The sequence below is a fragment of the Flavobacterium sp. CSZ genome, assembly GCF_015350725.1.
Lineage (GTDB): Bacteria > Bacteroidota > Bacteroidia > Flavobacteriales > Flavobacteriaceae > Flavobacterium.
The window spans coordinates 1-57,671 of the sequence record NZ_JADKPQ010000018.1; the positions used below are offsets into that span (position 1 = coordinate 1).

The 57,671-nt window shown below is 34.0% G+C and carries 53 protein-coding genes (1 of these 53 running past the window's edge); 34 read left to right on the top strand and 19 right to left on the bottom strand.

The genetic code is table 11. From position 1 onward, the window contains the following. The 19 genes from IRZ78_RS19065 to IRZ78_RS19155 all read left to right on the top strand — a co-directional run. On the top strand, positions 1–1,342 hold a 1,342-nt coding region (locus IRZ78_RS19065; RefSeq protein WP_194618033.1), incomplete at its 5' end, for a gliding motility-associated C-terminal domain-containing protein. 54 nt (positions 1,343–1,396) lie between these two features. Then, positions 1,397–2,308, top strand: a complete 912-nt coding sequence (locus IRZ78_RS19070) for a type IX secretion system membrane protein PorP/SprF (RefSeq protein WP_194618034.1) — start codon at positions 1,397–1,399, stop codon at positions 2,306–2,308. Between the two features lie 14 nt (positions 2,309–2,322). Next, complete coding sequence (locus IRZ78_RS19075) at positions 2,323–4,341, top strand: OmpA family protein (protein ID WP_194618035.1); 2,019 nt, start codon at positions 2,323–2,325, stop codon at positions 4,339–4,341. Between the two features lie 690 nt (positions 4,342–5,031). Then, entirely contained in the window at positions 5,032–5,457 is a 426-nt protein-coding gene (locus IRZ78_RS19080) for a CBS domain-containing protein (RefSeq protein WP_194618036.1), read from the top strand. 157 nt (positions 5,458–5,614) lie between these two features. Then, positions 5,615–7,906 carry an NADP-dependent malic enzyme gene (locus tag IRZ78_RS19085; protein WP_194618037.1) on the top strand — a complete coding sequence of 764 codons (2,292 nt, stop codon included), beginning with the start codon at positions 5,615–5,617 and terminating at the stop codon, positions 7,904–7,906. Between the two features lie 66 nt (positions 7,907–7,972). Continuing rightward, positions 7,973–8,554 carry a Holliday junction branch migration protein RuvA gene (gene ruvA, locus IRZ78_RS19090; RefSeq protein WP_194618038.1) on the top strand — a complete coding sequence of 194 codons (582 nt, stop codon included), beginning with the start codon at positions 7,973–7,975 and terminating at the stop codon, positions 8,552–8,554. A gap of 24 nt (positions 8,555–8,578) precedes the next feature. After that, positions 8,579–15,793, top strand: a complete 7,215-nt coding sequence (sprA, locus tag IRZ78_RS19095; RefSeq protein WP_194618039.1) for a cell surface protein SprA — start codon at positions 8,579–8,581, stop codon at positions 15,791–15,793. An 87-nt stretch (positions 15,794–15,880) separates the two neighbouring features. Further along, positions 15,881–16,261: a glycine cleavage system protein GcvH gene (gcvH, locus tag IRZ78_RS19100; RefSeq protein ID WP_056188370.1), complete on the top strand. Its 381-nt coding sequence runs from the start codon at positions 15,881–15,883 to the stop codon at positions 16,259–16,261. Further along, entirely contained in the window at positions 16,254–16,637 is a 384-nt protein-coding gene (locus tag IRZ78_RS19105) for a VanZ family protein (protein ID WP_194618040.1), read from the top strand. The genes gcvH and IRZ78_RS19105 overlap by 8 nt, the downstream gene beginning before the upstream one ends. A 109-nt stretch (positions 16,638–16,746) precedes the next feature. Continuing rightward, a complete protein-coding gene (deoC, locus tag IRZ78_RS19110; protein ID WP_194618041.1) occupies positions 16,747–17,490 on the top strand; it encodes a deoxyribose-phosphate aldolase in 744 nt (247 codons plus the stop codon). Continuing rightward, positions 17,491–19,632, top strand: a complete 2,142-nt coding sequence (locus IRZ78_RS19115; protein WP_194618042.1) for an energy transducer TonB — start codon at positions 17,491–17,493, stop codon at positions 19,630–19,632. Positions 19,633–19,790: 158 nt separating this feature from the next. After that, positions 19,791–20,693 carry a heme o synthase gene (gene cyoE, locus IRZ78_RS19120; protein ID WP_194618043.1) on the top strand — a complete coding sequence of 301 codons (903 nt, stop codon included), beginning with the start codon at positions 19,791–19,793 and terminating at the stop codon, positions 20,691–20,693. An 8-nt stretch (positions 20,694–20,701) separates the two neighbouring features. Further along, positions 20,702–21,289: a cytochrome c oxidase subunit 3 gene (locus tag IRZ78_RS19125; RefSeq protein ID WP_194618044.1), complete on the top strand. Its 588-nt coding sequence runs from the start codon at positions 20,702–20,704 to the stop codon at positions 21,287–21,289. A gap of 42 nt (positions 21,290–21,331) precedes the next feature. Then, entirely contained in the window at positions 21,332–22,315 is a 984-nt protein-coding gene (locus tag IRZ78_RS19130) for a cytochrome c oxidase subunit 3 (RefSeq protein ID WP_194618045.1), read from the top strand. 18 nt (positions 22,316–22,333) lie between these two features. Beyond that, a complete protein-coding gene (locus IRZ78_RS19135; RefSeq protein WP_065452042.1) occupies positions 22,334–22,684 on the top strand; it encodes a cytochrome C oxidase subunit IV family protein in 351 nt (116 codons plus the stop codon). 78 nt (positions 22,685–22,762) lie between these two features. Then, positions 22,763–23,404 (top strand): hypothetical protein, encoded by a 642-nt coding sequence (locus IRZ78_RS19140; RefSeq protein ID WP_194618046.1) that lies wholly within the window; start codon positions 22,763–22,765, stop codon positions 23,402–23,404. 10 nt (positions 23,405–23,414) lie between these two features. After that, positions 23,415–24,104 (top strand): SCO family protein, encoded by a 690-nt coding sequence (locus IRZ78_RS19145; protein WP_194618047.1) that lies wholly within the window; start codon positions 23,415–23,417, stop codon positions 24,102–24,104. Between the two features lie 2 nt (positions 24,105–24,106). Further along, complete coding sequence (locus IRZ78_RS19150) at positions 24,107–24,646, top strand: DUF420 domain-containing protein (protein WP_194618048.1); 540 nt, start codon at positions 24,107–24,109, stop codon at positions 24,644–24,646. Continuing rightward, positions 24,639–24,935 carry a hypothetical protein gene (locus tag IRZ78_RS19155; RefSeq protein ID WP_194618049.1) on the top strand — a complete coding sequence of 99 codons (297 nt, stop codon included), beginning with the start codon at positions 24,639–24,641 and terminating at the stop codon, positions 24,933–24,935. Before IRZ78_RS19150 ends, IRZ78_RS19155 begins: the two co-directional genes overlap by 8 nt. Here IRZ78_RS19155 and IRZ78_RS19160 read toward each other — a convergent pair. Then, the gene (locus tag IRZ78_RS19160) at positions 24,932–25,564 is read right to left on the bottom strand and encodes a hypothetical protein (RefSeq protein WP_194618050.1); all 633 of its coding nucleotides are present in this window, start codon (positions 25,562–25,564) and stop codon (positions 24,932–24,934) included. The genes IRZ78_RS19155 and IRZ78_RS19160 overlap by 4 nt on opposite strands. Positions 25,565–25,593: 29 nt before the next feature. Next, positions 25,594–27,000 carry a DUF4403 family protein gene (locus IRZ78_RS19165; RefSeq protein ID WP_194618051.1) on the bottom strand — a complete coding sequence of 469 codons (1,407 nt, stop codon included), beginning with the start codon at positions 26,998–27,000 and terminating at the stop codon, positions 25,594–25,596. A gap of 176 nt (positions 27,001–27,176) precedes the next feature. On the opposite strand from IRZ78_RS19165, the gene IRZ78_RS19170 reads away from it, so the two are divergent. From IRZ78_RS19170 to tsaB, 7 genes are all read left to right on the top strand, one after another. Continuing rightward, complete coding sequence (locus IRZ78_RS19170) at positions 27,177–27,878, top strand: ABC transporter ATP-binding protein (RefSeq protein WP_194618052.1); 702 nt, start codon at positions 27,177–27,179, stop codon at positions 27,876–27,878. Beyond that, positions 27,871–29,115 carry an ABC transporter permease gene (locus IRZ78_RS19175; protein ID WP_194618053.1) on the top strand — a complete coding sequence of 415 codons (1,245 nt, stop codon included), beginning with the start codon at positions 27,871–27,873 and terminating at the stop codon, positions 29,113–29,115. Before IRZ78_RS19170 ends, IRZ78_RS19175 begins: the two co-directional genes overlap by 8 nt. Positions 29,116–29,117: 2 nt before the next feature. Further along, a complete protein-coding gene (locus IRZ78_RS19180; RefSeq protein WP_194618054.1) occupies positions 29,118–30,386 on the top strand; it encodes an ABC transporter permease in 1,269 nt (422 codons plus the stop codon). A 39-nt stretch (positions 30,387–30,425) separates the two neighbouring features. Beyond that, entirely contained in the window at positions 30,426–31,541 is a 1,116-nt protein-coding gene (locus tag IRZ78_RS19185) for an efflux RND transporter periplasmic adaptor subunit (RefSeq protein WP_194618055.1), read from the top strand. An 84-nt stretch (positions 31,542–31,625) separates the two neighbouring features. Further along, positions 31,626–33,011: a TolC family protein gene (locus tag IRZ78_RS19190; RefSeq protein WP_194618056.1), complete on the top strand. Its 1,386-nt coding sequence runs from the start codon at positions 31,626–31,628 to the stop codon at positions 33,009–33,011. A gap of 6 nt (positions 33,012–33,017) precedes the next feature. Beyond that, positions 33,018–34,310 (top strand): efflux RND transporter periplasmic adaptor subunit, encoded by a 1,293-nt coding sequence (locus tag IRZ78_RS19195; RefSeq protein WP_194618057.1) that lies wholly within the window; start codon positions 33,018–33,020, stop codon positions 34,308–34,310. A 118-nt stretch (positions 34,311–34,428) separates the two neighbouring features. Beyond that, entirely contained in the window at positions 34,429–35,103 is a 675-nt protein-coding gene (gene tsaB, locus IRZ78_RS19200) for a tRNA (adenosine(37)-N6)-threonylcarbamoyltransferase complex dimerization subunit type 1 TsaB (RefSeq protein ID WP_194618058.1), read from the top strand. A gap of 6 nt (positions 35,104–35,109) precedes the next feature. On the opposite strand, the gene IRZ78_RS19205 is transcribed toward tsaB, so the two are convergent. From IRZ78_RS19205 to IRZ78_RS19215, 3 genes are all read right to left on the bottom strand, one after another. Continuing rightward, complete coding sequence (locus IRZ78_RS19205; protein ID WP_194618059.1) at positions 35,110–35,922, bottom strand: mechanosensitive ion channel domain-containing protein; 813 nt, start codon at positions 35,920–35,922, stop codon at positions 35,110–35,112. An 88-nt stretch (positions 35,923–36,010) separates the two neighbouring features. Further along, a complete protein-coding gene (locus IRZ78_RS19210) occupies positions 36,011–36,418 on the bottom strand; it encodes a YtxH domain-containing protein (RefSeq protein WP_194618060.1) in 408 nt (135 codons plus the stop codon). A 145-nt stretch (positions 36,419–36,563) separates the two neighbouring features. After that, complete coding sequence (locus tag IRZ78_RS19215; protein ID WP_194618061.1) at positions 36,564–37,463, bottom strand: NifU family protein; 900 nt, start codon at positions 37,461–37,463, stop codon at positions 36,564–36,566. Between the two features lie 143 nt (positions 37,464–37,606). On the opposite strand from IRZ78_RS19215, the gene IRZ78_RS19220 reads away from it, so the two are divergent. Continuing rightward, entirely contained in the window at positions 37,607–38,599 is a 993-nt protein-coding gene (locus tag IRZ78_RS19220; RefSeq protein WP_194618062.1) for a type IX secretion system membrane protein PorP/SprF, read from the top strand. Positions 38,600–38,608: 9 nt separating this feature from the next. Continuing rightward, complete coding sequence (locus IRZ78_RS19225) at positions 38,609–39,127, top strand: gamma carbonic anhydrase family protein (RefSeq protein WP_194618063.1); 519 nt, start codon at positions 38,609–38,611, stop codon at positions 39,125–39,127. A gap of 62 nt (positions 39,128–39,189) precedes the next feature. On the opposite strand, the gene IRZ78_RS19230 is transcribed toward IRZ78_RS19225, so the two are convergent. The 6 genes from IRZ78_RS19230 to IRZ78_RS19255 form a co-directional block, all read right to left on the bottom strand. After that, the gene (locus tag IRZ78_RS19230; protein WP_173972201.1) at positions 39,190–39,906 is read right to left on the bottom strand and encodes a LytTR family DNA-binding domain-containing protein; all 717 of its coding nucleotides are present in this window, start codon (positions 39,904–39,906) and stop codon (positions 39,190–39,192) included. A 102-nt stretch (positions 39,907–40,008) separates the two neighbouring features. Beyond that, on the bottom strand, positions 40,009–40,719 hold the full coding sequence (locus tag IRZ78_RS19235) for an intradiol ring-cleavage dioxygenase (RefSeq protein WP_194618064.1): 711 nt from the start codon (positions 40,717–40,719) through the stop codon (positions 40,009–40,011). Between the two features lie 12 nt (positions 40,720–40,731). Continuing rightward, positions 40,732–41,856 (bottom strand): sensor histidine kinase, encoded by a 1,125-nt coding sequence (locus IRZ78_RS19240; protein WP_194618065.1) that lies wholly within the window; start codon positions 41,854–41,856, stop codon positions 40,732–40,734. After that, the gene (locus IRZ78_RS19245) at positions 41,857–42,195 is read right to left on the bottom strand and encodes a DUF4907 domain-containing protein (RefSeq protein WP_229029124.1); all 339 of its coding nucleotides are present in this window, start codon (positions 42,193–42,195) and stop codon (positions 41,857–41,859) included. Next, entirely contained in the window at positions 42,179–43,186 is a 1,008-nt protein-coding gene (locus tag IRZ78_RS19250) for a kelch repeat-containing protein (RefSeq protein WP_194618066.1), read from the bottom strand. The genes IRZ78_RS19245 and IRZ78_RS19250 overlap by 17 nt, the downstream gene beginning before the upstream one ends. A 16-nt stretch (positions 43,187–43,202) precedes the next feature. Next, positions 43,203–44,045 carry a DUF6268 family outer membrane beta-barrel protein gene (locus IRZ78_RS19255; RefSeq protein ID WP_194618067.1) on the bottom strand — a complete coding sequence of 281 codons (843 nt, stop codon included), beginning with the start codon at positions 44,043–44,045 and terminating at the stop codon, positions 43,203–43,205. 231 nt (positions 44,046–44,276) lie between these two features. Here IRZ78_RS19255 and IRZ78_RS19260 point away from each other — a divergent pair, with 231 nt between their 5' ends. Next, positions 44,277–45,605, top strand: a complete 1,329-nt coding sequence (locus IRZ78_RS19260; protein WP_228520537.1) for a DUF4270 family protein — start codon at positions 44,277–44,279, stop codon at positions 45,603–45,605. After that, positions 45,606–46,841, top strand: a complete 1,236-nt coding sequence (locus IRZ78_RS19265) for an aromatic hydrocarbon degradation protein (RefSeq protein ID WP_194618068.1) — start codon at positions 45,606–45,608, stop codon at positions 46,839–46,841. It abuts the gene before it with no gap. Positions 46,842–46,845: 4 nt separating this feature from the next. On the opposite strand, the gene murI is transcribed toward IRZ78_RS19265, so the two are convergent. The 8 genes from murI to IRZ78_RS19305 form a co-directional block, all read right to left on the bottom strand. Beyond that, on the bottom strand, positions 46,846–47,622 hold the full coding sequence (gene murI, locus IRZ78_RS19270) for a glutamate racemase (protein WP_194618069.1): 777 nt from the start codon (positions 47,620–47,622) through the stop codon (positions 46,846–46,848). Between the two features lie 154 nt (positions 47,623–47,776). After that, on the bottom strand, positions 47,777–48,280 hold the full coding sequence (locus IRZ78_RS19275) for an OmpH family outer membrane protein (protein ID WP_194618070.1): 504 nt from the start codon (positions 48,278–48,280) through the stop codon (positions 47,777–47,779). 15 nt (positions 48,281–48,295) lie between these two features. Beyond that, on the bottom strand, positions 48,296–49,300 hold the full coding sequence (locus IRZ78_RS19280) for an OmpH family outer membrane protein (RefSeq protein ID WP_194618071.1): 1,005 nt from the start codon (positions 49,298–49,300) through the stop codon (positions 48,296–48,298). 47 nt (positions 49,301–49,347) lie between these two features. Further along, entirely contained in the window at positions 49,348–52,095 is a 2,748-nt protein-coding gene (locus tag IRZ78_RS19285) for a POTRA domain-containing protein (protein WP_194618072.1), read from the bottom strand. Next, positions 52,028–52,768, bottom strand: coding sequence for an isoprenyl transferase (locus IRZ78_RS19290; RefSeq protein WP_194618138.1), 741 nt, complete (start codon positions 52,766–52,768; stop codon positions 52,028–52,030). The genes IRZ78_RS19285 and IRZ78_RS19290 overlap by 68 nt, the downstream gene beginning before the upstream one ends. Before the next feature lie 4 nt (positions 52,769–52,772). After that, positions 52,773–53,462, bottom strand: coding sequence for a DUF6089 family protein (locus IRZ78_RS19295; RefSeq protein ID WP_194618073.1), 690 nt, complete (start codon positions 53,460–53,462; stop codon positions 52,773–52,775). Positions 53,463–53,635: 173 nt separating this feature from the next. Then, a complete protein-coding gene (locus IRZ78_RS19300) occupies positions 53,636–54,523 on the bottom strand; it encodes an NAD kinase (RefSeq protein ID WP_194618074.1) in 888 nt (295 codons plus the stop codon). A 92-nt stretch (positions 54,524–54,615) separates the two neighbouring features. After that, the gene (locus IRZ78_RS19305; protein WP_194618075.1) at positions 54,616–55,275 is read right to left on the bottom strand and encodes a CBS domain-containing protein; all 660 of its coding nucleotides are present in this window, start codon (positions 55,273–55,275) and stop codon (positions 54,616–54,618) included. Positions 55,276–55,391: 116 nt separating this feature from the next. On the opposite strand from IRZ78_RS19305, the gene IRZ78_RS19310 reads away from it, so the two are divergent. From IRZ78_RS19310 to IRZ78_RS19325, 4 genes are all read left to right on the top strand, one after another. Then, complete coding sequence (locus IRZ78_RS19310; protein ID WP_194618076.1) at positions 55,392–56,105, top strand: pyridoxine 5'-phosphate synthase; 714 nt, start codon at positions 55,392–55,394, stop codon at positions 56,103–56,105. A gap of 90 nt (positions 56,106–56,195) precedes the next feature. Continuing rightward, positions 56,196–56,960, top strand: coding sequence for an alpha/beta fold hydrolase (locus IRZ78_RS19315; RefSeq protein WP_194618077.1), 765 nt, complete (start codon positions 56,196–56,198; stop codon positions 56,958–56,960). A 151-nt stretch (positions 56,961–57,111) separates the two neighbouring features. After that, positions 57,112–57,456, top strand: coding sequence for a phage holin family protein (locus IRZ78_RS19320; RefSeq protein WP_194618078.1), 345 nt, complete (start codon positions 57,112–57,114; stop codon positions 57,454–57,456). A 117-nt stretch (positions 57,457–57,573) separates the two neighbouring features. Beyond that, positions 57,574–57,671: the start of a trigger factor gene (locus IRZ78_RS19325; protein WP_194618079.1), read on the top strand. Its footprint extends 1,225 nt past the window's final position; only the first 98 of its 1,323 coding nucleotides appear in the window; it begins with the start codon at positions 57,574–57,576; the stop codon falls past the right edge of the window.

A 57,671-nucleotide genomic window follows, 5' to 3' on the forward strand; every position in this document is an offset into this window, starting at 1 on the left:
CTGCGAGCTTTTAAACCCAACAAACTGTGCTACAAATAAAATTGAAGTTACGGTAAAACCAGGAGCTTTACAAGCAAATAACGATAATGCAGGAACTGTAGATACTAGTAAAGGGCAAAGTTCAACAACAAGTATATTTGATAATGATACGTTAAACGGATCGAAGGTTAATCCTTCAGATGTTGTTTTAACGACTCTTGTTCCAAATCCTAATTTGATTTTAAAAGCAAATGGTATTATCGAAATAAAACCGGGAACACCAACAGGAACTTATGAATTAACATATCAAATTTGTGAAGCTTTAAACCCAACGACTAATTGCAGCCAGGCAATTGCGAAAATTTCAGTAGTGAATAATCCGCCAATAACTCCATTAATACAGATCATTGCTAATAATGATGGCATAGTAAATGTTGACGGAATAAATGGTGCTCTTGAGTTTATCAATGTTTTAGATAATGATTTAGTAAAAGGATTGCCGGTTAATCCTCTTGAGATTGTGCTTTCAAATACACCAAGTCCGTATTTTGAATTCAATTCAGACGGAACTGTAAATGTGAAACCAAATACACCTGGAGGAAGTTATTCATTAACATATCAGGTTTGTGAAAAATCGAATCCAAACAATTGCGCTTCGGCAACACTAAGCGTTTTTGTGGAAGTTCCTTCTATTGCAATCATAAAAACAGCAGTATTTAATGATGAAAACGGTAGCGGATTTGCTAATGCAGGAGAAACGATTACTTATAAATTTAAAGTAACCAATACCGGTAATGTTCCATTAACGGGCGTTATGATCGCAGATCCATTACCGGGTGTAGTAGTTTCAGGACAAGCCATTAATTTAAATGTAAACGAATCCGACCAACATAATTTTACTGCTATTTACAAAATTACACAAAGCGATATCAACAAAGGAAGTGTAAGTAATCAGGCGAGTGTTCAGGCGCGAAGTGCAAAAGGAGTTGTTGTGGATGACTTATCAGATGATGAAAACGAAACGGGAGACAAACCTACAGTGTTAGGGCTAAATGGTTGCGCAATAAAAGTCTTCAATGCATTCTCTCCAAACGGAGATGATATCAATAGCAGATTTTATATCCGCGGTTTAGAATGTTATCCTGACAATACAGTAGAAATTTATAATCGTTGGGGAGTTTTAGTTTACGATATTGATAATTACAACAACGACGACCGTGCTTTTAAAGGTTTCTCTGAAGGACGTACAACCGTAAAACAATCTGAAGGATTGCCAGTAGGAACCTATTTCTATATTCTAAAATACAAAGACAGCGGCTCAAATCCGCATGAACTTTCAGGTTATTTATATATCAACAAGTAAAAAAATATAAGCGGGCTGATGGTTAGTCAGGTCGTTTTTTTAAAGCCTTATTAAATGAAAAAGATAGTTTTAATTTTCATGTTTTTCACGGTTGTGTGTTCGGCGCAGCAAGATTCTCAGTATACACAATATATGTACAATACCATTGCGATAAATCCTGCATATGCAGGTTCTCGAGGGGCTTTAAGTGTTTTTGGATTGTATCGTACACAATGGGTTGGGCTTGATGGCGCGCCTGAAACCAGTACTTTCTCGATAAATACGCCTTTAAGTAACAGCAATTTAGGATTAGGAGTTTCTTTAGTAAATGATAAAATTGGTCCAACGAACGAAAACACGTTATCAGCAGATTTGTCTTATACAGTTCCAACATCTGAAACCTATAAACTTTCCTTTGGTATAAAAGCCACAGCGAATCTTTTTAATTTAGATATGAATAAATTAGATCCTGAAACTAAGGGTGATCTGCAATTTCAAAATTTAGATAATAAAATTACCCCCAATATAGGAGCAGGTATTTATTGGCATTCAGATAAAGCATATGTAGGATTGTCCGTGCCTAATTTTATCGAAACCAAAAGATACGATGATGATGACACCGCAATTTTCAAAGATAAAATAAACTACTACTTCATGGCAGGTTATGTCTTTAATTTAGATCATTTAGAGTACATAAAATTTAAGCCGGCGTTATTAACAAAAATGGTTCAGGGAGCTCCTTTGCAGGTTGATGTTTCGGGTAACTTTATGTTCAATGATAAATTTGTAATAGGTCTTGCATACCGTTGGAGCGCATCATTAAGTGCAATGGCAGGTTTTCAGGTAACAGACGGTTTATACATAGGATACGGATACGATCATGAAACAACCAATTTAAGAAGATATAATTCAGGATCACATGAAATTTTCCTTCGTTTTGAGTTTTTTAATAATTATAATAAGATGATATCTCCAAGATTCTTCTAATTAAATACCTAACTATGAGAATTAAAAGTCTAAACCTGAGCGTTTTATTTTTATGTTTTTTCTTCAAAATAAATGCGCAAGCACCCGTACCAACTTCCGAAGAAATAAAGTACTCCGCAGATAAAAACTACGAAGACTATGCTTATGTCGATGCCATAAAAGGTTATGAAGAACTTATTTATAAAGGTACGACAGATGAAAAAATATTAAGACGATTAGGAAATTCATATTATTTTATTGGTGAACTAAGGGACGCTTTAAAGTGGTATGACCAATTGTTTAAAGTAAACAAAGTTCAGGAACCGGAATATTTATACAGATATGCCCAATGTTTTAAGTCCGTTGGAAACTATCATAGAGCAGATGAAGTTTTAGCAAAATTTAATGAAAAAGCAACTTCAGAAAAAAGAGCAGATTTAATTAGAAACGATAAAAATTATTTAGAAGATATAAAATTTAATTCCGGGCGATTTGATATTGCTGATGCCGGAATGAATTCTTCTTATTCTGATTATGGAAGTGCTGTTTATGATAATAAACTCGTTTTTACTTCGGCTCGGGATACGGGAGGGGTTGCTAAAAATAATTTCAAATGGACAAATAAATCATTTTCTAAATTATATATGGTAGAATTAATGCCGGACGGAAATGTAAGTGAACCAAAAAAATTTAGAAGCAAAGAAAATGGAAAGTATAATGAGTCGACCCCCATTTTTACAAAAGATGGTAGAACCATGTATTTTACCCGAAATAATTTTACAGACGGAAAAAGAGGAGCGAACGACAAACAGGTAACACTGCTAAAATTATACAGCTCAGAATTAATAGATGGTAAGTGGAAAAATATAAAAGAACTTCCTTTTAATAGTGATCAATACAGCACTGCACATCCTACATTAAGTGTTGATGAAAAAACGTTATATTTTGCCTCAGATATGCCGGGAACATTAGGGCAATCTGATTTGTATAAAGTAAGTATTAATGGAGATGGAACTTATGGAACCCCCATAAATTTAGGTCCTTCCATCAATACAGAGGGAAGAGAAACATTCCCTTTTATTTCAGAAGAAAATGAACTTTATTTTGCGTCAGACGGACGTCCTGGTTTGGGCGGGCTTGATATTTTTGTTTCAAAAATTCAGGAAGATGAAACTTTTGATGAAGTTCAAAACGTTGGGGAACCCGTAAATAGTAAACAAGACGATTTTGCTTTTGTGATTAATAGTAAAAAAAGAAATGGATTTTTCTCTTCAAACAGAGTTACTGGTAATGGTTTAGATGATGTTTATCGATTTACTGAAACCAAAAGACTAATTTGCGAACAGGAGTTATCAGGTACTGTTACAGACTCAGAAACAAATGAAATTCTTTCCAATGTAACTTTAACTTTCTTTGATGAAACCAGACAAAATGCCCAGCAAGTTGCTACAGATGAAAAAGGAAACTACACTTTTTCGAAGGTAAAATGTGGAAAAAAATATTTTATAAAGACATCAAAAACTGATTATGAAATAAAAGAAATTCCATTGTCAATTAAAAAAGAAAATGGAAAAACAATTTTGCCTATTTCGTTAGAAAAGAAAGCGATTCCGTTAGTAGCAAAAACGATAATGATTAAAACAGTATCTGTTAAATCTGTAAAAATGAAACCTATTGCAGTTGGCACAGATTTGGCGAAAATACTTAATATCCCTATGAACTTTTTTGATTTAGGTAAAGCTACAATCAGAAAAACGTCAGAACCTCAATTGCAGAAAATTGTTGATGTACTAAAGCAATACCCAACATTAACGCTTGATATTCGTTCGCATACAGATAGTCGACAATCAGATTCTAGTAATATGATTTTATCAGAAAAAAGAGCCCAATCGACTAAAAACTGGTTAATTAGTAAAGGAATTGATGGTGCTAGATTATCAGCAAAAGGATTTGGAGAAACACAATTAGTTAATAAATGTGCCGATGGAGTAAAATGTACAGAACAGCAGCATCAACAAAACAGACGAAGCGAATTTATTATTACTAATTTGTAAAAAAAATAAAACTTTAAAAAGTCCCTTTTCTCTTTAGAAAAGGGACTTTTTATTTGAAACCAACTGGACTTTAGTCCAGTTTAAAAAACAGCATTTAGATTTTATTTAATGTTTACAAAATAATTATAATAAAGACAAATCGTTCTGACGAAAATTAAGCAAAATAGATTCTTATGAAAACGATTACCGAGCCCCGATAGATAGTGGAAATCCTTTTGTGGCGTCCCGATAGCTATCGGGAGCCACAAAAGATTGAAACGTATTGCTTCGCCAGTTCGCACTTTCAGGCTCGTGTGCGGGATAAGCTCCTGATTAAAATTATTCATTCAGATATCCGAGCGTTATATTTTTTTTCAACCAATCCATAACTCCTAGTGGAGTTTCGCGAAATACCCCATTAGGATAAATCGTCGGTAGCCAATGAATGGGGGCGAAATGTGATTTGTCTTGTTGGGACAATTGGAGGCAAATAAAATCCCTTTTTTATTTAGAATAAATCTATAATCTCCAATAAACCTGCATTTTTCGCAAAAAAGTATTAAAATTCATTCATTTTTTTAAGGTAAAATTTCTTTAATTTGAAATTTAACTTATTATGTTTAAAATGAATTGGTTAGGTTTTAAAAAATCGATTTCGTTGTTGTGTGTGTTCATTTTTTTCTAACTTTATAGATCTAAAATTTTTCAGATATGACTGTAAATCAAATACTAAACGCAAAAGGAAAAAATGTTTATTCGGTTCTTTCATCAACAACGGTTTATGAAGCCTTAAAAGTGATGGGAGAGAAAAACATAGGTGCCATCCTTGTTATCGATGACACCGATTTAAAAGGAATATTGTCTGAAAGGGATTATGCTCGAAAAATTGTTTTGAAAGACAAGTCATCAAAAGAGACTTTTGTTCATGAAATTATGGAGAGCAACGTTTTTTCGGTAAAACTTTCAGATAATTTAGAAAATTGTATGGAATTAATGAGCACTAAAAGAATCAGACATTTACCAGTTTTGGAAGATGGGATTGTAGTAGGAATAATTTCTATTAGCGACGTTGTGAAAGCAATTATTGAAATTCAAAAAGATACCATAAATCACTTAAACTCTTATATTTCTCAGTAGAAGAAATTCAAAAAACAAGCTTTATCAAATAGTCCAAACAATAGTGGACTATTTTTTTGGTGTCTCTAAATGTTATTTTAAGAAAAGAAAACTTTAAAAATACGCCATTTTAAACCAAGACTTATATCTTTGTAAGCTAGAATAAAAGCTAAAATAAATGAACAAAGAGAGTAAAAGAAGAGAAGCGTTACTGTATCACTCAGAACCAACTCCAGGAAAAATTCAGGTAGTTCCAACAAAAAAATACGCAACCCAAAGAGACTTGTCTTTGGCTTATTCGCCAGGAGTTGCAGAACCATGTTTAGAAATTGCAGCAAACGTAGACGACGTTTACAAATATACAGCAAAAGGAAATTTAGTTGCCGTTATCTCAAACGGTACAGCTGTTTTAGGACTTGGGGATATTGGTCCGGAAGCTTCTAAACCAGTAATGGAAGGAAAAGGATTATTGTTTAAAATATTTTCTGATATTGACGTTTTTGATATTGAAATCGGAACAAAGGATATTGAAGAATTTATTCAGACAGTAAAAAATATTGCTCCAACTTTTGGAGGAATTAATCTTGAAGATATCAAAGCGCCGGAATCTTTCGAAATTGAAAGAAGACTGGTCGAAGAATTGGATATTCCTGTAATGCATGATGATCAGCATGGTACGGCAATTATCTCTTCGGCAGCTTTGATCAATGCACTTGAATTAGCAGGCAAAAAAGCCGAAGATGTAAAAGTAGTAGTTTCTGGCGCAGGTTCGGCTGCAATAGCTTGTACTGATTTATATGTTTTATTAGGCGTGAAAGTTGAAAACATTAAAATGTTTAATAGTAAAGGACTTTTAACAAAAGACAACCCTTCACTATCAGAATTACAATTAAAATATGCTGTAAACGGTCCTAAGATTGAGTTGGCAGAAGCTATAAAAGGAGCAGACGTTTTCATCGGATTATCTTCTGGAGATATTCTGACGCCTGAAATGTTATTGTCGATGAAAGACAATCCGATTGTTTTTGCAATGGCAAATCCAAATCCTGAAATCGATTATAATTTAGCTACAGAAACTCGTAAAGATGTTATTATGGCTACAGGACGTTCAGACTTTCCTAATCAGGTAAATAACGTTTTAGGTTTTCCATATATCTTTAGAGGAGCGCTGGACGTAAGAGCTACGAAAATTAACGAAGCCATGAAAATGGCCGCTGTAAAAGCATTAGCAATATTAGCAAAAGAACCAGTTCCTGAGCAGGTAAATGTGGCATATGGCGCAACAAAACTAGGTTTTGGTAGAGATTACATTATTCCTAAACCATTTGATCCAAGATTGATTACTATTGTAGCACCTGCTGTTGCAAAAGCAGCTATGGAATCTGGAGTGGCGAAAAACCCTATTACAGACTGGGCAGCTTATGAAGATGTGCTTCGCGAACGTATGGGGAATGATAATAAAATGGTGCGTTTGATTACTAACCGTGCTAAAATGGATCCTAAGCGAATCGTTTTTGCTGAAGCAGATCAATTAAACGTATTAAAAGCAGCTCAGATTGTTCACGAGGACGGAATTGGTTTTCCAATTTTATTAGGAAATAAAGAAGTGATCTTAGAGCTTAAAGCGGAGTTAGGTTTTGATGCCGAATTAGAGATCATTGATCCTAAAACAAACGAAGAAGAAGCAAGAAGAAACAGATTTGCAACTTCATACTGGGAAACAAGAGAAAGAAGAGGAGTTTCATTACTTGATTCTCAAAAATTCATGCGCGAAAGAAACTATTTTGCAGCAATGATGGTAAATGAAGGAGAAGCAGATGCTTTGGTAACAGGTCATACAAGAAGTTATCCAAGTGTTGTAAAACCAATGTTACAATTAATTGATAAAGCACACGGAGCTTCTCTGGTTGCAACTGCCAATATGATGCTGACTTCTCGTGGACCAATGTTTTTATCAGATACAGCCATTAATATCAATCCATCAGCAGAGGATTTAATTAATATCGCTATTATGACCGCAAAAACAGCTAAAATGTTTGGAGTTGAGCCTGTTATTGCAATGGTTTCATTCTCAAACTTTGGTTCTTCTACGAGTCAGAGTGCTTCAAAAGTTAGAGAAGCAGTAGCATATTTACATAAAAACCATCCTGATTTGATCGTTGATGGAGAAATTCAGGCAGATTTTGCTTTAAACCAGGAAATGCTTGCAGAGAAATTCCCTTTTTCTAAATTAGCAGGTAAAAAAGTAAATACCCTGATTTTCCCTAACTTAGAATCGGCTAATATTACCTATAAATTGCTAAAAGAGTTGTACAAAGTAAACTCAATTGGACCAATTATGATGGGAATGGGCAAACCGGTTCACATTTTCCAATTAGGAGCAAGTGTAGAAGAAATGGTGAATATGGCAGCAATTGCGGTTATTGACGCTCAGGAAAAAGAAAATAAAAAAAATAAATTAGCGAAATAGTATAAATAATAAGGATCGAATAATATTGTCGTATTTTTATTATATTTGACCCTAAGAAATTATACTATGATAGCACATTTACAGGGAAAGTTAGTAGAGAAAAATCCTACCGAAGTCGTAATCGATTGTGGAGGTGTTGGTTATCAGGTAAATATATCCTTACATACCTTTTCATTAATTCCTAATGTAGAAAATATAAAACTGTATACGCATCTTCAAATCAAAGAAGATGCGCATACTTTATTTGGTTTTGTAGAGAAATCAGAAAGAGAAATATTCAGAATGTTATTGTCTGTTTCGGGAATTGGAGCCAATATTGCAAGAACAATGTTATCTTCAATTGAGCCAAGGCAAATTATTAACGCAATTGCCTCTGGAGATGTGGGTACAATACAGTCAATAAAAGGTATTGGAAACAAAACAGCCCAAAGAGTTATCCTTGATTTAAAGGAGAAAGTGTTAAAGTTGTACGATTTAGATGAAGTTTCGGTAGTTCAAAACAATACAAATCGAGATGAAGCGTTATCTGCTTTGGAAGTTTTAGGTTTTGTTAGAAAAACTTCCGAAAAAGTAGTGGAGAAAATTGTAAAAGAAGATCCGGAAGCTACTGTAGAAACAATCATTAAGAAAGCGTTAAAAAGCCTTTAAATTCAATTTATATAAACGAATTGTATGCGTAAAATTTGTATTTTTTTACTGTTTTTGTCTTGCGGTAATGTTTTGCGTGCGCAAGTAAATCCAGCGGTTAAAGATACAACTAAAACTCAATACTCTGTTGGAAAAGTAGAACTGCAAGATCCACCAAGCGTAATTTCTGCCTATAAGTACGATCCCATTACAGATCGTTATATTTATACCAACTCAGTTGATGGTTTCTCAATTAATTATCCTATAATATTAACTCCTAAAGAATACGAAGACTTAGTTCTTAAAGAATCCAGGAGAGATTATTTCAGAAAAAAAGCAGATGCAATTGATGGTAAAAAAGCCGGAAGTGACGCTGCCAAAAAAGATTTATTACCCCGATATTATATCAATTCCAGTCTTTTCGAAAGTGTCTTTGGTAGCAATACAATCGATGTAAAGCCAACAGGATCAGTAGAAATGGACCTTGGGGTTCGGTATACCAAGCAAGATAATCCTTCTTTTTCTCCAAGAAACAGATCAAGCCTTACTTTCGATTTTGATCAGAGAATAAGCATGAGCTTAATGGGGAAGGTAGGAACCAGACTAGAGGTAAATGCCAACTACGATACGCAGTCTACATTTGCTTTTCAAAACCTTTTCAAACTGGCCTACACGCCTGATGAAGATGATATTATTCAAAAAGTAGAAGTTGGTAACGTTAGTATGCCACTAAATAGTACACTGATTCGTGGTGCCCAAAGTTTATTTGGGGTTAAGGCTCAGCTGCAATTTGGTAAGACAACCGTAACAGGTGTTTTCTCAGAACAGAAGTCACAAACAAAGAATATAGTTGCAGAAGGTGGCGGAACAGTGCAAAACTTTGATTTATATGCTTTAGATTACGATAATGACAGACACTTTTTCTTATCGCAATATTTTAGAAACAAATACGACGCTTCTTTAGTTAAATATCCATTCATAGACAGCCGTGTTCAGATTACAAGAATAGAGGTTTGGGTGACCAATAAACAAAACAGAGTAAGCACCAACAATAATAACCTTAGAAATATTATAGCACTTCAGGATTTAGGTGAAGGGCAAATGACGGGTATTCCTGATAACGAAATTGTGGTAATAAATCCTACGACAGGTTTTTTTAATAATCCTATAGATTCACCCACAGATAACAAGAATAATAAATACGATCCGGCTACAATTGGTCAGCCAGGAGCTTTTTTAAATTCGAATATTAGAGAAATTGTAACGGCGAAATCCGGATTTAACAACCCTAATACGAGTGAAGCCACAGATTATTCTGTACTTGAAAATGCCAGAAAATTAACAACAAACGAATTTACTTTTAATGCGCAATTAGGATATATCTCCTTACAACAGCGTCTTGCAAATGATGAGATTCTGGCCGTAGCGTTTGAGTATACGATAGGAGGTAAAGTGTATCAGGTTGGAGAATTTGGTAGTGATGGAGTTGACGGAACTGTAGTAACAGGAAACAACAATGCCAATCAGGCTATTATTACACAAAGTTTGGTTTTGAAAATGCTGAAAAGTAATTTGACAAATGTTCAAAATCCGGTTTGGAACCTGATGATGAAAAACGTGTATCAAATTCCTCAGGCTTACCAAATCAAACAAGATGATTTTAGATTAAACATACTTTATACAGATCCTTCCCCAATAAACTATATAACACCTGTTCAGGGAAGTTCTTTTCCATCAAACCCAACAGCAGATAACAAAGTCGATCAGACACCATTATTGAATGTGTTTAACTTAGATCGATTAAATTATAATAACGATCCGCAAACCGGAGGAGATGGTTTCTTCGATTATATACCAGGTGTAACAGTAGATGTACAAAACGGACGAATTATTTTTACCACCAAAGAGCCGTTTGGAGAACTTATCTTTAAAAAATTACAAAATACAGGTTCAGGAGAATCTTATAATGATCCTACCACATACAATGTCAATCAACAGAAATACGTGTTTAGAAACATGTATAAAAACACACAGTCCGGAGCTTTACAAGACAGTGATAAAAATAAATTCCTTTTAAGGGGAAAATACAAATCATCAGGAAGTAATGGTATTCCAATTGGGGCATTTAACGTTCCTCAGGGTTCTGTTGTGGTAATGGCTGCCGGACGAAGATTGGTAGAAGGTATCGATTACAGTGTCGATTATCAATTAGGCCGCGTTCAGATATTAGATCCGTCGCTTCAGGCTTCCAATACACCTATTGAAGTTTCGTTAGAGAACAATTCGATTTTCGGACAACAAACCCGAAGATTTATGGGATTCAATATTGAACATAAAATTTCTGAGAATTTTGTTATTGGAGGGACCTTTTTAAAAATGACAGAAAAACCATTTACTCAAAAATCGAGTTATGGTCAGGAATCTGTAAACAATACTATTTTTGGATTTAATGGAAATTATTCAACCGAAGTTCCTTTTTTAACCCGATTAGTAAACAAACTACCAAACATTGATACTGACGTGCCTTCGAATCTTTCTATACGAGGAGAAGTAGCTTTTTTAAGACCTGATGCACCAAAAGCAAGTGATTTTGAAGGTGAAGCAACAATATATGTTGATGATTTTGAAGGTTCGCAATCTACCATTGATATGCGTTCTGCATATGCCTGGAGTTTAGCTTCGACACCATTTGTGAATTCTATAAACGACAATACCTTTAATGCAAGTTCAAACGCTTTAGATTACGGTTTTAAACGTGCAAAATTATCCTGGTACACCATTGATCCTATTTTTTATTCCTCAAAACCATCGGGTATTTCAAATGATGATTTATCATTAAATACAACAAGAAGGGTTTATAGTAAAGAATTGTATCCAAATACAGATATTGCTCAGGGGCAAATTCAGGTAATCAATACACTTGACTTAACCTATTATCCATCTGATAGAGGGCCTTATAATAATAATCCAAATTTTGCTACAAGCCCTGCAAGTTCAAATTTTGGAGGTATTATGCGAGCTTTAAATTCGACCAATTTTGAGCAGGGAAATGTCGAGTATATTCAGTTTTGGGTTTTAGATCCGTATGTTGGAAATGCAGAAGCACCAGCTAGTAATTCAGGTAAAATTTATTTTAACTTAGGTGAAATTTCTGAGGACGTATTAAAAGACGGAAGAAAACAGTATGAGAACGGATTAGGACCAGGTCAGATAATGGTAAATCCGAGACCACTTTGGGGAGATGTTCCGGCGTCACAATCCTTAATTTATGCGTTTGATACCAATGCTGAAAATCGTAGAAATCAGGATGTTGGTTTAGATGGATTGCCAAGCTCAAGAGAGGGGGAGGTTTATAATAATTATGCAGGAGAATCGGATCCGGCTGCTGATGATTATACGTATTACCTAAATACTGAAGGAGGCGTTCTTGATCGTTATAAAAATTATAATGGAACTGAGGGTAACTCGGCAGTAAGTATCGATGATCCAAACAGAGGATCGACTACCTTACCGGATGTTGAGGATATTAACCGTGACAATACCATGAGCACGATTAATGCTTATTACGAATATAGCATCGATTTGAAGCCTGGAATGCAAGTGGGACAAAATTATATTACAGATATCCGTGATGTAAGTAATATCGAATTACCAAACGGTTCCACTACAACAGCAAGATGGATTCAGTTTAAAATTCCCGTTGCTCAGCCTCAAAATACAATTGGTAATATTACAGATTTCAGGTCTGTTCGATTCATGCGTATGTTCATGACTGGTTTTAGCAGCCAGATGACCGTTCGTTTTGGAGCCTTAGATTTGGTAAGAGGAGAGTGGAGAAGGTATACAGGATCATTGGATGCCAATGACACAGATCCAACTAATGACGGTACTGAGTTTGATGTTTCGGCAGTTAATATTCAGGAAAACAGTACAAAATGTCCTGTAAATTATGTTGTTCCTCCGGGAGTTCAGAGAGAGCAGTTGTATAATAACAACACCATTATCAATCAAAACGAACAATCACTGGCATTGCGTATTGGCGGTGCAGGTTTACAATATCAGGATTCCAGAGCAGTTTTTAAAAATGTAAGTGTTGACATGCGTCAGTACAAAAAATTAAAAATGTTTTTACACGCTGAATCTTTGCCAAACGAAAATACTTTGGCAGATGATGAAATGATTGGTTTCATTCGTTTTGGAAATGACTTTACACAAAACTTTTATCAGGTCGAAATTCCGTTAAAAGTAACCAGAACCGGAGGCTCTTGTGCGATTAGCCCTGATCAGGTATGGCTTGAAGATAATAATATTGATTTAGCGCTTGAGTTGTTGACCAAAATGAAAATTAAGGCCATGACTATTGATATTAATTCAGGTAAAAGGGATATTAATGGAATTTATTATCCGGATAATGACCCGGATGTTGCAGGAGGAGATGGAGATGGTAAACTTACATTAGGTATAAAAGGAAATCCTAACTTTGGTCTGGTTCGAAATTTAATGGTGGGTGTAAAGAGCAAAACAGATCATAAAGGACTAAAAGGAGAAGTTTGGTTTAATGAGCTTCGTTTAGCTGACCTGGAGAATAAAGGCGGTATGGCTGCAATATTGAATATTGATACCAATATGGCCGACTTTGCGACAGTTTCTGCTACGGGTAAAAAGAGTACTATAGGTTTTGGATCTTTAGAACAAGGTGCAAACGAAAGAGATCGTGAAGATATCCAGCAATATAATATTGTTACCAATATCAATTTAGGTAAATTATTGCCACCAAAATGGGGAATAAACCTTCCTTTTAATTATGCTATCGGAGAAGAAGTAATTACACCTGAATATGATCCGTTTAATCAGGATATAAAACTGGATCAGTTATTGAGAGAAACTACTGATGCCGCAGAAAGAGAAAATATCAGAACCCGTGCGGTTGATTATACAAAACGAAGAAGCATCAATTTTATTGGAGTTAGAAAAGACAGGGCACCGGAACAAAAACCGCATGTTTATGATGTTGAGAATTTTACTTTCTCGCAATCATACAATCAGGTAGAGCGTCATGACTACGAAGTAGAAAGTTATCTTGATGAGCAATCGAACACAGCTGTAAACTATGCTTATACTTTTCAGCCTAAAGAAGTAGTACCGTTCAAGCAAACTAAATTCATGAAAAAAAGCGAGTATTGGAAACTGCTAAGTGATTTTAATTTTAATTACCTGCCTTCTAATATTACTTTTAATACCAATATTTTAAGACAAAGTAACCGTCAGCAGTTTAGAGAAGTCGAGGTGCAGGGAATTGGTCTTGATCCGTTGTACAGAAGAAATTTTGCATTTAATTATCAATATGGTTTTGGTTATAATTTGACAAAATCATTAAAAATAAATTATACCGCTGCATCAAATAATATAGTAAGAAACTTTTTGAATGATGATAATACCCCAAAAGAAGATTTTAATATTTGGGACGATTATCTGGATATTGGAACTCCAAACCAACACTTACAACAATTAGTGCTGAATTATGAAATTCCTATTAATAAAATTCCGGTTTTTAGTTTTGTAAAAGCATCTTATTCTTATACAGCTGACTATAACTGGCAGCGTTCTTCGACTGCTTTTTCTGAATATGAAGAGCAAAATCCGGATGGATCATTCTCTACTTATAATTTAGGAAATACAATTCAAAATGCGAATTCAAATACGCTTACGACAACTTTAAGCATGAATACGTTGTACAAATATTTGGGTTTAACACCGGGATCGAAATCAGCTGCAAAACCTAAACCAATAGCGCCGCCAAAACCAGGAGAGAAAATTGTAAATACAGCAAAACCTGTAACAAGCAGCAGTCCGTTTTATGATGGTATGATTGGTATTTTGACAAGTATAAAAAATATACAGGTTAACTATACTAAAAATAGCGGAACAGTTTTACCAGGTTATACACCAGGTGTAGGTTTCTTTGGTACATCAAGACCAACTTTAGGATTTATTTTCGGAAGTCAGGATGATGTGCGTTATGAAGCTGCTAAAAGAGGCTGGCTGACCGATTATCAGGATTTCAATCAAAGTTTTACACAAGTAACCAATAAGCTTTTAAAAGTTACGGCGAATATTGATTTACTGCCGGATCTTAAAATAGATTTGGCTATGGATCGTGCTTATTCTGAAAATACATCTGAGCAGTATAGTGTTGTAAATGGAAATTACACACCATTATCACCGTATACATATGGTATGTTCTCGATTTCGACTGTATTAATTAAAACAGCATTCTCTACAAGTAATGCAACTGAATCTTCAGCATTTGATGATTTTAGAGACAATCGTTTAATTATTGCGAACCGTTTGGCAGAAGAACGCTATGGTTCCGGGACAGCCATCCCGAGATACGGAGATGTAAATAATCCTGTTCCGGCAGAAACAGATGCGAATTATAAAATATATATGGCCAACCTGGGCTATCCAATAGGATATACAAAAAGTAATCAGGCGGTTTTGTTGCCGGCATTTTTAGCCGCTTATTCAGGAGGAGACGCTTCAAGTAGTTCAACCAGTATTTTTAAAAATTTCCCTATCCCAAACTGGAGTATCAAGTATAATGGTTTGATGCGTTATAAATATTTTAAAGATAAGTTTAAGCGTTTTTCATTGCAGCACAATTACCGTGCATCGTATACGATCAACCAGTTCAGGTCTAATTTTGATTATACCGAAAAACCGGGCGGGCAAGATGTGAATACCAATTTCTTTAATAAAACCATCATGTCAAATGTCAATTTGGTCGAGCAGTTTAGTCCGCTTATCCGGGTAGATTTTGAGCTGAAAAGTTCTTTAAGGATACTTACCGAAATCAAAAAAGACAGAGCTTTATCAATGAGTTTTGATAATAATTTATTGACTGAAGTAAAAGGTATGGAGTATATAGTAGGTATGGGATATCGTTTTAAAGATGTTATTTTCTCATCAAGACTGGCTGATAGTCCAACCGGAATTATCAAAAGTGACATCAATATCAAAGCTGATTTTTCTCTTAGAAAAAATGAAACCTTGGTACGTTATTTAGATTATGATAACAATCAATTAGCGGCAGGACAGAATATATGGGCATTAAAACTTACTGCAGATTATTCGTTTAGTAAAAACCTAACCGCCATATTCTATTACGATCACTCGTTCTCAAAAGCAGTAATTTCGACATCATTTCCTTTAACGAACATTAGATCAGGGTTTACACTTCGATATAATTTCGGAAATTAATTTTTTTAGTTTCTAAACAGGATTTCATTAGAAGATTATTACATTTGTGGCTTAATTATTAAATTATCAATTTTCAAACATAGTATTATGAGCATACCAGCAAATTTAAAGTACACAAAAGATCACGAATGGGTTAGCATCGAAGGAGATGTTGCAACTGTAGGAATTACTCATTTTGCACAAAAAGAGTTAGGAGATATCGTGTATGTTGAAGTAGAAACTTTAGATCAGACACTTGATAAAGATGAGGTTTTTGGAACAGTTGAAGCTGTAAAAACAGTATCTGATTTATTTTTACCTTTAACAGGAGAAATTATTGCTTTTAATGACAGCCTGGAGAGCGCACCTGAAACGGTAAACTCTGATCCTTACGGAGCTGGATGGATGATCAAGATAAAAATTGCTGATGCATCAGAAATAGATTCATTATTATCTGACGAAGCTTATAAACAACTTATAGGTGCCTAAACAATTCCTGTTACTCTGGGCAATAATATGTTCTGGTGTTATTACTTATTTTTGTTTAACGGATTCAAGTAATATTCCTGCTGTAAATTTCCCGAGTATAGATAAAATTGTACATTTTTGTTTTCATTTTGGATTTACAATCTCATGGATTTTGTTCTTCAAAAAAGAACTTAAAGGGAAAGCTCCTGATGATTATAAGGCCTATTTGATTTCGTTTATATTTTCTGTTTTTTTTGGAATTACAATCGAAATCCTGCAAGGTGTTTTTACAGTCACAAGAGCGTCTGACGTAACTGATGTTTTAGCCAATGCACTTGGAGCTGTGGTTGGGGTTTTTACTGCAATAGCTTTTAAAAAGCAAATCGATAAAATATAAGAATATAATTACCCACTTCGGTGGGTTTTTTGTTGTCAAAAAATCAAGCTTTAAAAAGTGTGTTTTTTTCTGAATTTTAAATGTATTTTTGTCGCAATTCTATATCATCATGAATGTTAAGCAATATTTAGACTCGACCTACTTAAAAACTGCCTCGCAAGCCGGACTTTCGGATGCAGAAAATACTATTGTGGTTAAGAATGCAATTCAGGAAGCGATTGTTGAAGGTTTTAAATTGATAATGATCCGTCCTGAGCATGTAGTTTTGGCTAAGGAAATGATTGTAAAAGCCAATTCAACGTTATTAGTTGGCACGGTAATCGATTTTCCGGAAGGGAAAGAAAATCTGGAAACTAAAATTAAAGAAGCCAATAAAGCCATCGAAGATGGTGCAGACGATCTTCATTTTGTGTGCAACTATGAAGCTTTTAAAAACGGAGAAACTGATTTAGTAAAACAGGAAATCTTAATAGGAACCCAAATTGGCTTAGCAAACAATAAGACAGTAAAATGGATTATTGAAGTTGCGGCTTTAAACGATAAAGAAATTATTCAGCTTTCGGCTTTGATAAAAAATGTTGTCATATCTCATTTCAAAGAAGATGATTATGCTTCGGTTTTTGTGAAATCGTCAACTGGTTTTTATAAAACCCAGGATAATTTGCCCAACGGAGCGACAGTTCCTACTATTATAATGATGTTAGAAAATGCATCGCCTTTGTCAATAAAAGCTGCCGGAGGAGTTCGGTCTTATGACGATGCGATAGAAATGATTCGTTTAGGAGTTAAACGTATCGGAACTTCGGCTGCAAAAGCAATTGCAAACGGAGAAAATACCACAAATCAATATTAAATGAAAACCTACATTTACGTAAATAAGATTTTCCTATCTTTTATTTTGATGTTCTCTGCTTTATCTGCTTTTTCACAAGAGAATAATTCCTCTTCGGTTAAACAAGGTTTTACATCAGAACAATTTCCTGTTTTTGCAAATTGCGAAAATCTGCAGTCAAAAAAACTGGAGAATTGTTTTTATAAAGAAGTTCAGGATTTTGTATTTCAAAACTTTGAAGTTCCTGAAAATTTAAAACAAACAAATTATAAAGGCGAAGTAAAAGTGCTTTTTGAAGTAGATGCCAATGGAGAGTTTAAAGTCATTTATGTGAATGCTGCAAATGATGCATTATCAGAAGAAGCGAAACGTGTTTTTGAAAAATTTCCTAAAATAAAACCGTCAACCTATAACGGCAAGCCAACCTATTCAAAATATACAATTTCGATTGATGTGCCATTAAAAAGTGCTGATCAGATTGCTGCAGAAGCTTTGGCAGCAGCCCAAATTTTAAAACCAGTCGAAAAACCAATGACAGAACTCGATAGTATTGTATATAAAAAATACAATAATCCAGAGTTCGAAAGCCATTTGAATATCCCGTTTTCACATAGTTATTATGCGCAATTTGATGGCGCCATGAATCAGGTTGGGAGTAATAATCACACCGCATCAAAACCGTATACCTATGCTGAGGTTTCTAAGTATTACAACTTAAAGGCAGTAAACGAATCACTTCAAAAAAATGTTTCAACCTGGTTAGGAAGAAAATTCTGGAATGAAAATCTGGTTCAGATTCAGGGCGAAGATTATTGGCTGTCCTTAAATCCTATTCTTGATTTGCAATTGGGTAAAGCTTCAGATCTGGATGCTTCGTACACCTATGTAAATACACGAGCCTTAAATTTTAGGGGAGGTTTAGGAAAGAACCTTAATTTTACAACAACCGTTTTTGAAAGTCAGGGAAGATTTGCGGGTTATTATAATGATTATGCCGAAACGCTAAAACCTTCAGGAGGAAATCCGGCCATTATTCCGGGTATGGGAATTGCAAAAAGATTTAAAACTGATGGTTACGATTTTCCTTTAGCAGAAGCTAATATTACTTTTGCTCCAAGTAAGTTTTTTGATTTTCAGTTAGGATACGGAAGAAATTTTATAGGAGACGGATATCGTTCTTTGTTTGAAAGTGACGGTGCAAGTCCATATCCTTATTTTAAAATCAATACCAATTTCTGGAAAATAAAATATACCAACACCTATATGTGGCTTAAGGATGTTCGTCCTGATGTTACATTAGAAAAAACGTATGCGACAAAATTCATGGCGAATCATTATTTAAGCTGGAATGTGTCGAACAAACTAAATTTAGGATTTTTTGAATCTGTAGTCTGGACAGATACTAATAACAGAGGTTTTGATATTAATTTCGTGAACCCGATTATTTTTTATCGTTCAGTAGAATTTTCATCATCTTCAAGAAGCGGAAATGCACTTTTGGGAATGTCAGGAAAATACAAATGGAACAACAATGTAAACTTATATGCCCAGTTTTTATTGGATGAATTTTCAGTAGGAGATATGGCAGGCGGAGAAAACAGCTGGAAAAATAAATTTGGATATCAGTTAGGGGCAAAATACTTCAATGCTTTTAAGATAAAAGATTTGTTGCTGCAATTAGAGTACAATCATGTACGTCCTTATGTGTATTCGCATAGTGCTGTAATTACCAATTACGGACATAACAATCAAAGTATCGGGCATCAATGGGGCGGTAATTTTGAAGAGTTTGTTGCAATTGGACGTTATCATAAAGGACGTTATTATGCTGATGCTAAATTTACGGTTGGTAAAAGAGGTTTAGATTTTGATAGCGCCGAAGACAGCTATAATTACGGAGGGAATATTTATAAAAGTTACGATGTAGACCGACCTTATGATAAAGGTGTAAAAGTAGGGCAGGGAAACAAAACAAATGTTTTTATTGCCGATATTCAGGGAGGTTATGTGGTAAACCCAATGACAAATTTAAAGTTTTTTGGAAGCTTTCTGTATAGAAATTTTGATCCAACTCAGGAAACAGCAACTACTTTTAAGCAAAGTACTACCTGGTTTACCGTCGGATTGCGTTCTGATATCTTTAATTGGTATTTTGATTACTAGTTTTTAATAAGATTTTTCGAAATAATTGTGTTAAAGATTTGCAAGTCCTTATTCTGTAAAGGTTTTATTGAAAAAAAATCTAATTTTATAGGTCAGTATTCTACAATCTAATTTGTACATTTGCACCACTCAAAAAAAACATACAAACAAATACCGTATTGAACGCTACTAAAAATACATTTTCAATCAAATCAATATTTAACGATTTCAAAGAGATTACCAAGGCTGGTTTAGCGATCAGTGTATTGTTCTCTTCGATTGCCGGATATTTGTTAGGTGTTAATGATGAACATCCTTTTAAATGGAGTGTTTTACTGGTTTTGATGATTGGTGGATATTGCATGGTTGGGGCTTCGAATGCTTTTAATCAGGTAATCGAAAAAGATATCGATTCATTAATGGATCGTACTAAAAATCGTCCGGTTCCTTCAGGACGTATGTCACCAAAAATGGCTTTGTTTGTAGCGAGTTTGCTAACCATTATTGGTATTGCATTATTGTATACCATCAATGCAAAGTCGGCAATGTTTGCTGCGATTTCAATATTTTTATATACCAGTGTTTATACACCTTTAAAAACAGTAACTTCGTTATCGGTTTTTGTGGGTGCTTTTCCGGGGGCAATTCCGTTTATGTTAGGCTGGGTTGCGGCAACAGGAGAATTTGGTATCGAGGCGGGAACACTTTTTTTAATTCAGTTCTTCTGGCAGTTCCCTCATTTTTGGGCTATTGGCTGGTTTTTATATGAAGATTATGAAAAGGCCGGGATATTTATGCTGCCAACGGGTAGAAAGGACAGAAAGACAGCTTTGCAGATTATTTTATATACAGTTTGGCTTATTATAGCATCATTGCTGCCTTCTTTAGGATTTACAGGACAATTATTTATATCGCCAATTGCAGCAATATTAGTGTTTTTATTGGGTTTATGGATGTTGTTTTATGCAGTGCGTTTGTACAAGTTGCGAACTGCAAAAGCGGCAAGAACATTAATGCTGGTAAGCGTTTCGTATATTTCGTTACTGCAAATTGTATTTATAGTAGATAAATTTTTAAGATAGTTATGGAAATGACAATGACAATGACAACAGGTGAAGAGCAATTAAGAAAAGCGAAATCAGCAAAACTGATTTTGTTATTTGCAATGGTGAGCATGACAATGATGTTTGCCGGACTTACAAGCGCATTTGTGGTAAGTAAATCCAGAGCCGACTGGTTGAAGAATTTCGAATTACCAACGGCATTTTATTATAGTACTGCAGTAATTATTGGTTGCAGTGTTTCTTTTTATCTGGCAAAAAAAGCCATTCAAAAAGATAATAGAGGTGCAACTACAGCATTACTTTTGGGGACATTGGCTTTAGGGGTTTTATTTGTAGTTTTACAGTTTGTAGGTTTTGGACAAATCGTAAAAAGCGGTTATTATTTTACTGGAGAAGGTAGTTCAATTACTACAACTTTTCTTTATGTAGTTACTGTAACACACCTATTACACTTGGCTGGAGGTTTGATTTCACTTTTAATTATAATTTATAATCATTTTAAACAAAAATACAATTCGACTCAAACTCTTGGTATAGAACTAGGTGCGATGTATTGGCACTTTTTGGATTTATTATGGGTATATTTATTTTTATTTTTATATTTCTTTAAATAAGAAAAAAACGTAAATTTGGGAACTTTTTAACGAATATCTTTTATGGAAGCGACAGTTACTACTGCAAACAACGAAAAAAATTGGGGAGGCGGGCATGAGATCCAGCCATTAGGAGCAAGTTATGGTAAAATGATGATGTGGTTTTTTATCGTATCAGATGCCTTGACGTTCTCTGGATTTTTAGCAGCATATGGTTTTTCTCGATTTAAATTTATCGAAACCTGGCCTTTGGCGGATGAAGTGTTTACTCACTTCCCATTTATGCACGGTGTTTCGGCTCCAATGTATTATGTGGCCTTAATGACTTTTATTTTGATTTTCTCATCTGTAACAATGGTTTTGGCTGTTGATGCAGGTCACCAATTGAAAAAAACAAAAGTCGCAATCTATATGTTCTTAACTATTATTGGAGGTATGATTTTCGTAGGTTCTCAAGCTTGGGAATGGAAAAACTTCATTAAAGGAGAATATGGTGCTGTTGAAACAGTAGGAGGAAGCTTATTGCAGTTCGTTGATAAAGATGGTAAAAGAGTTGCTCTTGCAGATTTTGCTGTAACATTGCCAAATCAACCAGAAGCACTTACCAGAGCGAAATCAACATGGTTTATGGAAAGTGCTGAGACAGTACCAACCTATTCAGTAGCTGATATTCAGGCTGGTTTTAAAGCACATCCTGAATTATTAATCAGAACAGAGCATCTTACTGAAAAAAAGAAAAAAACAGTTTTGTCAAGAGCAGAATCTGAAGAGCGTTTAGCTGCTGCAAAATATGTTGTAGAAGGAGCGAACTTGACAAGGAATGAATACGGAAGTAAATTATTTGCTGATTTCTTTTTCTTTATTACAGGATTCCACGGTTTCCACGTAATTTCAGGTATCATCATTAATATCATTATTTTCTTTAATGTATTATTAGGTACTTACGAAAAAAGAAGAAGCTACGAAATGGTAGAGAAAGTTGGTTTATACTGGCACTTTGTCGATTTAGTTTGGGTATTTGTATTTACAGTTTTCTACTTAGTTTAATTTTAGATTTTAATTATTATGTCACACGAACACGTATCAAATACAAAAAGAATCTGGTTTGTTTTTGGATTACTATCAGCAGTAACTACAGTAGAAGTTATCCTTGGTATTATTAAACCAGCATCATTAGAATTTACTCATTTTTTAGGTTTGAATTTGTTAAACTGGATATTTTATATCCTGACAATATTCAAAGCATATTATATAGTATGGGCATTTATGCACATGGAAGGTGAAAAAAGCAGCCTTAGATGGTCAGTTGTTTCACCAGTTATTTTCCTAGTTTTATATTTATTGTTTATTCTGTTAACAGAAGGACATTATATTTATGGGGTTTTTAAAGATTCTACTATTAAATGGAATTTTTAACATGATATTAATTCGAAAAGAGTCCCGATAACATCGGGATTTTTTTATTTTTGTACCTCAATAACTTCCGGTAATAAAATGAAAAAAAATATAGTTCTCTTTGTCCTTTTTGTTTTGCCAATTGTAGCCTATTTGTTTTTTGCTTCAGGTGTAAATAGCTTTACTAAACTTCCAATAATAACTCCTAAAATTGCCGACTTTGGTAATTGGAAATCCCTTAAAGGAGAAAAAGTAACCTTAGATAATAAAATTACAATTCTTGGTTTTTCAGGAAATGAGATTTTAAAAAACAGAGGTAACTTTTTCAATCTAAACGAAAAAATTTATCAACGTTACAATGGTTTCAAAGATTTACAATTTGTAGTGGTTTGCCCTTTGGGGACAGAGAAAGATGCAGAGAAAATTGTAGAATCATTAGGAGCTTTTACTGACGTTTCGGGCTGGCATTTTGTTTTTGCTTCTCCTGAAGAGATTAAGGTGTATTATGATCAATTGCACCTAAAAGGAAAGTTAGATCAAAACCTTGGTACTTCAAATGTGTATATCGTAGATAAAGAACGAAATTTAAGAGGACGAAAAGATAAAGAAGAATATAAGGAAGGTTATAATACTTTTCATCCTTCAGAGTTGAGCAATGAAATGCTTGACGATTTCAAAATTATTCTATACGAATATCGTGCAGCTCTAAAAAAGAACCACAACGCAACAAAAGAACTTTAATCTTTATATCATGTTTAAAAATAAATCATATATCGGAATTTCGTTTATTATTTTAATTTTCGGAATTTATGCCGTACCTAAAATTGTTGACAGAATATCAAATGGCGAAGTTGTAAAAGGCAATCGTTTAGATAACGTGGGATTAAAAAATTCTAAGGCTGATGCGAAGCTGATTACAATTGGACCGGCACCTAAATTTGAATTAACGAATCAGGATAACATTAAAGTTTCAAACGACACCTACAAAGGCAAAGTTTACGTTCTGGAGTTTTTCTTTACTACATGCCCGTCAATTTGTCCAAAGATGAATTTAAGCATGTTGGAGATCGAGAAAACTTTCTTTGGGAATCCAAACTTCGGGATCGTGTCGATAACTATAGATCCTGATCATGATACACCAAAGGTTCTAAAAGATCATGCAAAACTATTGGGAGTAAAATCTTCTAACTGGAATTTTCTAACAGGTGATAAAGCTACTATTATGGATTTATCAAATAAAGGTTTTAATCTTTATGCCGGCGAGAATGAAAAAGTAAGCGGTGGTTTCGAGCATTCAGGTTTATTTGCATTGATTGATAAAGATGGAAATATTCGTTGCAGAAAAGATGAATTTGGAAACCCAAACATCTATTACGACGGACTGGATAAAAAAGGAGTTAGAGATATTCAGGAAGATATTAAAATATTATTAGCAGAATAAAGATGGAAGATCATTCATTAGAAAAAAAATATAGCAAACTTATTGTTGCAGTTTCAATTATTATTCCGGTTGTAGTGGCTATTTTGTTCGGAGTTAAATTAAAAGATTTCGGTGTTAATGTAGAGCCGCTTTCATTTTTACCTCCAATTTATGCAACAACAAATGGTATTACGGCGATTGTTTTAGTTTGGGCCGTAATCGCTATTAAAAACGGGAAACAAAAGCTTCACGAACGTTTAATGACTTTTGCTATTGCATTATCAGTGGCGTTTTTAGTCATGTACGTAGCGTATCATATGACTGCTGATTCTACCAAATTTGGTGGCGAAGGTGCAATACGATATATTTATTTCTTTATTTTAGTAACACATATATTGTTGTCTATTGCAATTATACCTCTTGTATTAATAACCTATGTGAGAGCTCTTGCAAAACGTTTTGACAGACACAGAAAAATAGCTAAAATAACATTTCCGCTTTGGTTGTACGTTGCAGTTACAGGTGTAGTGGTTTACTTAATGATTTCTCCTTATTATGTTTAAAATGGAAAATAGAATAAAGAATAAAGAAAACAGAAAGGCTGATAGAAATAGATTTATGAATTTTTTCTCAACGAAAATATTCTATATTCTATTCTCTTTTTTCTTTTCTCTTGCAGCTAACGCTCAATGTGCAATGTGTCGCGCTGCACTTGCAGGAGATTCGAATACTAAGAAAGCTGAAGCTGTAAATAACGGAATTGTTTATTTGATGGTGATTCCTTATTTATTGGTCGTTGTAATTGGAGTTCTTGTTTATAGAATGTACAAATCGAAAACAAAAAAAGTTTAGTTTGTATCTTCATTTTCAGTTGAATCGCAATAGTCATTATAATAATAAATCATCTTAGGAATGTTTTTTTTATTGAATTGACCATTGTTGATTTTTTCGATTACTTTTTCGCAATCTGAAAAATATATTTTTGCACGAAATTTAAAACTAAAAGTAATGTCAGTGGCAAATTCTGCATTTTTTCGTTGTACATAATACTTCTCTTTTAACTCCTCAGATGTAGTTCTGGTCATCGGCATTGTCGCTATTGGTAAGGAGAGTCCGTTGCTTCCGAATGCTAATCTAGAATCCCCGTTGCTTTTGTATATTAACTTAGAATCTTTGTATAAGGTTATGTTTCCTTCCTCGATAACTTCCATTAATTTTGGATCTTTATTTTTTTCAAATTTAACGTATACGTACTTTTCAGAATAACCGTATCCCGAAAAAAGTAATCCTTTAGCAATGTCATGACTCCATTTGCTGGGTTTATCTTCTTCTTTTACTTTGAAATAAATGGTGTTGCCTTTAATTTCTCCAAAACCTTTAACAGAAGTACTATCGTTAAAAATAATGGTAGCTTCTCTATAATCCTGGCTAAATGCGGTATTGATAAAAAATAGAAATAATAGCTGAAATAGTGGTTTCATTCAGATCAAGGTTTGTTTTGTTACTAATATTATTTCAATCCATCAACAGAAACATTTACCGTTCCGTTAATTTTTATAAAAGCGATAATTGCCTGATTGGTCAGCTGGATTTTATCAAACTGAATATCTTCCATTTTTCCATTCACAAAAACACCAGGCATTGGCGAATAGTTTTTAAGATAATTGGCCATGGTCTTTTTACCTTCTTCTAAATTGGGCTGAATCGAGTAACGGCAGCTTTCTTCCATTTTTCTTAATATATAACCCTGGCCCAACCAGCTTGCGGTTCTCATTAATTTGCTTTTTGTGTCTAAAACATAATCGAGGTTTTCAAAATAAATTTCTTTTGTTTGAGGGTTGTATTGTGGAACTCCGTTTAAGTAAAGTGTTCCGTTTATTGATCCTAAAACATCAAGCGCAATAACCATTTTACCATTTTTGTGCCAGATCGAAACATTTTTTACAGTAATTTTTTTTCCGCCGGAACCAAATTCCTGACCTGCAAAATTTTTGGTCATGATCTTTGAAGCATCCATATAAGTTGAAATAGCGGCGATATTCGCCGAAATTTGATTTGGAATTTTTGTGACTGGCTTCAATACAATTTTACTGGCACTGTATCTGGATTCAGGTTGTTTCCCTACGATAGTTTCCATATTGCATTTCATTCCCATGTCTAGTAGAAACAAATCGTTCTTAAGTTTGGCATTGGTAGAATAGACTTCAATAGGAACAATTCTTAGCCAGCTCTCATAAGTATCACTCATCTGGAATGGCGTACAGATTTTTTCTAATGCCGTTAAAACATTTGGTTTAAAATCCATCGACTGTTCGATCGCTTCATCAATTTTCTTTTCAATTTTAGACTTAAAAATAGAAATTGCGGGATTTACTAAATAAGTGATTGGCATACTTTTTCCAAATACCATCATTGTAGGGCTTTCATTCCAGTCTAAAGATTTGAATTCGGTTTTTGTATTTAATTTCCAGTTCGTTAAAGCTACTTCGCTGGATAAAGTGATTACTCCGTTTAAGTTAAATTCTCTAATGTCGTAAAGTTCTACTCCAAGTTTTTTTGTGCCTATTCTATATTTGATAGTGGCTTTTAGAGGTAGAATTGTTTTTATTTTTTTGTTCGGGTTTGCAGGATCGTTCTGAATTTTTATTGGAGCCTGTTTCCAGATCTTCATTTCGATATCATCATCTTCGATATTATTGTCTTCATAAATTAAACCATTCAATAAAGAATTGGTTTGATTTTGAATGTCGCTCAGTTTTACTGTGATAGGCAAATTGATAAACGAAGGATTCGCATCGTAAACTAACGGACTTGCATCATCCGGTTCTGGTTTTAGGGTTTCTAGTTTTTGAGTTGTAGAACAACTGGTAGCAACGGTAAGTACCGTAAATAGAGAGATAATTGAAAAAAACTTCATCGTTAAGATTTTTTTAAGTGATGCAAAATTAAGAAAACAATTATATTATCTTAAAAAAGTGTAACAATAGATAGAGAATTGAGTCTTATTGTAATAACTAAACGGAATTATTAACGTTTCATTATCATAAATTACTTAATAAAAATGTTATTATTGTTTTAAAATTTAACAATACCATGATCGAAATCAAAGATTTGCATAAGTCCTATAAAATGGGAAATTCAGAGTTACATGTGTTAAAAGGCATTAATTTTAATATCGAAGAAGGAGAATTAGTGGCGATTATGGGATCGTCAGGATCTGGAAAATCTACGCTCTTAAATATTTTAGGAATTCTTGATGAAGCAGATTCGGGTAGTTATATTTTAGACAAGACTCCAATTAAAAATCTAAACGAAACAATAGCGTCCAGATATCGAAATAAATTTTTAGGGTTTGTATTTCAGTCATTCAATTTAATAAATTATAAAACAGCACTTGACAACGTGGCGATGCCTTTGTATTATCAGGGTATAAAGCGAAAAGAACGTTACGAGATTGCAATGAAATATTTAGAGAAAGTAGGCTTAGGCTCGCATTCACATCATTTACCAAATGAACTTTCAGGAGGTCAAAAACAGCGTGTTGCAATAGCCAGGGCATTAGCTTCAAACCCGAAAGTTTTATTGGCCGATGAGCCAACAGGAGCTTTGGATACAAAAACTTCTTATGAGGTTATGGAACTTATTCAGGGAATTAATGATGAAGGAAAAACAATTCTAATCGTTACACACGAACCTGATATTGCTGCAATGTGCAAAAGAAATGTGGTCCTGAAAGATGGATTAATTATCGATGATAAAAAAGTAGAACAAGTTAGAGCGTCATCTTATGTTTAATATTGAACGTTGGCAAGAAATCTTTGAAGCAATCTCTAAGAACCGTTTGAGAACATTTCTTACCGGAGTTTCTGTAGCTTCGGGAATTTTTATTTTGGTGATTTTGCTTGGTGCAGGTAAAGGACTTCAGAACGGAATTCAAAAACAATTCGAACAAGATGCTGTCGGAATTATTGTAGTTTGGTCCGGTACGACAACAAAACCGTATAAGGGATTAAATCCGGGAAGACAAATTCAATTTAGAAATGGGGATTATAACGCATCTGTACAGAAATTTGAAGATAAATTAGACTTAAGATCTGCCAGCTATAATTTCTGGGGAGGTGCTTTTTCGTACGGTAAAGAATCAGGTAGTTATCAGTATAAAGGAGTTGATCCGGATTTTTCAGGTGTAGAGAATCTTACTGTTGTTCAGGGGCGATTTATAAATAGCAGTGATCTTGCCAATAACGAGAAAGTAGCTGCTATTGGAATGAAAGTAAAAACAGATTTATTTAAAGACAGTGATCCTTTAGGTAAAGAAATTTTAATAAATAATGTCAATTTTAAAGTCGTAGGGGTTTTTACAGATCCGGGAGGTGAAAGAGAAGAAGCGAGAGCTTATTTGCCAAAGACCACTGTACAAAGAGCATTTGGAGGCGGAGATAAAATAAGTAATTTATTTTTTACCTTAAAAAAGACAGATAATTATGATCAGGCACTGGCGCAATCTCAAAAATTCACTCAGGATTTAAAGGATCTGCTTAAGAGTAGAAATACGGTAGCTCCTAATGATGATAGTGGTGTTGGTATTTTTAATTCTGTAGAAGAGGGAAAGAAGTTTTATGATTTAAACCTTTACATCAGATTATTTTTCTGGTGGGTAGGTATTTGTACTATTATTGCCGGAGTTGTAGGAGTAAGTAATATCATGCTTATTATAGTAAAAGAAAGAACTAAAGAAATTGGGATTAGAAAGGCTTTAGGGGCTTCTCCATTTTCTATTATCTCTATGATACTCCACGAATCTATTTTTATTACCACTATTGCCGGTTTTGTTGGATTGTTGGCAAGTTTATTATTGTTAGAAATTGTAGGGCCGATGGTTCAAAGTGAATATTTTAGAAATCCTGAAGTCGATTTCAGTGTAGCCTTAACTACATTGGCATTGCTAGTCTTTGCAGGTGCAATGGCCGGATTTTTCCCGGCATACAGAGCAGCTAAAATAAAACCTATTGTAGCACTTAGAGACGAATAATTATGTTTAAGAAAGATAATTGGGACGAAATTTTACAGGCCTTAACAGCCAACGTTTTCAGAACGGTCCTAACTGCATTTGGAGTATTTTGGGGAATATTTATTTTGGTAATATTACTTGCAGCGGGAAAAGGTCTCGAAAATGGAGTAAAAAAAGGTTTTGACGGAATAGCGACTAATACTATGTTTATGTGGAGTCAAACCACATCAAAAGCCTATAAAGGTTTGCCTAAAACACGTCGTTATGATTTTAGAAATAGTGATGTTGCAAAGCTAAAAGCGGCTTTCCCTGATTTGTTGTACGTTTCGCCCAGAAATCAGTTGGGAGATTCTGGTAACGGAACCAATAATGTGGTACGTGGTACAAAAACTTCTGCTTTTTCTGTTTACGGAGATTATCCGGAATTGATCAAACAACAGCCAATGGATATCATAAAAGGGCGTTTTGTAAATCAACAAGATATCGAACAGAGAAGAAAGGTAGCGGTGATTGGAAAAGGAGTTATTAGTGAACTTTATGGAAAAGAAGAAGATGCTGTTGGGACTTACCTGAAAATAAACGGAATCAATTTTATGGTAGTGGGAGTTTATAATTCTAAGCAAACCGGTGGAAATGCAGAGGAAGAACAAAAGAATATATTTGTTCCCTTTACTACTTTTCAGCAAGCTTTTAATTATGGTGACAAAGTAGGATGGATGGCTCTTACAGCACGAGATGAAGTTTCTATTACAGATTTAAAACCAAAAATTTTAGAACAAATAAAAGCGCTTCATTCTGTACATCCAAAGGATGATCGCGCAGTTGGAAATTTTGATTTATACGAACAATTTGGTAAAGTGCAAAGTTTGTTTGATATCTTAAAAATCATTGCTTATTTTGTAGGATCTTTAGTGCTTATTTCCGGAGTAATCGGAATCTCCAATATTATGCTGATTGTAGTTAAAGAACGTACTAAAGAAATAGGAATTCGAAGAGCATTAGGAGCAACGCCCGGAGCAATTCGGGGCCAGATTTTATCAGAATCTATATTTTTAACCATTATCTCAGGTATGTTTGGCGTTGCTGTAGCAACCGGGGTGATTGCACTGCTAAATATGGCATTAGAGTCGATGCCGCCGGGAAGTAATACTATGTTTGCTAATCCAAGTGTAGATTTAAGAGTTGTATTTGTTGCTTTATTAATATTAGTAGGATCAGGTTTGCTGGCAGGATTTATTCCGGCGCAAACCGCAATTAATGTAAAGCCTGTAGATGCTTTACGAACAGAATAAATTATCAATCAAAATATAATCGATTAAACCAAAAACAAAATGAAAAAAGGAGTAACCGTAACCATTTTAATCTTTATTGCTATAGTTTTCTTTGGCGCACTTTACTATTTGTATGCCAAAAACCAACAATCTCCAATTGTTTTTCAAACTGAAAAAGCAGAGGTTAAAACGATCGTAAAAACGGCAATTGCAACCGGTAACATTCAGCCTGATGAAGAAGTTCTAATCAAACCAAACATCTCAGGTATTATAGAAGAAGTGTATATCAAAGCGGGAGAGAAAATCAAAGCGGGAGATATGATTGCCAAAATTAGAGTGGTAGCTAACGTATCGAATGTTAGTAATACTCAAAATCAGGTACAAACAGCTAAAATTGCTTTAGACAATCAGGAAAAAATCTATAAAAGACAAAAAACATTGTTTGATAAAGATGTAATTTCTGCAAATGATTTTGATGCAGCACAATTGGCCTATACGCAGGCTAAACAAAATTATCTGGCTGCAAAACAAAGCCTGGATATTGTAAAAACAGGAACAACCACATCATTAGGTAATTATGCCAATACTCTAATTCGTTCAACAGTAACAGGAATGGTTTTAGCGGTTCCGGTAAAAGTAGGAAATCAGGTTATTGAAAGTAATAATTTTAATGAAGGAACTACAATTGCAAGTGTTGCCGATGTTGGAAGAATGATTTTTATTGGAAAAATTGACGAATCTGAAGTAGGTAAAATCAAAGAACAAATGCCAATTGAAATTACAGTTGGAGCTATCGAAAACAAAAAATTCGAAGCGTCTTTAACGGATATTGCCCCAAAAGGAGTAGTAGAAAACGGAGCGATTCAGTTTGAAATAAAAGCCAAATTAGAAAATAGAGATGCGACCTTTATCAGAGCTGGTTTAAGCGCAAATGCGTCTATCATTTTAGAGAAGGCTGATAAAGTACTGGCTGTTAAAGAATCATTGGTGCAATTTGATAAAAAAACACAAAAGCCATATGTTGAGGTAGAAACGGCTCCTCAAAAATTTAAAAGGCAAGATCTCGTTTTAGGAGTTAGCGACGGAATTTATGTTCAGGTGAAAAGTGGACTTAAAAACACGGATAAAATTAAAATCTGGAATCAGGGTTTAATTAATGAAGGAGAGAAAAAATAATTTGAAAGTATAAAAAGAGTTTTTGGTTTTAAAAAATGTTAAATTTGCGTAGCATTGTTTTTACTGCGCTTTCATTCAAAATATATGAAAATAAATAAATATAATAGTCTTGTTTTTGCCATGCTTTTCGGGTTTGGTTTATCATCTCAGGCACAATCAAAACAATGGACATTAGAAGAATGCGTACGTTATGCATTAGATAATAATATCACAATAAAATTATCAGAATTAGATGTAAAGAATGCAGCAATTGATAAAAAAGGTGCATTTGGTAATTATCTTCCAACGGTAAACGGAGATGCTTCGCACTCCTGGAATATAGGTCTTAACGTAAACCCTGTAACCAATATCGCTACCACTCAGACTACACAATATTCTTCAGTGGCAGTTAATGCAGGGATTGATATCTATAAAGGGTTGCAAAATCAAAATACGTATCGAAGAGCTAAGCTTTCTATTATAGCATCAAAATATCAATTATTGAAAATGCAGGAAGATATTTCGTTGAATGTGGCTAATGCATTTTTGGAAATTCTTTTTAATAAAGAAAATTTAAAAGTAAAAAAAGAGCAATTATCGATTGATCAAAAACGTTTGGCCCGTTCTCAGGAAATGGTGAATGCAGGAACAATTCCTCGAGGTGATTTGTATGATTTAAAAGCTACTGAGGCAACAGATCAGCAAGCTATAATTATTGCTGAAAACAGTTTATTAATTTCTAAATTAAGTTTAGCACAGCTTTTACAATTAAAAGAATTTGCAGATTTTGATGTTGTAGATGATACAAACGCAAAAGATGAAAATAATATTCTGGCGCAGACTCCGGTTGATATTTATAACAAAGCCAAAGAAATAAGAACAGAGTTAAAATTAGCCCAAACAAATCTTGAAGTAGCGGAGAAAAATGTTGCTATTGCAAGAGGTGCTTATCAGCCAACACTTAGAGGTTTTTATCAATTCAGCACAAGAGCCAGTTATAGCGACAGAATTATAGGAGTTGATGCTAATGACCAGCCGGTTTTAGCAGGTCCGCTGCCAATTTTTGATCAGTTTAGTGATAACAAAGGACATAACTTTGGTTTTCAATTGAGTGTGCCTATTTTTAATGGTTTCTCAGTTAAAAATAATGTTGAACGAAATAAAGTAAGTTTAGAGAAATCTAAAATAGATTTAGAGCAAAAAAGTTTAGATTTGCAACGTAACGTTTACACTGCTTTTACGGATGCAAAAGGAGCTTTAAATGCATATGAATCATCAACGGTAACCTTAGAGGCAAGACAACAGGCTTACAACTATGCAAAAGAAAAGTATGATGTAGGTTTGATGAATTCATTTGATTTTACTCAGGCTCAAACCTTGTTAACCAATGCTCAGTCAGACGTTATCAGAACAAAATACGATTACATGTTTAAAATAAAAATACTTGAATTCTACTTTGGAATTCCAATAGTTCCAATTATCACAAAATAATTTATTATGTCAAAAAAAACAATTTATTTCTTACTGGGTGGTGCGGTAGTCATTATCGCAGTTTTAATTGGTCTTTCGAAAGCAGGAGTAATAGGAAATAAAGATGAAGGAAAAGAAGTTGAGGTTTCAAAAGTAATCGCTTCAACCATTATTGAAACGGTATCTGCAACTGGTAAAATTCAACCCGAAATAGAGGTGAAACTTTCATCGATGGTTTCAGGTGAAATTATTGCACTAAATGTAAAAGAAGGACAGGTTGTAAAAAAAGGAGATTTGCTGGTTAAAATAAATCCTGATTTATATACCTCAGGATTAGATCGTTCTGTTGCAAATTTATCAGGAACTAAAGCAGGTTTAACACAGTCTGAAGCCAGTTACAAAGAAGCAAAAGCAAGTTACGAGCGTAATAAGACTCTGTATGATAAAGGAGTAATTTCAAAATCTGATTGGGACAAAGCTATTTCGACTTATGAAGTAGCCAAAGCAACAAGACAGAATGCTTACTATAATGTTCAGAGTGCTTCGGCATCTGTTACAGAAGCAAAAGATAATTTAGGACGTACTTTGATTTATGCTCCTGCTGACGGAACAATTTCTGTTTTAAATGTTGAATTGGGAGAGCGTGTTTTGGGAACGCAACAAATGGCAGGAACAGAACTTTTGAGAGTAGCAAACCTAAACAATATGGAAGTTGAAGTTGACGTTAACGAAAATGATATTGTAAAAGTAAAAATTGGCGATGAAGCAAATGTTGAAGTTGATGCTTATCTAAAAAAGAAATTCAGAGGCACAGTAACCAGTATTTCTAACTCTGCAAGTACAACACTAACATCAGATCAGGTAACTAATTTTAAAGTAAAAGTTCGTATCCTCAAAGAATCATATCAGGATTTGCTGGAAGGACAGCCAAATACTTATTCGCCTTTTAGACCAGGAATGACGGCAACTGTCGATATTATTACAAGAACTAAGAATAATGTTCTGGCAGTGCCAATTAGTTCTGTAGTGGTAAAATCAGATACTACTGCTGTAAAAGATTTTAAAGTGGAAGATCCGAATGATGATAAAAAAGCAACTCCAAAAAGCGATAAAAAGTTCGAATGCGTTTTTGTAAAAGTAGGAGACAAAGCTAAAATCAGAGTTATTAAAACAGGTATTCAGGACGATACAAATATTGAAGTAATGACAGGATTAAAACCGGGTGATGTAGTAATTACTGGACCGTATACAACGGTTTCTAAAGAACTAAATTCGGGTGATAAAGTCAAGCTTAAAAGTGCCGATTTACCTAAAAAATAGTAAGATATTCTAAAGAAATAATAATGCCAGAATGAGCGAAGTGGAAGTCTTCGAAAGTATAAAGGACTTCTACTTCGCTTAGTGTGACATAAATAATAACATTAAAAAAATAAACACATTGTCTTTTATCCTAAATATAGAAACGGCTACTAAAAATTGCTCAGTGTCCATTGCTAAAAATGGGGCAACAATTGTATGTAAAGAAATTGCAGAAGAAGGCTATTCTCACGCCGAAAAACTGCATGTTTTTATAGAAGAAGTAATTGCTGAGGCAGGAATTTCGGCTCAGGATTTAGCAGCTGTTGCCGTAAGTCAGGGCCCTGGTTCATACACGGGTTTACGAATTGGAGTTTCGGCAGCAAAAGGATTGTGTTTTGCTTTAAATATTCCTTTAATTGCGATTGATACCTTGCAGACTTTAGCTTCACAGGCAAAAGTTAGTGACGGAAAAATTATTCCGATGCTGGACGCGAGAAGAATGGAGGTTTACAGCGAAGTTTTTAATGCCAGTTTAGAAGTAGAAAGAGGAATAGAAGCAGAAGTAATCACCGAAGATTCTTTTGCATCATATACAGAAACGGTTTATTTTGTAGGTGATTGTGCCGATAAATGCAAACCGGTTTTAACTAAAGAAAACTTCATATTTTTAGAAGAAATCAAATTTCCATCTGCTGCTGCAATGAGTAAAATCAGTTATGATAAATATCAAAAAAGCGACACTGTAGATGTCGCTTATTTTGAACCGTATTATTTAAAAGATTTTATGATGGCGCCTCCATCAAAAAAACAATAAACTATTTTATTTTTCAATTGTAAACGGCTGAAATGAAATTCCGGCTTCGTCTAAAGCTATTTTGCAATTTTCTAAAGTATCTGAAAAAACAGATCCATAATCTGCTTTTTTTGCCCAAGGCCTTACTGCAAAATCAACAGAGTTTGTTGTTAGATTCTTTACAGAAACTTCTGGTGCCGGCTTTTTAAGTACTTTAGGGTTATTGTTTAAAACATCTAAAAGAATCTCTTTTACTTTTTTAATATCAGAGTCGTACGAAACTGAAAATGTAAAATCGGCTCTTCGTTCTCCCTGCATAGAGTAATTGATAATGGTCCCGTTTGATAAAGCACCATTAGGTACAAAAACAGTTTGATTATTACCCATAAGCATCTTGGTAACAAAAATTTGAATTTCGACTACAGTTGCTACAACTCCTTGTGCTTCGATCGTATCGCCAACTTTAAAAGGTTTAAAAACGATAATTAACATTCCTCCTGCAAAATTAGAAAGCGAACCTTGCAATGATAAACCTACTGCAAGTCCCATGGCACCTAAAATGGCAACAAATGACGAAGTTCCAATTCCAAGTTTGTCAATAACTGTTACAAATAATAAAATTCGGAGTGCCCATATTAAGATGTCCGAAAGAAACCTTGTTAAGGTAGGATCTAAATTTCTTTTGATCATTACCTTTGTAATAATTCTGTTTATTAACCTGATGGCATAGATACCAACAAACAAAATAATAAATGCCGAGATTAATTTAGGAGCATAGTCAACTAATATGTCAATAAATTTAGTAATGTAATTGCTAACCTGGTCTGGGTTCATGTTCATGTTTTTCGAATAAAAAAACCTTCTCAAAGAGAAGGCGTATTAATGCTGCAAATATAGATATATTTATTTTATTAGAAAAAATGAGTCCTTATTCCTTAGGAGGAATCGTATCAATAACTTCGTCTGTTGCGGTTTCAGTTTTTTCAGCAGTATCTGCTGCAGTTTCGACCACTATGGTTTTGGTTGTGCTGGATGTCTCGGTTGTTTTTTCTTTTACAGAATCGATTACGTCACTTAACGAATCCGAAGCTTTTTCGACATATTCGCTTACTATATCTTTTGCCTTGTTCGCATATTCAGCTGCACTTTCAAGGATAGGTTCTGATGCTTCTTTTGCTTTTGCAATCGTTTCCTCGGCAAAAGTTTCTGCTTTGTCAATATAAGGAGCGGCAGCTTCTTTTGCCTGCTCAAACTTAACCTCGGCCTGATTGGCCAAATCTGTAGTTGAATCTTTGGCTGAGCCAAATAAATTCTTGAAAAATGAAGATAATCCCATAGTTTTATATTGATTGGTTTAGAATACAATATTAAACTATTTTTATCACACTAAAACGGAATAATTTATTGAAAATTAAGGAGATATGAATTCAATAAAAAAGCGCCTCATTTGAGGCGCTTTCTATATTTTTACGAATAAATAATTATGCATTTACAGCTTCTACTTTGATCGCTTCATCATTCAACATACTTTTTAGCATATTTTCGATTCCGCTTTTCAAAGTAAAAGTAGAAGAAGGACAACCGCTGCAGGCACCTTGCAAAATTACTTTTACCGTTTTGTCGTCTTCATTATAAGAGTCAAAAGCAATGTTTCCACCATCAGCCGCAACTGCAGGTTTCACGTATTCTTCTAATATATTGATGATTTGTTGAGAGGTAACATCTAATTTATCAAATGCTTCATCTTTTGTAACATCATTTTTAGTGGCAACTTCAATTAAACTTTCATCTAAAACAGTTCCTCCGTTCTCGATATATTGTTTGATAAAAGTTCTTACTTCTAAAGTAATTTCATCCCAATCGTTGATATCATATTTAGTTACCGAAATATAATTCTCATCAATAAAAACTTCTTTTACATACGGAAATTTAAACAATTCTTTTGCCAGTGGAGAAGAAGCCGTCTGATCGATATTTTTATACTCAACGGCATTTTTGGTCAGCATTCTGCTTACTACAAATTTTAAAGCAGCAGGATTAGGAGTGGTTTCTCCGTAAACCGTGATAGGTTGCTTTTTAGGCGCATTCTCATCCATTTTTATGATGATACCGCCTTTGTCTACAAATGAGGCAATTTGTTCAGCAACAGCATCTTTTACATCATCCCATTCCACAATACTGTATCTTTCGATGGCAATAAAGTTTCCTGAAATATATACCGTTTTTACAAACGGAAGATAAAATAATTGTTGTGCTAATGGCGATGCTTGTGCTTCATCGATATTTTTAAATTCAAAATTTTGATTTTTTGTAATGAAATCTTCAAATTCGAACTTTAGTATAGTTGGATTTTGAGTTTCTTTTATGGTGATTTTTGTCATGATTTGTAATTTTCCACAAATTTAGTAAAGTTATTTTCTACTAATACCTATATTTGATTTTTTAATAAAATAATTAAGACTCTTTTCAAATAAATCGTATTAAATTGTGAGAGTCTAAAATTTATACCAACAAATTTGCCTTTATGAAATTTAGAATCAGGGTTTTATTTATTTTTTTAATCGTAACATCTTATTCCTATTCGCAAGAAGGAATACCCGTTTATTCAGATTATTTATCAGATAATTATTACTTGATTCACCCCTCAATGGCAGGTGCTGCCAATTGTGCTAAAATAAGATTAACAGCTAGAAAACAGTGGTTTGGTCAGGAAGATGCACCACAACTTCAAACCTTAACTTTTAATGGTAGAGTAGGCGAACGATCAGGGGCCGGAATTATTATTTTTAATGATGAAAATGGTTATCATTCGCAAAAAGGAGTAAAGCTTACTTATGCGCACCATATTATGTTCTCCAGAGATGAAATCGATCTAAATCAGCTTTCATTTGGTATTAGCGGAGGAATAATTCAGAGCCAGCTTGATGAAACTAAATTTGGAGGAACTTTTGACCCAATTGTTTTTGGTCAGATTCAAAAGGATTCTTATTTTAATATTGATGTTGGAGCCTCTTATAATTATCTTGATTTTTATGCCCATGCAACAGTACAGGGATTATTAGAAACCAGAAGAGAATTGTACACGGACTACGAAAGTGATAATGTTAGAAAGTTTTTATTGAGTGCCGGATATGTTTTTGGTAAAAGCAATAGTATTACCTGGGAGCCATCGATTTTATTTCAATTATTTGATAAAACACAGCAAAAATCTATTGATTTAAATATGAAGGCTTATAAAAACATGGATTTTGGTAGCTTGTGGGCTGCATTATCGTACAGAAGAAGTTTTGATGGCGTACAATATAGTAACTCAAATAATGGAGTAGCTTCTCAAAAATTGCAATATATCACACCTATAATAGGTGTAAACTATAAAAACTTTATGTTTGCTTATACATATTCTCAGGTTACCGGCGATGTGAAATTTGACACTGGCGGATACCATCAAATTACTTTGGGAATTAATTTATTTTGTAAAAAGGAACGTTACGATTGTAATTGTCCGGCCATTAATTAAATTTTTATCATGCTTATAAAATCTGTAAACGGAAAAACCCCTTCGATCCCTGAGGATTGTTATGTTGCTGAAAACGCTACAATTGTTGGCGACGTTGTTTTTGGAGATTCCTGCAGCGTTTGGTTTAATGCTGTAATTCGCGGCGATGTAAATTTTATTTCGATTGGGAATAAAGTGAATATTCAGGATGGGGCAATTATACATTGTACCTATCAAAAACACCCCACTATTATAGGAAACAATGTTTCGATAGGACATAATGCTATCGTGCATGGATGTACGATTCATGACAATGTTTTGATTGGAATGGGGGCCATAGTAATGGATAATTGTGTTGTAGAAAGCAACTCAATTATAGCTGCGGGAGCTGTTGTTACTCAAAATACAATTGTACCTTCTGGAGCCATCTACGCAGGTGTTCCGGCAAAAAAAGTAAAAGATATTGACCAGTCAGACTTTGCAGGCGAAATTGAACGTATTTCGAACAATTATGTCATGTATTCGGGTTGGTTTAAAAACGAAGAATAAAATTTTTAAATTCCAAAAAATAATCCCGATAGGTATCGGTTTTTTTTGGGAATTTAAAAAACTTACAAGTTGATTCTTTCGAAAAAAGCATTTTTATAACTTTCGCTTATCGGGATTCGTTTGTCGCTAATCAAAACTTTATTTTTCTGAATCGATTTTACATGTTTTATATTAATGATATACGACCTGTGAATTCGGGAGAATCCTTTGCTGGAGAGTAAGTTTTCCAGCTTTATTAAACTGATTAAAGTCAGCGTGAATTTATTATCTGTCGTGTAAATTTTGACGTAATCTTTTAAACCTTCGATAAATAAAATATCTGAAAAATTCATTTTGACGTTTTCATATTCTGCCCTTACAAACATAAAATCCTGTTCTAATTCAGGAGCAGTGGTGTTTTCAGAAATGGCCTGAATGGCTGTTGAGGGGTTTAAAACCTGTTGCGCACGTACAACCGATTTTAAAAAACGATGAAACGGAATAGGTTTTACTAAATAGTCTACAGCACCCAGGTTAAAACCTTCTACGGCATAATCAGAAAAAGCAGTTGTAAAAATAACCAAAGGCTTTTTTTCGATTGTATTTAAAAAATCAATTCCGGAAAAATGTGGCATCTGAATGTCCAGAAAAATCAAATCAACATTGTTTTGGTTTATAAATGAAACGGCATCGATAGCATTATTAAAGGTACTGATGAGTTCGAGCGAATCTACTTTTCGAACAAAATCTTCTAATAATTCAACCGCTAAAGGTTCATCGTCTATAATTACACATTTCATTTGTTGAAGATTTAGATTTAAAGATTTTATTTGGTGCTCAAAAGTAGTTTTAAACCAGTAAATTAAGTTTTAAAATTATCATAAAATACGGATTATGCTCGATTATCCTTTTACAATAATTGTTTTGCTTAAAGTATAACCATCTGTTAGATTACCTGTTAGGGTAGCTAATTCATCAGCTAAACTGTCAGAGAAGACATTGTCTTTTGTGTTCGAAGTATCGGCCTGGCCGTGAGCGGCATAGTTGGTACTCGAATATACGGTACTCGAAATAGTTTTGGGAAAAGCAATTTGTGTTACCAGTAATGATGAGCCGCTGGCGCTCAAAACGTCAACATGTATATGCGGTGCCCTGCCCTGATACCAGCCAGGAAAAATCGAAAGAAACGAAACTTCTCCTTTTGAATCTGTAGTTTGTCTGCCTCTTAAAAAATGAACTGAGGTATAATCCGTTTGTTGCATTGAGGTTCCGCCGTATTCTGAATAATTTCCGTCTTTGGCGCAATGCCATACATCGACCAAAACACCGGCCAATGGCGAGCAATTATTGTTTTTATTTTCGATAACTAAATTAATAAGCAACGCAACTCCAATTCTATCAGATTTTATGTTTTCTAAAACTAACTGACTAGGTGTTTTAATAGGGAATGGGCCTTTGGTTTCTGATGGAGAAACAGAACAGCTTCCATCTCCAAAAGTGTCTGAACCGGAATCATCATTGTCACTTTTAGAACATGATTCTAATAATTTAGAAGCTGTGGCCAGTGAAGCAATTCCTAAGATACCATTTCGGATGAATTTTTTTCTGTCCATAATCCGTTATCTTTAATTTATTGCGGTCTGAATTTTGTCTAATTTTAAATTCAAATGCACACGATAATAGTGATTGTCTTGTGTAATGTTGAGTTCGTGTGCATTAGGATAAAGCAAGTCCAGTCGGTTTTGAATGTTTACCAATCCAATTCCTGAGTTTTCAGGATCTTTAATATAGTTTTCAATAGTATTTTCGATCCAGAAATCAAGACTGTTTTCAAGAATAAAAATCTTAATTTTTACATGTGCGGCACCTTTGTAATCGGTTCCGTATTTAAACGCATTTTCAACAAACGAAATAAGCAATAAAGGTTCAATAAACTTGTTTCGGGTATCACCGTGTACATTGATAACAATGTCTTCGATATTGTTGAGCCTGAGTTTTTGTAACTCGATATAATTCTGGATGTAATTGACTTCTTTTTCTAAAGCCACCGTTTTATTATCTGTTTCATAGAGCATATAGCGCATGAGCTCTGATAATGTTACGATGGCATCAGGGACCAAATCAGATTTCTTGTGTGCCAGTGAATAAATACTATTTAAGGAATTGAATAAGAAATGCGGATTGGTCTGTTTGCGCAAATAAATCAATTCGGTATTTGTTCTGTGTGTTTCTGCAATTAATTTGTTTTGCTGATTGTTATAAAATTCTGTAAGCGTTCTAATAATAGCGCTTATGGTAATAATTAAGATATAAAAAAATGAAGGCCCAATTTTAAAAAATAAAGGCTGTCTTGTTGCTAACACTGCAGCTCTTACTCTTCGGCCTTTATACATTAATTTAAAATCTTCTGGCGGTATGGTGTGCATAATGTTGCTAGGCTTTAATTGTCTTACCTGCGAAAAGTCAGGAATAAAATAATTAATCCTTATAATCATAAATAATAAAATAAGAGCAAATACAAATACAAAATACAACCAGTATTTTTTTTCTAAAAGTAATACGGGAACCAAATAAAAGTAATTGAGATAGAACAGGATAATTCCTGTAGCCCATTGTACATAAAAATCATTGTTGATCCTGAACGGACTTTCGTAAAACTGAATTAATGAAGTCAGAATGAAGAAAATCCATATAATGCAATGAAATAAAATTTTATTTGAACTCGTGTTTCTGATAGTATCTATTGTCATTTATAATTTAATTTTTAATAAAATTAAATCATTTTTGGTTACGGTTGGTGATATGTTCTGATTGAGTTTGTTTACTACTAAATGAGCGACCTTTAAGGCGTCACTTTCACTAGTAAAACTTTTAGTGTCGCTTATTACCGGAATCACAGACTGCCTGATTATAATTTTATTTTTAAAAGCAATGGAATAACCCCAACCTGACGTAGTTCTAAAGGATTCCGTTTTAAAATTTTCATTTTTCACACAAGCTGTAAATAGTAAAACCGGTAAAAGCAACATTAAATTCTTCCGGATTTTACTCCAGAAGAATTGTTTTTTATGATTAATTATCGTCGTCACTTTGTTCGTCTAAAGGTTTAAACTCCCAGGCATCATCAAAATAGGTAGAACCTACTCTTCCAAGCATATAAAAACCACGATTGTTTATGGCAAAACCAACTGCATCTGTTCTGCTGGCTCCTTCCATTGGGGTTCTTTCTACCCATAAATCTGTTGATGGATTGTATTCCCAGGTTGTTTTTACATTTTCTCCTCCCACAATATATCCTAATCCGTTCATGGTGAAACTAGAAGCATTCGAACGAACAATTGCGTATTCATCATTGTAAGAATAATCATCATCTGTGTCCTTATCTATATCACGTTTTCTGGTCCATACATCTGTAGCAGGATCAAACTCCCAGAAATCTTCCTGATAAACTCCGTTATTAATTCCGGTTCCAAAATATACTTTGTTTGCAATTACAAAAGCAGTAGCATTACGGCGTTTATTTCCACTAAATCCGTTTACAAGTGTCCATGTATTGGTCAGGTCATTGTACTGATAAAAATCTTTAAGGTAATTTCCGTCATAGCCAGTTCCAAAATAAGCCTTTCCGCCAGCCTGAAAACCTACCGCAGCATAACGTCCTGTTCCTGCAAAATCAGCTTTTTGAGTCCAGCTATTACTTGTAGGGTCGTATTGATAAAAGTCTTTTAGTTTATTGGTTCCATCGTAGCCAAGACCAACATAGCCTTTATCATTAAGTGTAAAACTAGAGGCAGAGCTTCTTCCAATTCCTGTAAAATCAGCTTTTTGTTCCCAATAATCTCCGGTAGAATTGTACGCCCATAAATCTTTTAAATAAACGTCACCCGTATAACCTGTTGCTACATAAGCATAATCTCCAATAACAAAACTGGTAGCACTAGATCTTGCAGGTCCATCAAATGCCGATTTTTTAATCCAGTTTCCTACTAAATCATCGTCGTCATCGTCGTTGCTGCAGCCAATAAAAAAGAGGCTTGAAAACAATGCCGCGAATAATATTCCTTTTTTCAAATTATTCATAGTGTATTAAATTTATTTATTGTTTGTATTTAATGCCAATTCCTAAAACATAACCATTACCGGTATTAAAGTCATATACTTTATGATTGTCCTTATCGATGAGGTTGTATTTTTTATTAAAATCATATCCGGCTTTAAAATTTAGAAACCAGTTTTTGTCTACATTTCTTTCGTATTCAAGTGCCGTAGTCATTTGCGATAAGCTCACTTTTGAGGCATTGTTACTTAGATTATTTTCTGGGTCTAAATGATAAAAATTACCATTGAAACTATTGTTTACACTAAATTTGTTTCGAATATTGTTTGAGTATGAAATTTTTGAATCCGGAAACCCAATGAGCAAATAAGCTTCGTTGTTTACTTTGTAGTTTAAGGATGCAACAGGCAGGAATTTAGGAGAACCAAAAATGCTTGTTCTTGCCATTCCAATGCTGAAAAACGTCTTTGAACTGAGTTGCTGCTGAACCTGAAAACTTCCTAAAAGGGTGAAATCATTACTGTCTAAATTACTTTGAAAATTTACCGTTGGCGTAATCGAAAAATTCATATTTGTTGTTTTTGAAATCTTGCGAGAAAATTCAAACTTGTTCTGAATCTGATTAAACTGATCCAAATTCGTATACGTAATATTGCTGTCTAATTCATAATTCACTTTCAAATTAGAATATTCTAATATGTTTGTTATTTTGTTTCTCGAACCTATTTCTTTAATAAACGTTATACCAATATTGGTTTCATTAAATTTAATCTTATCGGTAGGTTCTGTTTTTGCATTCGCATATACTGAAAAGTTCTCCTGAGCTTTCATGCTGAAAATTGAAATCAAAAAAAACGAACAAATTAAAAACCTTGTTTTCATTACTTATTTATTGGTTCAAAAGTAGGTGGCTAGTGGTTTTAAAAAAAAGAAGATATATGTACGGTACTTTTTGATAGACTAAATGGCACTTTTTAAGGCTGAGTGAAGTATTTGATGGTATTGATATGTTATAGATGTTTTTTTGCCTTTTATAGTCTAAAAACGCTTGGTTGTATATGTTATAGTGTAGTGCAGGAGAGTGCAATTTATATTTGTTCAAAAAATTTGAATATGCACAAGTTTATATTGATGTTGTTTTTGGCAATAACCGTAATTTCATGCGGAACTGATTCTGATGCCGGCGAATTTGTTGTAGGGTCAGATTATCTCGCCGTAGGTAATAAAGTTATTTTAATTGATACCGTTACAGTGGAAATGTCTACGATAAATTTTGACTCTCTTGTCACCTCCAGTCAAAACCGTATTTTGATAGGGAGTTATGAAGATCCCATTTTTGGGGAAGTAAAATCGAACAGTTATTTTCAATTGGCTTCAAATTCGTATGTATTAAATAGTAGCGGTTCTGATACAGAAACGACCAATTATGTTTTTGATTCTATTTCGATGATTCTAAAATATGATAACTATTATTATGGGGATACCACAAAGGTGCAAACTTTTAATATTCATCGACTAACTCAAAAAGTAAAGCCTAATACCGAGGATAAAAGCTTCTATAATAATTCGTCATTGACCTATAGTGACGAAAGTTTAGGAACAATATCTTATAAACCCAGGCCAATTGAGAAAGACTCTGTCAATATTAAAATGAATGATGCTTTTGGAGCGGCTCTCTTTCAGAAATTAAAGAAAAGAGAAATTACAGACTTTGATAGTTTTAATGAATATCTAAAAGGTCTCGTTCTTGTGCCGGTAACTTCAAATTCTACCAGCGTTATTGGTTTTCATGTTGCAACAAGCAAAGTCCGGCTGTATTACTCAAAGTATCAGGCAGACACTGAACAAGTTTCTTTTATACTAGATTTTACTATTACGGATGCTGCAAAACAATTCAATGCCATTTCATCCGACAAAACGGGAACTTTACTTGAAAATTTACCTGTATCGAGCAGTAAACTTTCAAGCGCATTAACCAATAAGCAGGGATTTATTCAATCGGGTTCAGGTGTGGCGTGCAGGATCGATTTTCCGAATATCAAGCAGCTTAAAAAGATAGCTGCCAATGGAGCAATTGTAGATGCTAAAATTCTTCTGAAACCTGTTAGTAATACGTATTCTCAAAATTATCCTCTGGCTGATTCCTTAAAGATTTATGTGGCTGATAATTTGAACAGGTTGAGCGGTTCATTACAGAATTCTGCAGGAACTGCGGTTTTTGGTATTCTCAATAAAAAAACTGATGAGTTTAATGAAAACATTGGATATACGATCCCTATTGGTACTTTTTTGCAAAAAGAAATGCTAAAAAATACAGATTCCCGATCCTCTCTTATCCTGACATTACCTTCAATTTCTAAAGCCGTGGGTCGAATTGTTTTAGGTGATCAAAAAAACTTAAACAATAAAATCCAGCTTAAAATTTATTACATCTCTTATTAAATGAAAAGTAAATTCGTGTATTTAAGTTGCTTCATGGTTTTGTCGCTAACTTCGTTTTCGCAAAGTATTTCAAGTTCGCCTTATTCGTTATACGGGGTGGGTAGTTTATATGATGCTGATTTTGGTGTAATTCCTTCCATTGGTTCATCGGGAATTGCTTTGCCATCAGATACTTTTATAAATAATCTAAATCCGGCAGCATTAGGATATTTACCTCAAAATCATTTTATGTTTGACATAGGAGGAAAGGCTATTGCAACAACTTATCAAAACAATTCGAAAAGCGAAAGCCGCAATAATTTTCAATTTTCGCATATTGCTTTTGCCTTTCCGGTTACTAAAAATTCGGGATTTAGTTTGGCTTTAAAACCGTATTCGAGTGCTGCATTTAAAATTTCAAACTTAAAAATGCCTATAGAAAATAGTCAGGATTATTACTATTTAACTGCTATGGGGTCTGGCGGATTAAATAATTTTGATTTTTCATACGGCTATCGATTTGGAAAAAAATTATCTCTTGGAGCGTCGGCAGCTGTATTGTTTGGAAATACAAGTGACGATCGAAGCTTTTTGATTTCGAATTCGATTACCAGTATTCAGAAAAAAACAACGTATAACGGCTGGCGTGGTACATTAGGAGCGCAATATAAAATTGATTCTACTTTTACCATTGCTACCACATTCAAACTACCGGCTCAAATTAAAGCCTCAAAGGTACAAACGGTTCAGACTATTGCAGATGATGTTGTCACTACTGTAGAGTCTAATGTTAAATCGGATACAGACGATTACTACGTGCCTTTAGAAATGGGTTTTGGAATCAGTAAGCGTTTTAAAAATAATCTGAACATGACGTTAGATTACGAAAAAAGTTTGTGGAGTAATAGTAATCAGTCTGAGTTGTATGGCAATTTTGTCAATCAGGATCGATTTGCACTTGGCTTTACGTACAGAACTAAAAAGAATGTTCGAAAATATTGGGATCGAATTCAATATGCGACAGGGGTAAACTTTGATACCGGTTACCTGGAAGTCGACGGAAAACGCATCAATAATGCAGCGGTTTCTTTTGGGCTTTCTTTGCCGCTTGAAAATACATATTCGGCTTTGAATATTTCGTATTCGTACGGACAAAAAGGAAGTATTTCGAACAATTTAATAAAAGAAAACTACCATAAACTATCTCTTAATTTATCATTAGACGGAATATGGTTTATTAAACGAAAAATAGATTAAGGGATTAAAAGTCTTTTTGAATTACAGGATATTTGTATTCTAAAATTGATTTTAAAACCTCTGGATTTGAATTGACATAAAATACAGGATCACTTTTTTGATTGTCATTAAAACCCACTTTATCGCGCAAAATATTTTGAGTTTGTCTTGCGACCGCTTCTCCCGAATCAATAATCTGAATATGTTCGGGCAGGATTTTTTTAATCTGAGGAATTAAGTAAGGGTAGTGGCTACAGCCCAAAACAAGATAATCTATATTAGCATCGATCATAGGCTGCAGGTACGATTCTAGTAACTGAGTCATTTCAGGAGAATTTAGATTTCCATCTTCAATAAGCTGAACAAGTCCGTAGCCCACCTGTTCAATTATTTTAGTGTTCTGGAACATCTCTGCCGTTTTATTAAATAACTCGCTATTCAACGTTCCTTTAGTTGCTAAAATGCCAATTACTTGTGTTTTTGAGTTATTGGCGGCCGGCTTTATGGCGGGTTCAATTCCTATAAAGGGGATATCATAATTAGCACGAAGTTCTAAAATAGCATTTGTTGTCGCGGTATTGCAGGCTACGACAATCAGTTTGCAATTCTGATCAAGTAAAAAATCAACATTTTTTTTGCTCAGGGCAACAATCTCTTCTTTTGTTCTCTGACCATAAGGAGCATTTTTACTATCGGCTAAATAAATAGTTTTTTCGTTTGGAAGTAAGTCGTGAATGGCGCTCCAGATGGAAGTTCCTCCAATACCAGAATCAAAAATGCCTATAGGATTGTTATTCGTCATGCTACAAATTTAGTGTTTTTTGAAATAAATTAGTATTCCAATTTAGGTGAAATGTGCGAATATTTCGGTTTTTTAGTTTTAATTAAATGTAAAAAAAAACTGCTTAAATCTTTTACAAGTTTAAGCAGTTTTTTTATTTTAAGAAATCTGTTTTTTAGAATCCTAAATCTTTTTTTACATCAGCAGTCAAGTTTGGACCGTCAGCTAATAAAAGAGTAGAACCATCTAATACATATTGGAAACCTTTAGCTTTTCCAACTTTTTGGATAGAAGCTCTCACTTTTTCCATTAATGGTTTTACGATGTCAGTTTCTTTTTGTTGTAATTCTTTTTGAGCGTTGTCTCTGTAGTCAACGATTCTTTTTTGCATGTCCTGAACTTCTTTAGAACGTTCTGTGTTTACAGCTTCTGTTACTGTTGCAGCTTCAGCTTCATACTTTTTGATTTTTACTTGGTATTCGTCAACCATTTTTTTGTATTCTGCATCGTATGTACCACTTAATTTTTGTAATTGGTTTTGTGCATCCAGCATTGCAGGCATTTTCGACATAATCTCGCTAACATCAACATGAGCTACCTTAGCTTGTGCGTTCATTGTGTTACTTGCTCCTAAAACTAAAATGGCAGCAATTAGTAAAGTTTTGATTTGTTTCATCATTTTTAAAAATATTAATTAATTATTGGTCGTATTTGATTTTTGTGCTTCGGCTTCTTTTGCTTTTTTAGCCGCTTCTCTTTCTTCTAAAATTTTCTTTCTTCTCTCTTCTAATTCTTTTTTACGTTCCTCGTAAAGCTTTTGTCTTTCTGCTGCTTTGTCTACTGCAGGCTGAGTTGTTGTTGTCGCTGCAGGTTGTGCTGTTGCATCAGTTTTTGTAGCGTCTGTTTTGGTTGTCTCTGTTTTAACTGGTTCAGAAACCGTGCCATTTTTTTTCGCTTCTCTTTCAGCTGCAATCGCTTTTCTTCGATCGTCGTATTCTTTTTTCTTAGCTTCCTGTTCTAAACGTCTGTCTTCAATTAATTTTTCTCTGGCAGCCCTTTTCTCGTCTAATACTTTTTGTCTGTCCTGCATTGCCGGATTTTCATCAATAGCATTTTCTATTTTTTCTTTGGCTTCCTGATCTTTCAATTGTTTTTTAGTCAGTTGCTCACGTTTATCAGTACGGTTTAAAACACGAATAACCTGATCGCTAATATCAAATCTTTTATTACTAAAAAGCATTGTTAAATCGGATGATTTATCAAAGATAAAATCATAATTTTTAGCTTCTGCTATATCCTGAACTGCGGTAAAAACCTGATCTTGTATCGGCTTTGCCAATGCTGCCTTTTGGTGGATCAAGTTTCCGTTAGCTCCAAATTGTTTGTCCTGATAAGTCAGCATTTCATCTTCCAGAAATTTAATTTCTGTTTCCCTTTCATCAATAAGTTCCTTGGTAAGTAAAGCTCTTTCGGCTTTAAGTCCCTCTTTAAGTTTATTGATCTCGAGTTTTTTGGCTTCTATATCTTGTTTCCACTTTTGAGCTTTTAACTCTAATTGAGCCTTAGCTTCTTTATAATCTGAAACATTTTCTAGAATATATTCCATGTCGATGTAACCAATCCTTGTCGTCCTCGTCTGAGCCTGACTAGTATATGCTACAATCAAAGCTGAAAATATAAATAAAAATTGTTTTCTCATAATATTAGTCTATTTGAAAATTTCAAACAAATGTACTAAAATTTCTACTAAAACTGTTGTCCAATAATAAAGTGAATTTCTTTACCGTGTGCTTTAGTCTCTCCCGGTTGAGGATCAAATCCATAACCCCAGTCAATACCTAATAATCCAAACGCAGGCATGAATACACGTAAACCAACACCAGCAGAACGATAAAGGTCAAATGGGTTGTAAGCTTTAAAAGTTGGGTATGATGAACCAGCTTCTAAAAAGGCCAACGCATAGATCGATGCAGATGATTTTAATGTAATTGGATAACGTAATTCCATAGAGAATTTGTTATAAATCGTTGCTCCAATTTGCTCATTGTTGGCGTTTACAGGAGTTAAAGAGTTATTTTCATAACCTCTTAATCCGATAGTTTCTCTACCATCCATTGAGTAACTCTGCATTCCGTCTCCTCCTAAATAGAAACGTTCAAACGGTACAACACCTCTTGTTTGATCATAAGCACCTAAGAAGCCAAACTCGGTTAATGTTCTAAGAACTAATTTACCATACAGTTTAGTATACCAGTCTGCTTTAAATTTAATTTTATAGTACTCTAACCAATTGTATTTCTTTTGATCGACTTTCCCCTGGTCAGTATCAGCACTTGCATAATCAGATCCAACACTTACAGTTCCGGGCTGGCCGTTTATTACTTCAGTTTTTACGTAATCACCTGTATTAAGAGGCTGCCCGTCTGCACCTGAGGTTGGTGATCCTGTATATTGTGATTTGTATTCTTTTTCATTTTGTAAATTCCCGTAATCAATACCATTAAATAATGAATAAGGAGGCGTTACTTTTGCAGAAATACTAAAGTCTGAACCGTAAGTTGGGAATATTGGGTTAACCCCTTTATTACTTCTTGAAAGTCCTATTGTATAAGCTAAGTTTCTTGATGCTCCGTTACCAAAAGTAAATAATCCTGTGTTGTAATTATTTAAATCATAATGTTGGTAACTCACAGATTGTGATAATACAAAATAATCATCCGGCACAGTAAGGCGTTTTGCTAAACCTACTTGTAATGTTAAGATGTTAAAACTTTTGCTTTTATCTACACTTCTTGTAGCATAGTTATTTAAGAATTGTTTACTATAAGAGATAGATGAGCTAAATTGTACTGGTTTTTTACCTCCGAACCATGGCTCTGAGAAAGAGATACTATACGTTTGGAAATAAGTACTTCCTTGTAAACGAAGTGATACTTTTTGTCCGTCTCCCATTGGTAATGGCTTGTAAGACTCTTTGTTGAAAATATTTCTGGCAGAGAAGTTGTTAAATGACAATCCTAAGGTTCCAATGAAACCTCCACCACCATAACCTCCCTGAAGTTCAACCTGGCTGGATCCTTTTTCTACTACGTGGTATTCGATATCAACAGTTCCTGCACTGGCATCAACATTCTTGAATTTTGGATCAATTGCCTCAGGATCAAAGAATCCTAATTGTCCAATTTCACGAATAGTTCTAACCAATTGTTCTTTACTGTATTTTTCTCCCGGCTTAGTTCTAAGCTCACGGTAGATAACGTGGTCATTGGTTTTGTCATTTCCTACTACAGATATTTTATTAAAATAAGCAATAGGTCCTTCTGTAACCCTGATTTCAAAATCGATAGTATCGTTTACTGTTTTTACCTCTACAGCATTGATATTAGAGAACAAATAACCATTGTTTTGGTATAAGTTTGTAATGTCTTCTGCATCAGGTTTTGTTTTATCAGCGATACGTTTTTCAAGTAAAACTCCGTTGTAAGTTTCACCTTTTTTAATTCCTAAATAACGGCTTAATAATTGATCCGGATACACTGTATTTCCTAGGAATTTAATATTACCAAAGTAATATTTGTTTCCTTCTTCCATCTTTATTTTAATGGCAAGCATATTTTTCTTCTTGTTATAAGTAACAGAATCATAAATAATACGTGCATCACGATATCCTTTTTCTTTATAGGTAGCAACAACTTTTTCTAAGTCGGTTTTGTATTTTTCAGGAATAAACTTTGAAGATTTTAAAATACGAAGTATATTTTTTTGCTTTGTATCTTTCATCGCAGCTCTTAATTGAGAGCTGGTAAGTTGTTTGTTTCCAATGAAATCGATACTGCTGATTTTTACTTTATCACCTTTGTCTACCCGAACGAGCATATTTACGTGATGACCGTTTACCGTATCAAGAGTATTTGTAATAGTAACTTTGGTGTTGTAGAAGCCGTCTTTTTTATACTTGTTTTCGATATAATTTTTGGTTGTCGTAATTAAGTTTTCGTTGACAATTTTGTTTTTGGTCAAATTGTTGTCCTTAATTAGTCCTTCGACTTTGCTTTTCTTGATACCAACGAATTTTACTTCATTTAGTTTAGGAAGCTCAACAATGTTAAGATCTAAATAAATACTATCATTTTCGATTTTATTGACGTAGAAGGCAATTTCATCAAATAGACCAAGTTTACCTAACTTTTTGATAGCGCCACTGATTTCTTCACCAGGTACGGCTATTTCCTGTCCTTTTTGGAGGCCGGAAAAGGTAACAACAGTTTGTTCATTGAAGCTTATTTTACCAACAACAGAAACTTTAGCAAGAATATATTTTTTTCCCTGATCAAAAGGAACTCTTTCTTGTGCTTTTATTTGTGAAAAACTACCCAAAAGAACTAGGGTAAGGACTATTTGTATTCTTTTTTGTAACACTAAAATATTATTTAATTTGTTCACTGGTTTTTCCAAATCTACGTTCTCTTTTTTGATAACTAATAATAGCCTCATATAAATCTTGATCTTTAAAGTCTGGCCACAAGACGTTAGTAAAATATAATTCTGCATAGGCGATTTGCCACAGCAAAAAATTACTTATTCTATGTTCTCCACTTGTTCGTATTAATAAATCTACGTCAGGTAAATTTTGCGTGTAAAGATGCTCATTTATAATTGAATCGTCAATAGCGTCTATTGAAATTATATTATTTTTAACTTTATCACTGATGATTCTCACGGCATTTACCAATTCTTCTCTTGATCCGTAACTTAAAGCCAGGGTTAGAGTAAGACGGGTATTATTTTTTGTTTTGTCTATTACATCCAGCAACTCTTTTTGAGCTGATTTTGGTAATTTGTCAAGATTTCCAATTGCATTAAGTTTGATATTGTTTTCCTGCAAAGTAACAAGCTCTTTTTTTAATGAATTGATTAATATTTTCATTAATGCTTCGACTTCTAATTTAGGACGATTCCAGTTTTCTGTAGAAAAAGCATAAAGCGTTAAGTACTCAATGCCAAGTTTGGCACAAGTGGTAATTGTTTTTTTTACAGATTTTGTTCCGTTTTCATGACCAAATGCTCTTAAAAAACCTTGTTGTTTTGCCCAACGGCCATTTCCGTCCATAATTATGGCCAAATGTTTGGGTAAGTTTGTGTGATCTATAGAGTCTTGTAAATTCATTTTATTAATATGCGCAATAGCAAGGTTTTTGTCCAAAGGTATAAGTTAAAGTGATACCTGAAAACACATACCAGTCATTATTATTTAAATTTCCAAATTTCAGTACGTTTGCACTGTTTGTATTGGGGTTACTTCCGTCGATATTATCTGTAAAGGTGTAGCGGGCTCCAACTTCGGCTCCTAAAACCCAGTGCGGTGCTATATTCGATTTTATACCTAATATAATAGGTATAGCAAACGAACTTCCGTTTTGCTTTTGCATTACGTCTGGATTGGTTATGTTACGATACAATTGGTCATAAAGAAAAAAACTTAATCCCGAATATATATAAGGAGTAACTTTTGTATGGTAATCATGCAGATTAAAATCGAAAAAATTAAATTCTAAACCGGCAGACAGTTCTTTTATGTCATTTTTAAAACTATAACCTCTCAGGTTTCGTCCTGTTTCTTTCGAATCAAGGTCATTTCCGGCTACGCTTGATTGCGTATAGGAAAAACGATACGCATGACGCGGACTTTTATTCCATTTGTATAAAATACCAACAGCCAGCTTTTCAGGAGCAATATAAGTAGTACTTCCTACGTCACCAACAAAGTTACTTCCACCAAGAAAAACACCAATCTCATTGATTTGAGCATTTAGTGTGATAAAGGGGAAAAAACATAACAATAAATTAAAAATTTTCTTCATTTAATTCAAAATTGCGTGCAAATATAATAATTATCGATACGAATCAACGTTCCTTTAGTTAAATGTGCTTTTTTTTAAATTTACAATATGATTTTGAGACATTTAATGATGATTCGATACATGCAGAACGGCAAAATGTGGTATTATCGTATAGTTGTGAATCATAAAAGAGCTTAATTTCTCTTATCCTCTCCCCAAAGTAATTTATTTCGTAAGGTTTTTAAGAAAGTTTCTCCTGGGATTTCGATCATATTTATTTTAAAATCAGTTTTTCTGATCGTTAAAACCGATTCGTTTTTTACCGAGGCAATTCTGGAATCTAACGAAACTAAATATTGGTCTTCTCTTCCTGAAACACGAAGTTTAATCTCGGTGTTGTCCGGGATTACAAGGGGTCTGGCGTTTAAATTATGTGGAGCAATTGGTGTAATGACTAAACTTTCGACATTTGGGGTCAAAATAGGGCCTCCACAGCTTAATGAATATCCTGTAGAACCGGTAGGTGTGGAAATGATCAGGCCATCTGCCCAGTACGAGTTTAAATATTCATCATTTAAGTAAGTATCAACCGTAATCATCGATGTGGTGTCTTTTCGGCTCACAGTTACTTCATTCATGGCGAAATTCAGATTCTCTTCGATTGCATCATTTTTTGGATCACAAGTTATACTGAGTAAAGTTCTTTCAGAAATCGTATAGTTTTTGTCAATTACAAACTGTAAAAAATTATCAATACTTTCTTTAGGAACTGTGGCCAGAAATCCTAATCTTCCTGCATTGATTCCTAATATGGGAACGCCTGAGTTACGAACTAATGTTGCGGCTCTTAAAATGGTTCCGTCGCCGCCAATACTAATTAGCATATCAAAACTATCATCTAATGATGTACTGGACGAAAAAGTTTCATATTCTTTTTTAACAAGTTGTTTTTCGTGAAGCATTTCCAGAAAGTTTTCTTCAATAACCATTTCGACATTGTTGTTTTTGAAAAACAAAAAAATATCTTTGATAATGGGTTCCGTACTGTTTTGATAATACTGTCCGTATATGGCTACTTTCATTCTTTCTAATTAGATAATAAGGGAAATGTGTTAATTTGATACTTTATTAGTTGAGATCATTTTCTAATTTTCTCATTGACCAATTTTCTAATTTATATATTAAGGTATTTGTCCAGGTAATCTGAGCGCTCTTTCAGGCTATTGATGTAAGCGTCTTCCTGATGTTCTGAAATAATTTCATAGCCATATCTTCTATAGGTCTGAATAATTTCATTCATTGGACCAACGCCAATTTTTATGGTAATCTGAACATTCTCCAGATCAGCTTCAGATACAAAACAGCCCAGGATTTTACCATTATTGCTTTCTACAATTTGGGTTACCTGACCCATAGAATAATCTAAAAGCCCTTTTTGAACGATAATGATACCACCTTGCTCTTTTAAAAATGGAGTTTCCTGAAAAAATTTCATGATATCTTCCATTTCATAGTAGCCAATGTAGGCATTGTTTTCGTCAAGAACCGATACTACATTGGTATGATTCTTTGCAAAAACTTCTAAAACATCAAGCCAGATCATCGATTTTCGGGCAAAAAAACGTTCCAGAGTGTATTTGTAATCTATAACTTTTTTATCTGTGTCAAAAGTTTCGACATCATCAGCAGCGATACTTCCAATGAAAATTCCGTTTTCCAGAACCGGAAAATGCGAAAAATTCAAATCAGCAAAAAAGTCCTGAACCGTGGCTATCGTTTCCTGACTATCTATCGCTCTGAAATCATTGGTGATATAGTTTGTAATTTCTGTCATAAATCTGTTAAGGATATTTCATGCAAAATAATCAAAAAATAGCAAAAACTGCTACGTTTTACTTTGTATTTTTGTCGTAACAAATATAGTGTTACTAGAATTAATTATCTATTTATATGACAAAGTTAAGTGTAAATATCAATAAAATTGCAACCCTTCGAAATGCGCGAGGAGGAAATGTTCCTGATTTATTAAAAGTAGCCACCGATATCCAGAAATTCGGAGCACAAGGAATTACCATTCATCCACGTCCGGATGAGCGTCATATTCGTTATCAGGATGCACGCGATTTAAAAGCAATCGTTCATACAGAATATAATATCGAAGGAAACCCTCAGCATAATTTTATCGATTTGGTTTTAGAATGCAAACCAACCCAGGTAACATTAGTTCCGGATGCCATTGGAGCAATTACCTCTTCTGCAGGTTGGGACACGATAAAAAATCAGGATTATTTGAGGGAAGTAATTCAGGAATTTCAGCGTAACGGAATCAGAACTTCGATTTTTGTTGATCCGGTTTTGGATATTATCGAAGGAGCAAAAAAAACAGGAACAGACAGAATCGAATTATATACCGAGGCTTTTGCATACCAATATGATTTGGGAAACAAAAACGGAATTGATCCTTATGTGAAAGCAGCAGAATTAGCCAACGAATTAGGCTTGGGAATTAACGCCGGTCATGATTTGAGTTTAGATAATATTCAGTTCTTTAATCAAAATATTCCAGGTTTATTAGAAGTTTCTATTGGTCACGCTTTGATTGCTGAGGCATTATATCTTGGTTTGGATAATGTGGTGAATATGTATTTGAATAAATTGAAATAGATTTTCAAAAAAAATGAAGAAAATTCAGGAGTTGCTTGCGTAGCTTCGTATGATCTTTAAGGATAAAATAAATATTTAAAGTAAAATTTAATGTTATACTCAAAAATAGAAGGCGAAGGAAAACCATTTATCATCATGCACGGATTCTTAGGAATGTCTGATAACTGGAAAACTTTGGCAGGACAATATGTAGAAGCCGGATTTCAGGTTCATATCTTAGATTTACGAAATCACGGCCGTAGCTTTCATTCAGACGAATGGAGCTATGAGGCCATGGTGCAGGATGTTTTCGAATATTGTCAGGCCAATCAATTAACTAAAATTGACATTCTTGGCCATTCGATGGGCGGAAAAGTAGCCATGCTTTTTGCCACCACACATCCTGAAATTGTAGATAAACTAATTGTGGCCGATATTGGGCCTAAATTTTACAAACAACATCATCAGGATATATTGGCAGGTTTAAATGCCATTGATTTTTCGGTAAAACCAAGCCGAAATGATGTCGAGGCAACTTTGTCAGAATACGTTCCTGATTTTGGAACCCGACAATTTTTATTAAAGAATTTATATTGGCAGGAGCCAGGACAATTGGCTTTTAGATTTAATCTTGCTGCTTTCAATAATAACTTAGACGCCATTGGAAAAGCTTTGGCAGATGATTTGGTTTTCGATAAACCAACCCTGTTTATTCGCGGAGGAAATTCAGGATATATTCAGGATTCAGATTTTGATGCCATACGTCAGCAATTTCCAAACGTTAAGTTCGAAACAATTCCAAACGCAGGACATTGGCTTCACGCCGAAAATCCTAAATTGTTTTTTGAATTAACGACTGAGTTTTTAAAAGATTAAAAAAAGTCGCCACAAATTTTAATTCAATATTGACTCAATTTTAATTGGTGAAAATTGGTGAAATTTGTGGCAAAAAAAATCATTTTAATCTGTGGCAAAAAAAACAGTGTAAAATTCACTACTTTTAATCTAACTTTAAAAATCAAAAAATATGAAAATATTACTTAGACTCCTTGTTACTGCTGCCTTGGTGTTGTTAATCGCTAATTTTTTAACTGGGGTTCATGTCGCGAGTTTTGGCACGGCAGTAATCGTTGCGATTGTTTTAGGATTGCTAAATCTTTTTATAAAACCAATATTGGTTATCCTGACTTTGCCTGTTACCTTTATAACTTTAGGTTTATTTTTATTGGTAATTAATGCCATCATTATTTTGTTGTGCACCAATATTGTCGGAGGTTTTGCAGTCGACTCATTCTGGACCGCATTGCTGTTTAGTGTTATACTGTCTGTTCTTCAGTCGATTACTTATAAAATTTTAGGAGACGATAATTAAATCAAAATATAAAGCGGGCTAAAAACCCCTTCAAATACAATAAATTAAAAACTTGGTTGGGTTGCAAAAATTTTATAATTTTGCAACCCAATTTTATTATGTAAATTAAAGAAGAAGATGGATATTAAAAGAGTAGCAATAGACGCTGTGAATGAAACAATTGTAATGACAGTTGTTCACATGGATTATAAAGGTCAGGTAGCAAAAAGAATAAA

What these genes read in the sequence shown, in the direction of transcription:
- IRZ78_RS19070 (WP_194618034.1), top strand. Translation starts at nt 1,397, where the DNA reads ATGAAAAAGATAGTTTTAATTTTCATGTTTTTCACGGTTGTGTGTTCG.
- IRZ78_RS19075 (WP_194618035.1), top strand. Translation starts at nt 2,323, where the DNA reads ATGAGAATTAAAAGTCTAAACCTGAGCGTTTTATTTTTATGTTTTTTC.
- IRZ78_RS19080 (WP_194618036.1), top strand. Translation starts at nt 5,032, where the DNA reads ATGACTGTAAATCAAATACTAAACGCAAAAGGAAAAAATGTTTATTCG.
- IRZ78_RS19085 (WP_194618037.1), top strand. Translation starts at nt 5,615, where the DNA reads ATGAACAAAGAGAGTAAAAGAAGAGAAGCGTTACTGTATCACTCAGAA.
- ruvA (WP_194618038.1), top strand. Translation starts at nt 7,973, where the DNA reads ATGATAGCACATTTACAGGGAAAGTTAGTAGAGAAAAATCCTACCGAA.
- sprA (WP_194618039.1), top strand. Translation starts at nt 8,579, where the DNA reads ATGCGTAAAATTTGTATTTTTTTACTGTTTTTGTCTTGCGGTAATGTT.
- gcvH (WP_056188370.1), top strand. Translation starts at nt 15,881, where the DNA reads ATGAGCATACCAGCAAATTTAAAGTACACAAAAGATCACGAATGGGTT.
- deoC (WP_194618041.1), top strand. Translation starts at nt 16,747, where the DNA reads ATGAATGTTAAGCAATATTTAGACTCGACCTACTTAAAAACTGCCTCG.
- IRZ78_RS19115 (WP_194618042.1), top strand. Translation starts at nt 17,491, where the DNA reads ATGAAAACCTACATTTACGTAAATAAGATTTTCCTATCTTTTATTTTG.
- IRZ78_RS19125 (WP_194618044.1), top strand. Translation starts at nt 20,702, where the DNA reads ATGACAATGACAATGACAACAGGTGAAGAGCAATTAAGAAAAGCGAAA.
- IRZ78_RS19130 (WP_194618045.1), top strand. Translation starts at nt 21,332, where the DNA reads ATGGAAGCGACAGTTACTACTGCAAACAACGAAAAAAATTGGGGAGGC.
- IRZ78_RS19135 (WP_065452042.1), top strand. Translation starts at nt 22,334, where the DNA reads ATGTCACACGAACACGTATCAAATACAAAAAGAATCTGGTTTGTTTTT.
- IRZ78_RS19140 (WP_194618046.1), top strand. Translation starts at nt 22,763, where the DNA reads ATGAAAAAAAATATAGTTCTCTTTGTCCTTTTTGTTTTGCCAATTGTA.
- IRZ78_RS19145 (WP_194618047.1), top strand. Translation starts at nt 23,415, where the DNA reads ATGTTTAAAAATAAATCATATATCGGAATTTCGTTTATTATTTTAATT.
- IRZ78_RS19150 (WP_194618048.1), top strand. Translation starts at nt 24,107, where the DNA reads ATGGAAGATCATTCATTAGAAAAAAAATATAGCAAACTTATTGTTGCA.
- IRZ78_RS19155 (WP_194618049.1), top strand. Translation starts at nt 24,639, where the DNA reads ATGTTTAAAATGGAAAATAGAATAAAGAATAAAGAAAACAGAAAGGCT.
- IRZ78_RS19160 (WP_194618050.1), bottom strand. Translation starts at nt 25,564, where the DNA reads ATGAAACCACTATTTCAGCTATTATTTCTATTTTTTATCAATACCGCA.
- IRZ78_RS19165 (WP_194618051.1), bottom strand. Translation starts at nt 27,000, where the DNA reads ATGAAGTTTTTTTCAATTATCTCTCTATTTACGGTACTTACCGTTGCT.
- IRZ78_RS19170 (WP_194618052.1), top strand. Translation starts at nt 27,177, where the DNA reads ATGATCGAAATCAAAGATTTGCATAAGTCCTATAAAATGGGAAATTCA.
- IRZ78_RS19175 (WP_194618053.1), top strand. Translation starts at nt 27,871, where the DNA reads ATGTTTAATATTGAACGTTGGCAAGAAATCTTTGAAGCAATCTCTAAG.
- IRZ78_RS19180 (WP_194618054.1), top strand. Translation starts at nt 29,118, where the DNA reads ATGTTTAAGAAAGATAATTGGGACGAAATTTTACAGGCCTTAACAGCC.
- IRZ78_RS19185 (WP_194618055.1), top strand. Translation starts at nt 30,426, where the DNA reads ATGAAAAAAGGAGTAACCGTAACCATTTTAATCTTTATTGCTATAGTT.
- IRZ78_RS19190 (WP_194618056.1), top strand. Translation starts at nt 31,626, where the DNA reads ATGAAAATAAATAAATATAATAGTCTTGTTTTTGCCATGCTTTTCGGG.
- IRZ78_RS19195 (WP_194618057.1), top strand. Translation starts at nt 33,018, where the DNA reads ATGTCAAAAAAAACAATTTATTTCTTACTGGGTGGTGCGGTAGTCATT.
- IRZ78_RS19205 (WP_194618059.1), bottom strand. Translation starts at nt 35,922, where the DNA reads ATGAACATGAACCCAGACCAGGTTAGCAATTACATTACTAAATTTATT.
- IRZ78_RS19210 (WP_194618060.1), bottom strand. Translation starts at nt 36,418, where the DNA reads ATGGGATTATCTTCATTTTTCAAGAATTTATTTGGCTCAGCCAAAGAT.
- IRZ78_RS19215 (WP_194618061.1), bottom strand. Translation starts at nt 37,463, where the DNA reads ATGACAAAAATCACCATAAAAGAAACTCAAAATCCAACTATACTAAAG.
- IRZ78_RS19220 (WP_194618062.1), top strand. Translation starts at nt 37,607, where the DNA reads ATGAAATTTAGAATCAGGGTTTTATTTATTTTTTTAATCGTAACATCT.
- IRZ78_RS19225 (WP_194618063.1), top strand. Translation starts at nt 38,609, where the DNA reads ATGCTTATAAAATCTGTAAACGGAAAAACCCCTTCGATCCCTGAGGAT.
- IRZ78_RS19230 (WP_173972201.1), bottom strand. Translation starts at nt 39,906, where the DNA reads ATGAAATGTGTAATTATAGACGATGAACCTTTAGCGGTTGAATTATTA.
- IRZ78_RS19235 (WP_194618064.1), bottom strand. Translation starts at nt 40,719, where the DNA reads ATGGACAGAAAAAAATTCATCCGAAATGGTATCTTAGGAATTGCTTCA.
- IRZ78_RS19240 (WP_194618065.1), bottom strand. Translation starts at nt 41,856, where the DNA reads ATGACAATAGATACTATCAGAAACACGAGTTCAAATAAAATTTTATTT.
- IRZ78_RS19250 (WP_194618066.1), bottom strand. Translation starts at nt 43,186, where the DNA reads ATGAATAATTTGAAAAAAGGAATATTATTCGCGGCATTGTTTTCAAGC.
- IRZ78_RS19255 (WP_194618067.1), bottom strand. Translation starts at nt 44,045, where the DNA reads ATGAAAACAAGGTTTTTAATTTGTTCGTTTTTTTTGATTTCAATTTTC.
- IRZ78_RS19260 (WP_228520537.1), top strand. Translation starts at nt 44,277, where the DNA reads ATGCACAAGTTTATATTGATGTTGTTTTTGGCAATAACCGTAATTTCA.
- IRZ78_RS19265 (WP_194618068.1), top strand. Translation starts at nt 45,606, where the DNA reads ATGAAAAGTAAATTCGTGTATTTAAGTTGCTTCATGGTTTTGTCGCTA.
- murI (WP_194618069.1), bottom strand. Translation starts at nt 47,622, where the DNA reads ATGACGAATAACAATCCTATAGGCATTTTTGATTCTGGTATTGGAGGA.
- IRZ78_RS19275 (WP_194618070.1), bottom strand. Translation starts at nt 48,280, where the DNA reads ATGATGAAACAAATCAAAACTTTACTAATTGCTGCCATTTTAGTTTTA.
- IRZ78_RS19280 (WP_194618071.1), bottom strand. Translation starts at nt 49,300, where the DNA reads ATGAGAAAACAATTTTTATTTATATTTTCAGCTTTGATTGTAGCATAT.
- IRZ78_RS19285 (WP_194618072.1), bottom strand. Translation starts at nt 52,095, where the DNA reads ATGAGGCTATTATTAGTTATCAAAAAAGAGAACGTAGATTTGGAAAAA.
- IRZ78_RS19290 (WP_194618138.1), bottom strand. Translation starts at nt 52,768, where the DNA reads ATGAATTTACAAGACTCTATAGATCACACAAACTTACCCAAACATTTG.
- IRZ78_RS19295 (WP_194618073.1), bottom strand. Translation starts at nt 53,462, where the DNA reads ATGAAGAAAATTTTTAATTTATTGTTATGTTTTTTCCCCTTTATCACA.
- IRZ78_RS19300 (WP_194618074.1), bottom strand. Translation starts at nt 54,523, where the DNA reads ATGAAAGTAGCCATATACGGACAGTATTATCAAAACAGTACGGAACCC.
- IRZ78_RS19305 (WP_194618075.1), bottom strand. Translation starts at nt 55,275, where the DNA reads ATGACAGAAATTACAAACTATATCACCAATGATTTCAGAGCGATAGAT.
- IRZ78_RS19310 (WP_194618076.1), top strand. Translation starts at nt 55,392, where the DNA reads ATGACAAAGTTAAGTGTAAATATCAATAAAATTGCAACCCTTCGAAAT.
- IRZ78_RS19315 (WP_194618077.1), top strand. Translation starts at nt 56,196, where the DNA reads ATGTTATACTCAAAAATAGAAGGCGAAGGAAAACCATTTATCATCATG.
- IRZ78_RS19320 (WP_194618078.1), top strand. Translation starts at nt 57,112, where the DNA reads ATGAAAATATTACTTAGACTCCTTGTTACTGCTGCCTTGGTGTTGTTA.